This is a genomic window from Streptomyces sp. NRRL F-4489, assembly GCF_001509485.1.
Classification (GTDB): Bacteria; Actinomycetota; Actinomycetes; order Streptomycetales; family Streptomycetaceae; genus Streptomyces.
The window spans coordinates 55,787-109,610 of sequence record NZ_LLZI01000124.1; the positions used below are offsets into that span (position 1 = coordinate 55,787).

The following is a 53,824-nucleotide window of genomic DNA, read 5'->3' on the forward strand; positions in this document are numbered from 1 at the left end:
TTCCTCTCTTTCATCGGGCCCGTCCCACTAGTCCACCGTTGTTTGGGATGGCGGGCCGGGGTACGGATCCGGCAACGGCGCTAACGACCGCTATTTCCCGGACTGCCTGTCGGCAATCTCCTGTGCAGATTGCGCAGCCGCATCACGTACCGCCGGAGGGAGACTCTCATCTCCGGCTGCCTGACTCAGGCTTTTGATACTGGCGATGTCGTTGAAAAACTCGTCGTCGTCATTCTGCTTGCCCATGTCACCTCTTTTGAAATCGTTTCAGGTTTCTTACCGGACGAACGCAGGAGCGTAGCGACCGGCGGCACACATGCGGGAGTAGTCTCACGACTGTATGCCGCGGGTAGCTACCGTCCATGCTTCGGCCAGCATTCCGTACCTCCGCACTCGAAATCGATATTTCTCCGATTCGGCGGCTGTCGCATGCCGACACTGGTCGGGGTCCGCGTCCCATTCTTCCCCAAGGCCAGTTGATTCATCCACCAGCGTCGGAATACCGTCTCGGAAGTCCGTGACGCGGGCAACGGTTTTTCGGCCTTCATCAAACACTATGCTGCCGACCTTCCACATCGCGCACCTCCCAGAAGAGAAATGAGTGTGTCAGGAGAAGGAGTGCTCACCCTTGGGCCGAGTGTTTCGGATCAGGGACTTATCCCCTCAACGCTTTGGCGCTGTTTCGATCGAGCAGCCGCACTCCGCTCCAACGCCTCCGCATAGCCCCTCTGCATTTCTTCGCTTCGTCGCCCTCTTCGTAATTGAACGCCCGCCGCCAGCAACATTCTGTGCACGAAGTCACGTGACCGCCCAGTCGCACCCACTAGAATTGGGAAAGAGGCTCCCGCATCGTAGTGCCGCTTCAAAGCGTCGCGGACCTGCACCTTTTGCTTGGGAGTCAGCCGCTGCCGCGGATCCAATCTCGGTATCTCTGGCAATTCAGCCTCGCCCGTCAGACTCACGTCCCCTCGCTCCTCCCCTACCACGGATCTTTACGCCCCAACCGACGAGCGTGCCCTTCAGCCAGTACTCACTGACCTGGAAATCACTGGCGATCTTATTAAGCGGCTCCCCGCCGTCGTACCGATTGACCACTTCAGCCTTACTGCGTCGTACAGTCTGCCGCGCTTCTTCGACCTCTTTTTGAGTCCGCCGCGCCATCTACCCATCTCCCAACGTCGCATAGCTGCGGTACCGGCGGGTGTGGCACCTCGTACAAGAACTCCGGCCGCCATCGTCGGTCTCCCAACGGCACGGCTTTTCAGCTGAGTCTGTCGGGCCGTCGTATCTCAGTACGCAGATGTGACCCGCAAGACCGTGCGCGGCAATCAGTCCTCTCCAGTACCGACCCACCCCTACGTCACGAGAGAAATCCCTCTCGGCCTGAAGCGCTAGAGCTAACCACCCTTGGCACGTCTCACATTTACCGGAACCCTTACCCCGAGCCACTGCCATCCCCCGGTCACTTGGCAGACGCCTGATTTTCTTCACACTCGTCTTCATCTATGCAGGCGGGCGTGATATTTACAGCGCCGGTGTAGTCGTCGTGGTAAATCCAGACCTCAATCTGGTCGTACCGCCGTGGCACATGACAAACCGCACACCGAAAAATCGCTGGGTCGTCACCGAGCGCTGCCTCACACTTAGCGTCACAGAGTTTTGCAGCATCGTATTTAGAACTCTGACACCAGCTACGAACCGTGCACTGGGCCAGGTCCAGGCAACTCATTGTCAGTGCTTTTCGATAGTCCGTCATAAACCGGGAAATTCCGAGACGACTGATGGGGACTAGACAGGTACAGAACCAGCAAGAATACAGAACACTCCCCTGGACATCCCAATCGTCACCCATCACCGTCCCCCTACCTACGAGCCCGACTTCTGATACCCCGACCCCTTGCAAGACCGACAAATAATGGTCACGACTTTCCCTCGCTGAATAGTGATGATCCGCTTTTTGCCCTCACATTCCTTGCAGAACTCGACCTTCACTCCATGCCCCTCTTTTCTCTTCGTCGTGCTCGTACGGACAGGCAGAGCCTGTACGAGGACATGCGATCAACGCGATGTGCACGTACTTCTCTCGGTCAGAGACGTATTGGGTCATGACATCTTGTCCCGCCCACATACGGCTCCGCGCAGTCTCTTCGAATGCGGACGCCTCAATTCCACGAGGATCTGGCCTGTAGACACTGAGCCGCTCCATGTACCACTTAATAGCAGCATGAGGGTCATCAAATCTTCCCGCGTGCAGCTCATGCGGCTTTTTGAGCCATTCCCCTCGGACCATTGGGGGTACCGCGATCGAGGAGTCGCGGCGTTCTTCGGCGCTAGGCAAAAAATGCCCGGACCAGATGTATCCGTGGTAGTGCATTACTCCACCTAGAGATATCCGTGCCGAGAGATAATTTCGCTCACCACGAAGCTCACCAACAGCCAGAGGAAAATCACGACGAGACACCCGACCCCGATGTACGTCACCGAGGCACAAGGCTCAGTGCTCGATGCACCCTGGCCCTCAGCAGATTGTCCAGGCTCAGGAGAGGTGTCCATCTGCGCACTGCCGGAATCCCTATCGGCACCTGCGAGGACAGGGTGCGGAACAGGAAATGGACGGTGTAGACGACCTGAGCGGGGAGGCATTTCTCCGGATTCGCACGCACACGGCTAACATCGATCAACAGGGGGCACCGATCCTTCGGGGCCACCCAGACCTGATCCAGCCCGGTCGACCCCACCAATGAGCTGTACGTCAGCGAAAGAAGGTCTTCCGCATCGCACTCGGCCATCGCGACGAATTCCTGGTGCATGACCCAGTCCCGTATCCCGACGTCCCAGAAATGAAGGACCGCCTGGAACTCGTTGACCACCACTGCCGACACCACGATGATCGGACACTGCTCACAGGCCGCATCCCCACCATCGGCATGCCGATGAGACTCCAACGCCTCCACCAACACGCTGAGCCGGTCTCCCTCGTGAGGGTGGGCCGCCAGATAGCTCTCGACGGCCGTCGCCAACAGGCACCGCATGCTCATGGAGCCACCTCCAGCAGCAGACACGGGATGTCGAGCCGGAGACAAGAGACTTCGCGCACGCGCCCCACCACCCAAAAAGACGGGCCCTTCCCCACTGTGTCGTACGGCGCCGAGGTATACCCATCGAGCCATTCACCTCGCCTGCCGAGCGAGGCTCGGAGCCCGCGAATCACTGGTCGCCGAGCCTCGCTCGGCAGGCCACTCAGCAGCTCCTGCACGACCGCGTCGAGCCACAGCAGCGCTTCCTTCGGGGAGTCGAGGACCAGCTCGTGGCGCACAGCGCAGGGCGCAGTAGAGAGGCGGCTGACCACCGCGGCCAAGTAACGCGGCGTCACCTCGGTCGGAATACTCATGCGGAGCACCTCGCCAAGGAGCGCCGCCCTTCAGGCAACTCTGCCGGTGCGATGAGTGTGGCGCAGACGTCCTTGCCGTTCTCCACCGGTATGGCCTCCCACTTGTCGGAGAGCTGCTCGACGATGCGCATCCCCCGACCTCCAAGAGACGCCCACCCAGGGTCGGCGAGCACCGGGAGTTCGGAGGACCGATCGCGCACCGTGATGAAAAGGGACTGGCCTTCTACCGCAAGCGTGAGCACCGCGTATCCGTCCGCATGGTGCAGAACGTTCGTCAGAAGCTCGGTCACCACCGCCTCGGCAGGCTCCGCGAGAGCCTCCAGCTCCCACCGGCGCACGTAGGACGCGACCAGCTTGCGGACGGACCGGAGCCGCGCCGGGTCGACGTTGAAGGCGAGCTTGAACCGCTCCTGGCGCATGATTTGACACATAGTCAGCGACCTCCCTAGGTCAACCGCCGCTGGAGCCCGCCCAGGTGGCCAAGACAGGGACCATCAAGTCGCGGCAGTGAGGCCATGGTTGCTTGCGAGCAACATTTCTCGCAAGCTCTCTCACTAGAAAGAGTGCCGACGAGCAAGATTGGCATATGCCAAGCGCTCCACAGCCGGTACCCTGCGTGGTTACGGGAGGTAGACGGGATGACTGACGCACAACCAAACGTGCATCGGCGCCGACTCGGCTTGGCGCTCAGGGCCCTACGTAAGCGGGTCACCCTTCCCGACAGGGAGGACGGGGCCCTCACCCTCGCTGATGCAGCCGAGATGATAGGGCTGGCAGGGCAGTCCGCACTGAGCAAGATCGAGAGCGGCAAGCAGCGAGTGCCACTCAGTACCCTGCCGAGCTACTTCGCGGCATACGGAGTCGACGACCCCGCTGTCCAAGAGGAGTTGCGGACGCTCGCTACCCTCGCGTCAAGCGGCAAACGGTCAAATCTGCTCAACCAGTTCAAAGGGCCCCTGCCCGACCCCTTCGCGGAGTATCTGCACCTGGAGGAGCTGGCACACAAGAGCGAGGTGTATACCCTGATCATCCCCGGCCTCCTCCAGCACACGGAGTACGCCGAGGCGATCATTCGGCGCAGTCGTCAGTGGGAGTCCAACCGAGAGATCCGAAACTACGTCAACCTGCGGCTGGAGCGTCAACGTGCTCTGCACAGGGATGATCCCCTTCAGCTCTGGTGCATCATCGATGAGGCCGCCCTACACCGCAAGGTTGGCGGCCCGGAGGTGATGAAGGCCCAACTCCAGCACCTGGTGGACCTCTCGGACGAGCACCCGCACGTCACCATCCAGGTGCTGCCATTCGAGGCCGGACCGCATGCTGGTATCGACGGGGCCTTCACTCTCCTACACTTCCCAGCAGGGCCGCCTGTCGTGGTGGTCGAGCCGATGACGACTCACCTCTACCTGGAGGACGACAGCGACCTCGGACGCTATGAGACCTGCATCAGCCACTTGAAGGCTGAGGCGCTCGACCCGGACAGCAGCCGCCAGTTCATCATCAAACTGATCAAGGAAAAATACCTATGAAGAAGTCGGTCGACCTCACGAACGCTGTGTGGACGAAGAGCGACTACAGCAACGGCAGTGGCGCTAATTGCGTCGAGGTCGCCTTCGTTGACGGATTCGTAGCCATCCGTGATTCCAACGACGCGGACGACCCCACCATCAAGCCGACGATCGTCTCGGAACAGGACTACCGGTTCTTTACTCGCAGCATTCAGGAGGGCCAGGAGGGCCTCCTTCTGCCGTGAGGAATCTCTAGGAACACAAAAACCCCAGGGCTCGCCTGGGGTTTTTGTGTTCCTCTCGAAGATGCGGAATCAGTTCGTCTCGATCGTCACTACGGACTGATCCGTAATCATCCCCATGCCGTAGATGCTGTACCACGCTAGAGCGTGCTCTCGGCCAAAATCGAGCACACCGCCGTCGCGGAGTTCGACCGGCAGCGAGATCGCATGGCCGAAGGCGTTGTCCCCGATCATTGAGGACTGGTAGACGGTCTTGCCGTCCTTGTTCGTGACCTGGCGGACCTGTGTGGTCTCGATGAAAATGACGTCGTCGATTCGGCCGATTTCCCCCAGAGAGAAATTCCCAGGGGACGCGTATTTGGTCGCCTCGATCCAGCTGGGGTCCTCACGCAGCCACCGGCTCTGGTGCGGGTGCACGAAGCACACGTAGGTATCGCCGAGCCTCGGGATGTTCTTCGAGGCAAGTGTCTCGACGCCATCCTTGACGACGGCCGAGGTGAAAAAGTGCTCGGTGAGACCGTCTCGACCGACAGCGTTCTGTCCCTTGTCATAGGGTGACATGTTCGTGATCGGCTGCCCCGGCTTGAACTTATCACGGCCGTAAAGAACGCTCGTCGCGCCCAGAAGGACATCGCGGCACTGGCCGTCCAGGTACATCGCCATATTCCGGCCCAGCAGACGGCTGGCGCTCGCCATGACGTCGTCGAAAGAAGCGTTCAGCAGCAGCTCCGAGACCGCGACGGCGGCTCCGTGCTCCGCGACCGTAATCGAAAACTGGCTCGCGGAAAGGGCCTGGGTTTCCATGCGGACACCCTCAACAAGCTGCCGCGCTCCCTCCAGGTTGTTGTACCGCATAAAATTGATCTGAAGCCCCGGCGCGACCCCGAGTTCGGTCTTCTTCACAGCGAACTGCTCGTAGCGCAAGATCGGCATCGACTGGAACAGGATTTCCTTGCTCCAGATGGTCTGGATAGCCGGGGTCAGCTGAGTGTTGGAGCCAGGGTAGGCAGTCGGGTTCGCACCGAGCTGGCCAGTACCAGTGATCGCAGATGGCATATCGTGTCCTCCTGGTGTAGACGATAAAGACCGGTCTTACGCTCTAACTGGCACACCGTGTCTGGATCCGCCAAGGCGTACGCTGCCGTCCAGATTTAGTGTGATCGGCCCGCGGAATAATCTGTTACCCGAATAGGTACAAACACAAGGACACCCACCTCTCATGAACAGAAAGATGGGTGTCATATTCTTCAGCCGAACATTCCGCGGTCACCGGACGACGATGCAATGCCAGGGATCTGCTTTCGTACCTCTGCCCACCGAGACATCGGCATCGTCGATATCTCCTCCACGGAGAGCTGGCGGGTGTCTCCCATGGCACCGCCGGGCCCGATGCCGTAGCCAGTGGGCTGGGTGCCCCGCATCTGGGCACGGGCCTGGGTCTGGGCGGCCTGGATGCTCTGCACAATGGCGGCCGACTTGGCGGCCATGGCGGCGATCGACTCGTCGATCTCCTCCTTGGTGTTTCCCGTCACCAGGTCCTGCAACTCGGGGGCGATATTGTCGGCCGCCTGCGCCAGCGCGGCCGATCGGTAGCTCTGAAGCTCCGCAAATTCCCGCTCCTTGGCAGCCAGGGCATCCCGCTCAGCAATCTGCTTCTGGAGATCGGCCAGCTTGGCTTCCCACTCCTTTTCCTTTTCAGCAAGAAGGGTTTTCGCAGTCAGCTCGGACCGTCGCTTTCGCTCGGCCTCTTCCTCGGCGACACGCTGCGCCTCGGCAGCCGCCTCCTCGTCCGCCTTGCGCTTTGCCTCGCGCTGCTGTAGATCCGTCGCCAGCTTGTCCAGTACTTCCTGCTGCGACTCAAGGCGGTTCGTGAGCGTTTCGCGTTCCTGCTGGCGCGCTCGGGCGATGTCGTCCTCGGTGAGCGCCTTTGGCGCCTCGATACCCTGCTCCGGAGGAGGGACCATTACGGTGATGGTCTCCCCGGTCGGCTCGGACGTCTGCGGAGCGGAAGAGGCCGGGGCGGTCGGTTCGGTGTTCGGCATGGCTACATCCTCACGTCATCAACTGTCTTGCTCGGATTCGGAGTTCTGCGGACTGCGCTGGTCCTTTGGGTTGTGCGCCATGGTCACAACGCTGTCGAATATTTTTTTGGCGTCCATCCCGAGTTTCAGAGAGAATCCCGAATCATCAGGGCTTCCCGCTGGCTTTGCCGGAGCGACCTTGTTGTCAGTGTGCGGCTTCTCCGGCGGGATGCCCGCGGCTTCGAAAATACCAGCGTCAATGGACGCCTTGATAAAGTCCAAGGCTCCCTGGGCCATGACATCCTGCCTCTGCTCTTCCTCGATTTCCCGCAGCTTCTCGTCGGGAAATTCGACACCGAGTTCGTTGAGGGCGGAACGTTTGCTCTCCAAGCCGAGAGCCATCTTCAGCTGGATTTCATTGAGTTTGACGATGTTGTCAACAGGCAGCGGACTGGGCCAGACGACGTCGGCCTGGTACGCCTCGGGGTCGTGGACATCGATGATGGTCGGCTGGCTGGGGTCCTTCTTGATGCCCTCGGTGACGGGGTCGTAGGCGCGGGTTTCCGGCTCGTACGTGTAGAGGGTGAGGAGGACCAGGTCGTTGATCCGCTTGAAGCCGCTGCCGTATTGCATTTGTTTGAGGCTGGCCCGCTGGACCAAGGGGAAATGTTGGATTGCGAGCGCCACGCCTGATGTATTCGACACCGGCTGCGCCTTGCCGAGAGCGGTCTCGGGGACGCCGCTCAGCTCGTGCATGCTGTTCTTCAGGATCCCCAGGTACTCAAGCGGTCCCTGGAGGTTCACGGCAGATTCAAGGTTGAATACGCTTGCATCCTTGGGTAGGCCGCCCCAGACCTTTTTGGGTCCCTTTTCGAGGTTCGTGGCCTTGGCGCCGGTGATGATGGTGACCGGGGCTGCGTGGTAGTTGATGATATCCGCGATGGCGTTCGTGATGTTGTTGTATTCGCGGTTGAGGGGGATGATGTCGTCGAGGTCGCTTTTCCCCCAGGGCGAGCCGGAGACGGCGATGTTGCGAATATGCACGATCGGGATAACGCCGATCGGGTTGGGTCGGTCGTCCACCAGGTCGTCGTTGATGTACTCCGATATCCGATCGTCCGTCAGGATTTCAGTGTATGTATATGTGGTCCTGGTGCCGTCGGTCGAAGTGCCCCAGAACTTGTACTTGATCTTGACGCGGGTCAGCTTGTCTCGGTCATGCGGATGGTATTCCGGAAAAACATGGGCACTGGAGAGGGGAAGGATCCTGACCCTCCCGGGATGCTGGCGCCCAGCCTTGTCTTCCCAAGCCTCTTCGTAGGCGACTTTCACGAAGGCGTCTCCGGTGACTCCGCCGTTTTCGCCTATCTCGTAGAGAATCGACTTCTTGTCGTTGTCCTCTTCCCAGGCTCGCCGCAAGAGGGCTGGGATGATGTGGTCGAACTTCTTCTTGGTTTCGAACTGGATGCCGCGCCCGAACACGAAATGATTGACGTAGCGGCACAGCGCGCCTGTGTAGTTGATCGCGTTCTGGGTTTCTCCGGCCTCGCGTCGATACGAGTGGTGGAAACCGAGATAGAATGCCCAGTTGGTGGAGTAGCGGCTCAGACGCTGCCCGTGAACCTCGAATTCTTCGTCGCTGAGTTCGACCAGCCCCAGCGGCGAGATGGAAATGGCGAGATCGGAAGCGGCAGCTCGCATGGCCGGAGGATAGAACGCAACCGACGACATACGGCCTCACTCACATCGTTCGACATCAGATGCGTACATTCTTGAGGCCGCTGCGCGATATCTGTTAGGCGCGGGAGTGAAGAAAACCCTCGCCTCGTCTTGCTGAGGCGAGGCGAGGGTTTCCCGGGTGTGCGTTTGCTACTCGGTAATCGTCGCGTAGTTCTTGCGGAACTGGTGGCTACCATCACGGATGGCCGCCTGGAACTTCAACTCCGCTCCGGACCCCGCGCCGTCGGCGAAGGGCTGGAGATATTCCGGCGCCTCCGGCCAGGAGGCCGAGCCGACATGGGCGCGGGCCTTGAGGGTTTCCTCGGACGGCTTCTTCCAGACGACCTTATTGTGATTCGGGCGTCCCGGAGCGGTCTCGTAGCCGGAGAGAACTCCCACCCCAAAATCATGCGGGACATCTGTGTCAGTTCCGATTCCTTCTTCGAAGCGCAGGCGGCCCTTGCGTGCAGCGTTGGAGCCGGTCTTATTCGTGTACTCGGCCCGCCCCCTTTCGGCGACGTCCGGGACCGGTGCGAGTGGGCTGGAGGGCATATCGGTACCTCAATCGTGGATGAGCACTCTCTTTCATGATTGAGGTATTGGCCCCATTGTGTTATCGAGCGATGTGGGCCGGTGAGAACGCAGAGCAGGGCGGTGATGGTTCACCGCCCTGCTCGTTTTTTGTTGTTGGTGGGCCGTCAGCGTTAGCTGGCGAGGGCCAGGTAGCTCGGGGTCATGAACAGCGCGGCGAAAGCTCCGGGTCCGAATCTGCCGTCGAGCCAGGCGCACAGCCCTCGCATGTCACCGCTGATCATGGCTGCGAGGATGGTGCTGTGCAGGCCGGATGCCTCCGGCCCGCCGATCCGGTCGAGGAAGCGCCCGTAGCGCCCGTTTACGGTTGCCTGGTACCGGCCCATGCTGCTGAGGTACAAGGTGTGCTCGGGGCCCTCCCCCGGTACTCCGGCGGCCAGTGCCGCGACGTCGCCCTCGGTGAGGCTGCCGGTCACGTCCCGGTAGGCATACCGGTCGAGCCCGGCTGGCTCGGTGATGGCGTGGGTGTCAGCTGCTGCCCGGGTGATGGACCGCGCCTCTCGGTCGCAAGCCCCCTCCATCACGACACCCAGGTTCCTCGTACTTTCGGCACCCTCTTTGTCCCGCGCCGAGTACGATCTCCCTTCCGCCGAACGGTAGTTGATGCCGTACTGGGTGCGCACCACCTCACCGTCACGCCACTGGTATCGGCGGGCACTGCCGTAGTGCAGGCAATCGTGGGCGTACCCGCGCAGCAGATCCAGCACTGCCAGCTCGGACGGTTCGGCGTTCATGTCCCCGTACGCGGTCACGAGCGCCACCATTTGCAGATGCCGGTATCCCTGGTTCGGGTGGTGGAATCCGCCGAATGCCTGCTGCCGGGTGGAGCTGACGGCGACCAAGAACCGGTCCGGGGGGAGAAACTGGGTCAGCCCGAGGTCTCCGTAGCGGGTGGTGAGGTCCGCGTAGCCGGTGTGCCACGCAGCGCAGTCCACGCCCTGCTGCTCCCATGTGCGGATGACCGTCGTCAGCGGCAGGAACTCGTGGTCGGGGTGCTGCTCTGCGGCGTAGGCGAGTGGGTTGGCGCGCAGGTTGGACAGGGCGTCCAGCAGAGGGCCAACCTGCGCGCCGGTGAGGGTTTCGCCGGGAGTCAGTTCCCGGTTTCTCCGAGGATCAGTTCCCGGTGGGAGGGCTGAAGTCCTGCGGGGAGAGAGGTCGGGGTGCACCATTGCGCCTCCAGAATCTCGCTGCTGTCGATCTTGAGGGTCCCGCCGACGAGGGTGGCCTCGTATGCCACCTCGACGCGCAGTTTGTATCCGCTCTTGAGGTGGATGAGGCGGCCGGTTTTCACGTCCAGGCCGGTCTCCTCGTGGACCTCTCGCACCACCGTGTCGGCGAAGTCCTCGCCCCGGGTCGCGTAGCCGGTCGGCAGGCCCCAGGGCCGGTCTTGCGGCCACATACGGTGGCGGAGCAGGAGCACCCGGCCTTCGTGGTCACGGACTACGCCGGTCACGCCCACCATGTATTTCGCGTGGGCGAGCCAGAGGATGCGCCACTGCATCGGTCCTCGCAGTGCGCGCCAGACGCGGGCGACGATGGTCTTCATGTTCCTGCCTTCCGTAGGTGGAGGCGGATCACAATGGCGCATCTGGCGTGATGAGCCAAATGCGCTGAGTAACTCACCCCTCCATAGTGGCGTAGGCCACAGGCCACTGTCAAGGCTGATGCCCTATCATGTTTGTGGCCTAGTCCACCAGTTGAGGAGGAACGCCGTGAGCCCAGAGATCACGCGCCCACTGCCGCCCTACATGCAGGTGGTCACCCACCTGCGAGAACAGATCATCACGGGGGCGCTCGCAGACGGAGACGTCGTACCCAGCGAGCGCCAGCTGGAGCGGGACTGGGGAATCAGCCGGTCCACCGCGACAAAGGTCCTTGGCGTGCTGCGCGCCGAGGGCTTGGTGACCTCCCGTCAGGGCGTCGGCACCATCGTCACCACCAAGACCCTGCACCACTCCGCCTACGACCGCACGCGGGCAGTAGAGATCACCGGCCGCATCTATCCCAAGGGACAGTACGCCAAGATCCTCTCTGCCCGGATCGAGCCCGCCTCGGAGCGAGCAGCACAGGCCCTTGGCATCGAGCCCGGCCAGGAGGCCATCCGGCGTCAGCGAGTCACCTACGCCGAGTCCGGCGCCGCAGTCAGTGCCTCCACCAGCTGGTTCGACCTCGAACTCGCAGAAATTGTCCCGCAGCTGCTCAGCACCGAGCGCATTCCCGGAGGCACCGCCAAGGCCATCGAGGACGCCACCGGCCGGTCATGGACGGACGCCGACGAACTGCTCCAGGCGCGCATCGCCTCGGACGAAGACGCCGACCTGCTCGGCATCACGGAGCGCCCCTCCGCGATCATCGTCGGCTACAACCGGCTGGTGGACGAGTCGGGCCGCACCCTCGAATACGGCGAGTACCTGTGTCACGGCGACCGCATCACCCGCTACTCCTACGCACGACCACGCGACTGACAAAACCGGCAGGCAAGACGGCGGTTGAGCGTTGTGGGGGCGGACCCAACGGGTCCGCCCCCACAATCTTTGGAACCGATGTCAGCCACGCCGACGCTGGACGATGAAGATGCCGCTCTGGTCGTGGCTCTCAGCCCGTTTCAGAGAGCAGCCTGACTGGAGGGCTTTGGCTGCCAGGACGTAGCCGTCACCCGTGTCGACCACACTCACCGGCCCGCGATTGCTGTTGGCGATGATGGGCTCACCGGGAGCTGCGATGGTGTATCCGCGCCGCCTGTACCACCGCAGGACGCTCCGGTCGCGCAACGCGACATTTGCGACCAGCAGATGGCGGCCCAGTTCCCGCTCTTCGTCTTCTACCGCTGCCAGGAGCCCACCACCTAACCCGTGCTCACGGTGGTCCTCATATACAGCCAGCAGCTCGATTTTGGTGAACAGCCGGGCCAGGGATGGGCGGGCCGGAGCAGGATATTCGTCGAGCCAGGAAATTGGCGGAGCTGTATAAACCATGCCCGCCACCTGGCCCTGGTCGTCCACGGCAACACGGCAAATCCCTTGACCGTACCGCAGCGTGATACGACCGCCCTCGGCGTCGACCTGGCCGGGGAGCCCCCGGTCCGCATAGCCGTCGACAACACCGAGCGCGATGCCTGCCAGGGCCGCGACGTGGGGACCGTCGCCCGGCGCAGCCGTGCGGACAGAGAGCAGCCTCATGCTGAACTCCTCCCACTGCCCCACATGGTTTCTACCTCGCCGTGCTGGACAAGGGCGTCGCCCTCGGTGCGAGCATCCTCGCACTCGGTGCTCCACGTGCTCCCGCCGTCACGCGAGACTCCCGTGGCGAACATGCAACCCACTCCCGTCGCGTCATCGACCCCCTCCCACACGGTCCGAACCAAGACTCCGTGGGAGGGGGCCGATGACGCGACCGCTCGATACGTCATGTCGTTCCACAGCGCTGCCCACTCGTCAGGGGTGATCTCCGTGCCCTGCCGATCCCTATACACCATGCGGCCATCATCCCACTGCCTAGCTCACCAGCTCGTCCAGGCGTACGTCCGACTGGTAAGCCGAGGCACCGGGATCGGCTGATAGGGCTCGTCGACCTCCAGGGCGTGGAGCTGCTGGACAGTGTCACCCACACCAGACGGGACACGGATCATGAACTGCCGCCCAGCTGGCATGACTTCCCAGACCGAGTACGAGATCGCCGCGGCCAGTGACGGGCCGGTGGAAGCTGGAAGGGTCATCGCCAGCTGGCCGTCACGGACCGGCACACGCGTGGTTGTGGGAAGGATGCGGATGCCGGTAGTGGTGTCGACCAGAGGTGCTGCTGCGCGTACCAGAACACTGGCCCGGTAGACCGCTGCCTCACTCCCCCACAGGTACGTCGCCCCGAGCCTCACCTGCTCGATGTGCTCGGGGAACTGCGGCTTCTGCGTCGGGACCTGGTCGTGGCCGATGGGGCGCTGCGCCGTCCAGCCAGGAATCCACCAGGGATTGGTCTCCCAGCCCCGCGGCGGGTGCTCGTACGGGAAGCCGCCCATCTCAGGTCGTAACGACGGCGACGGCGGGAGTCGACCGGCGTCCGCTGGCGTCGATTGCGGTCAGGGTGAAGCGGTACCGGGGTGCTCGGATCTTGTGGCCGGTGAGGTCGAGCTTGTACGTGGTGAGGCCACCGTCGAGCTGTACGAGGAAGGCCCGGCTGGGGTCAGCGGGATTGACGTCGATCTCGCCCTCGTGGCGCTGGAGTTCGTAAGAGGCCGGCGCGCCGGAGGCGGGCGTGGTCCAGGTGAAGGTGATCACCGGAGCGGGCCCGCCCTGAGAGCCATTGAAGGACCCGGCCAGGTGCGTGGGGTACGACGGCGGCCGGGTATCGGGAGTCAGCGCCGCCCAGCCCTTGGTGAGGAACGGGTCGCCGGGGCGTGCCCGCCCTTGCAGGTCGTAGAAGTTGGTGGGTCGCCAGCCAAGGAGCGCCTGGTCGCGCTCCTTGGCCAGCTTGGAGGCGTCGGCCTTCAGCTGAGCGTTTTCTGCCGTCAGCGCGGCGATCTGGCGCTTCAGCTCATCGACGGTGGGGTCCGGCGGCGTGGTCATGCATCCTCCAGGAAAGCGGGCGGCTTTCTGGATTATCCGCGCAAACGTTCCCTCACCGGTAGAAGAAATTTTCCTGGGTTTGAATCTCCGGCATGGACATCTCCGCAGATGCCCACACTGATAGCGCCAGCGAATCCACGTAGTCGTCATGGGCGCCGGTTTCATCGGGAGCCTCGACGATGATATTCGGGCCCTGGAAGCGCAGTTCCGCATCTTCCATCTGCGTCTGGAAGCGCCGCCACACCTTAAGACGCCGCGCCTTCGAATGCCCCGGCCAAGCAAGCTTGCCCTGGCGCATCAATTCCATGAGGTGTTTCCAGCGTTTCGACTGTGCACCGAGATCCGAGTTGCACTCCACGATTTCGACATGCGGCATCAAAACTTTGAGACGGGAAGCGACCACGTCGCCGACGCCTCCGACATCGATGCAGATCGCCCATATGTTGTACGCGCTCAGCCAGTCGACGATTCGGTAGTACTGCTCCTCCCATTCGAGGCCAGACAGATCCAGCCAGTTGAGGACTCGGTGCTCATACATCCCGAACTCGTCAGGGTGGTCCCAATCCACCCACGTAACCGTGACAATGGTGGCGTCCTGTTTCCTGGCCGGGTCGATGCCTACGAGGACTGGCGTGTGATTCCAGGCCTTGACCACCTGCATGGAGCTGTCACATAGTGCCTCGAATTTCTCCCCGGTCGTGAGCATTCCTCGGTCCAGCATCCAGATGAGTCGGTAGCTCAATTTGAACTCGTCCGAGTCCTCACCGATCTTGAGCTTCTCGGCCTCGATGTAGACGCCGTAGTCGGGGTGCGCCTTGGCGACGTCCTTCCAGGTGGCCTCAAAGTGGTTCTGCCGCTGCCCTCGACGATTAGCCAAGCGCCTATTCTGCTGAATGATCTTGTAGAAGATGCCCTTGAAATAGGTCGGCGTGCCGGTGAGGACCATCGTCCCGCGAGTGCTGGCGAGCATCGGGGAGATGCTCTTGTTGATGACCCGCTCGTCAGCGACCTGCGCCTCATCGACCAGCACGACGTGGTAAGTCCGTCCCTCGATCTGAGCCCGCGGATGGCATGTCTGTTTCCGCACCAGTGACCCCGACTTGACCAGCTTCAGTTCCCGGCCCTTGCCTGAAACTTTGTCGTCGACCTCGGGGTCCTGCATGATCTCCTGGGCCCGCTCGGAGGTGAGCCGGGTAACAAACCTCGAATACAAGTTGTCCGCCATGTCATCAACTGGAGCGAAAGCTCCAACCCACACGCCTTCGGCGAAGCGCCCCATCAGGTTCGGAAATATTGGAGCGAGCTTCGGGAACATGATCATCGCTGCGGCGATCGTGTTGACTATGGTTTCGGTCTTGCCGGACTGCCGGGCCATGCACGAGGTAATGGTCCTGGCATCACCGAGAATCACCGATTCCAGGATCCGCCGGGCCAGGGGTTTCTGATAGTGCCTCAGAGGGTGCCCGGACAGCTCGTCGACCACCAAGAGCAACTTGTCGATGATCTGGTCGACGGTCTCCTGGCTGATCTCCGGGAATCTCTCGGCACCATCTTCTTCTTGCACCGCGACCGCTCCACCCATAAGCCCCGCTCCTCGAATTTCACGAAATCGAGATCGAGGCTATGAACCGGAGCAGAAAAAACGTTACTCCCAGATAGGCGGCAATCAGCCGCTTCCCTTCACCGAACACCCACGCCACCCACCCCTGCTGTAGCCTTCCCCGCACACAACGGGTCGGGGAGGGAACGTGCACAACGTGCAAAGAGCAGGCTGGGCGGCAGCTGGAGCACAACTCTGGGCGCAACAGGCCGACCAATGGCGTGACGTGCAGGAACACGGCCACGCATACGTCGAGCAGAAACGGCACGCAGCCTGGCAGGAGGCACAACTGCACTCCCCGTACTCCCCCAAGCGCCTGGCTCTGACCCGCATCTGCTACGTCGTCACCTACGGGATGCTCGCGCTCGCCGTCGTTGCCGCACTCATAGCGGGCGGACAGGACGGCGGCGGCGCCCGCGTCGTGCTGGGGGTCGGTGTCTACACCTGCCTGCTGTCGCTCCCCCTCTACCTGGCCCTCAGCCTGCGCACCGGACGCCTCATCGCACGCGCAACGGCGCTCACGACGCTGGAGGATCCCGCCGCCAGGTCTCGGTCGGCCGCCGAGTACGGTGTCCGGTCCGCGTCCCAGCCCCTGTACGCCGCCGTCGGCGCGCTCGGCTGCATGGTCGCCGGTCTTCTGCCCTGGCCCCGACTGCACATCCGCATGTACCAAGGCGCCCTGTTCGCAGCCCGGTACCGCGGCCTCGACATCTCCTGCGTCACCGACGGACGATAGCCCGGCGTGCCAGCTCCTCCAGCGTTCCAGCGACCACGACCAGGCCCTCAGCGGCCTGGTCAAGCTGCTCCTGGTCCACGTTCTTGCGCAGCTCACCCACTGCGCGGGACACCTGGGTGACCCCCTGGTCGGCCCACTCGGCAACATCCGCCGTCGGCAACGCTGCGCTCCGGCGGGCGACACGATCACGAAGCCGATGACCAGGCACCAGCTCGCGCAAAACCCTCAAAGTCCGCTTCACCGATCGACCCCCAGCATCTGAAGCAGCCGCCACTCGTCGTCCATATCGAGAGCAAGATCAGCGACCATCCTGCGCACCGTATCCGCGTCCGTGGTGGCATCGGCCTCGTAGAACTCGTCTTCCATCAGCCCACCATCCGGAAGATCGATCGCATCGCGGCATCCTCGTCGGCCAGCACTCGGGTATACCGGCCAACCGCCAAGCCTCTCCGGAACCCAATACGGACGACGTATGTCCTATCACTGCGCCGATAAGGCGCGGACGTTTCCTGTGTCCAAGTGATGAAGAAGGGTCTCTGCCCCTTGTTCACGCCGACTACGCGGCAAAAGAAATTAGTGGCCATGACCCGCATCCTTACGCGGGCCGGACCCAATCAGTTATTCCTGGTTCAGCAGCGACGAGGGCATACGTGCAGTCGTCTGCGGGTCGATACCGTGGGAGCGGAGCTGCACTGAATAGTCAATGCTGGATTCCCGGTAGTAGCGCAACAGCTCCTCCAGCTCTCGCACATAGCGCCGCAGCTGAAGGAGCGCAGCCTCCTGCTCTTCCCGGAGGTCGCGCTGCTCCTGCTGGGCGGCTGAGCGCCTGGCCTGCCAAACGGTGGCCCAGGTAGCCAGAGAGGCAATGCCGCCGCCGCCGAAGAACGCCGCAATTATTTCAGGCGACATCGCACCTCCTAGGAAATTCGACGGTACGGATGATTCCTCAAGGTGCTGTTGATGTACCGTCCCTCGGACGTGGCCTTACGGACGTGCCGCCACTGGCTCTCGGAGACCCGGTAGTACTCGTACACCGGACCTCCTGGACGCCCCCTGCCCTGCTCACCATTCCGGAACTGGATGCGCAGGGTGTGTGTCTTGTAGTCATAGCCTGCGGCCACCGTTCGCGGGCGCTCCGGGTTGACCGTGTGGTCAGGGTATGTCGAGAAGGTGAACAGTGCCGCGGTGTCGCCGTCCTCGAAGGCCGCCAGGCGCTCCTGAATTTTTGGGCTGGCGTTTTTCCGTGCTTGGTACTGGAGTCGCTCGATCTGGCGCTTGGTATACGGGCTGCGGTTTTCGAAGTTACTCCCGCGCGCGGGGAGCGGCTTTGGCCTGGCGTACTTTTTTGCCACGATGGCTCCTACGGCGAAGACGAGCGAAGTACATTGCAATTCTAAGTTTGCGGCCCCGCCATGAGGTACAGAAAACCCCCGCACCGGAAGCGGTGCGGGGGCTATTACCACGAACTCAGCGCGCCATCTCGCGCGGGCCCTGTTCAGACGCCTTGTCCGCATACTCCATCAGATAGACCGGCCACTGCCAAGCTCCCGCAACGTGGACCTGACGGCCGATTCGCACCCCGAATCGATCCGCCCCGCCCAAATGTTTCACCACGGACGCCCAATGATGAAGGGAATCAACCGCTTCCTGCCGCGAGTAGTGCACGTCGAGCCGCTCGACTATTCTGTCCCTGCTGCTCACGCTGCCTCCTGCCCGGGAGCAGCAGAGAAAAGTACGCGCTCCACATCGGCCTCCACGTAATTCGGCCCCTTGAGCACCTTGCCGTCGAAACGACGGATCGGACGACCGTCCAGACCGAGCTTGCTCAAATTACTGCGGTGCACCTCTTCGAACACCTGCGGCAGCGGAATATTCAGAACCTCAGCTGTACCGTAGGTGACGTACAGCAGGTCGGCCAACTCTTTGGCAAGAGCGATTCGGGCGCTGCGCCCGAGCTGGCGGCGCTCCACCCGCCGCGCCAGACGGGCCAGTTCCACGCAGACCTCGTCCGCCTCCTCAGCGACAAGTCTTCGGCGCAACAGCACGAGGTTCTCCTTGTCATCGGAGTCGCGCTCATTCTCAATTCCGAAAGCCGCATGGAATTCAGCGAGGCGAGCCATCGGGTCATATGTCATGCTGCTCTCCTGTCATGTTGAGAAATAGGGGCATCGACCGGCCTGCGTGAATTCAGCGCGGCCTCCTCCCGGAGATGGTCGGCGACGGCGAGGTACGCACGGAGCTGGCTGCCGCAATCCAGGCGGTTCTGCACCCACCCGCAGGTGCAACTGGCCTGTATCGAGGGGCCGTTCGTCCGACCCAGGTCGCGGTAGGAAGGCGTATGACGCATCTCAGGCGACCCTCCCGAAGAGCGCCTGCTCCAGCGCGAACACAGGCGACTCCTGGAGCCGCCGGGCCGCCCTGTCGTACCCGATGGTGGTCCTGATGTCCCGGTGCCGCATGACCTCCTGCACGCGCTCCAGCGCCTGGCCGAGCTGGAGCAGGAGTACGGTCGTCGTTGCGCGGAGCAGATGCGGGAAAAGACGGGTGACACCTGCCCGGCGGGCCATCCGGACGATGGTGTCGTAGGCGCCGGATCGGCTGAGCCGACGACCGGAACGGGTCACGAAAATCGGCCCGGTCGTACGGTCTCCAAGGTAGGCGTCGAGGGCGGCGAACGCGGCGTCCGGCAAGGGCATGGCGATTTTGTCATCACCACCCTTCGGCTTGATCCATAGCACCCGCTGGCCTGCGACCGTGCCGATGTCCTCGATGTCTGCGCCCAGCAGCTCGCTGATGCGCAGGCCCAGCAAAAGCAATGTGGTGACCAGCGCGTAGAGTCGGTCTGAGGTGTCAAACGCCTCCGTGAGGACGGCGACCGACTCCTCCATCGACATGCCCAGGGCGGGCTCCCCCGAAGGCTGGGGCTTGGCCACGTCCGTGAACGGGTTCTGGCGGGCGTACCGCCAGCGGATCGCGTACGTGTAGAAGGCACTGACCACGCTGAACGCCCGCCGACGCGTGCGCGGCGCGAGGCCGTAATCAACTTCCAGAGCACGAAGGAACGTTGCTGCCGTGTCGGGCCGGGCTCGCAGAGGGTCCACGTCGCGGGCCGCGCAGTGGCGGATGTAGCGCGTGATGTCGCGCTCGTACTCCTCCTGGGTGCGCCCGACCTTGGTCTCCAGCCACTCGCGCACAGCGCGTTCGGCTCTCTTGAAGCTGATCTTGCGGGTCACTCTGAGCGTCCTCCCCCACCAAGGCGTACGGCGTCTGCGCCGGTTCCGTGATGGCGGTCGCCAGCACCACCTACGCAAGGTGGACACTAACAAGTGAGAAACAGATGTTCAACTTAACAACAGGTGTTGGGGTCTTCCGGAAAGCCAGAAAGGGCCCGCGTCGGCGGGCCCTTTTGTCGCGTCACCACGCCTGTTATGACTGCTGATCGAGCTGGTCCACACGCTGCTGCGACGCGTAGATACGGCCGTACACCTGGAGCGCAATCGGCGGGACCTCGTTGCTGCGCAGCCCCATGATCATGGCCCGCTCCTGCACCGTGAACTGGGTCGGATCCTCGATGAGCGCCGCCCTCAGACCTTCGAACGCCTGGGTTGGGCTCACCGGGTCCCAGTTGGCCTCGACGTGAAGTTCGGGCCGAAGCCGCTCCCACAGTTCGACAAGCTCGTTGCTGACCCGCCCCAACTTTTTGGTTGGCGGGGCCTCCGACCAGGACTTGATGGTCGCCACGTGCTCCGCAGGGAGCAGGTCGGGACTGTTCTGAACGAGCAACTCGAACCAGGCGCGAATGTCATCCGAGGACGCCAGCACACCCGACTGGTCCATGTACCGCCTGCCACGCAGGGGCTTGCCACCGCCGTCCGCATCCGAGAGCGTTTCCAACAGCGCGCGGTCCAAGTCGATGGCGCACGGCCCGCAACGCCACAGATCGAGTATGTGCGACTGATTCAGCTCCACCCTGTACGCCTGCCCCTCGACCGGCGCACCGCACAGCGCTCCAGTCGGCAGACGGCGCATGCAGCTCTTCCTCATCAATCCCTTCCCGGCCACGAGGGCCTGCCCGGCCGCCTGCCACATAGGCCACAGAGGCAGCACCGCCGAAACTTATCAACTCTTCGACAACTGTTAGGCAACACCCAACGGTAACAGTTGATCAAAGAAGCCGGGGCCCCGTACAACCCTGTCGCTGCTCTCCGATACACAAGCAGCGGGCCCCCAGCAGGCCGCCGTACCAGTCGGCAACCGCTGGGGGCCCGCCCCCTTTCCCTCGCTCAGGCCGCGTTCACCGCGCGGCGACTGGACAGCATGTCCCTCAGATCCTCTTCGCGGACCATGACGACGACCTCCCCGGTGAGCCGGTTCACCCGATAACCATGGCTCGGCAGCCGCCCGCACACCCACGCAATCTCAGCCTCGTCCGACCCGATCCGCAGCTCTACCTCAGCCACCGACGCCCCTCCGCTCTGCGCAGCCGCCTCGGAGATCACCGGGGTCGCATCGTCGCCCGACAACCCTCGCATCTGCACCCCCTGTGTCCCGAGTGACGGCGTATGCCCCACTATGGTTCGAGTTCATCCGAACATACATTCAACCCAGTGAGCGAGAGGCTGGATAGTCTCCGCACCCACAGCACGGCACCCTAGCGAAAACGTCGCACATGGTTGGTTTTACTCACAGTGACGAACCGGACGGCACCACAACCCGCCGCCGACGACCCGAGACCCAGAAGACGGCCCACCCATGGCCGGTTGCACCAAAATTACGGGGAGATACAGCGAATCGCCTGTCAAACTCCACCGATCTCCGACTGCTCCACGAGCACTCAGAGTGACGAAGAACGATCCCGGCCGTATTCGCACACCAGTACTCAAAATCTGAGCACTAACAGACCTTCCCAACGCACGACACCTCTGATAAGGGCGCGACCCCATGGCACGTGAAGAGCTGCGCCGCCTGCTGCGCACAAAGCGTCGGGCCACCTGGCCGCAAGACATCGGCCTCGCTCCACGCGAGGAACCCGGCGTCTACCAGCACGAAGTAGCCGCCTGCATCCACCACTCCGTCCAGACCTACCGCCGCCTGGAGCAGGGGCAACTCCCCCATCCCGCCCTCGACCTCCTGGCCGCCGTCGCCAGGCTCCTCAATATGTCCGAGGTCGAGTGGGCCGACCTGTGCCGACTCGCTCTGGACTGCGACCCACCACACCCCATCCGACCCCACTCCGGCCTCGAAGTCCCCGCTGCCTGGGCCGAGTTCATCGAGGCCATCCCCCACCCAGCATGGACCAGTGACCAGTGCTGGACAGTCCTCTCCTACAACACCGCCTGGGCCAACGTTTTCCGATCCGGCAAACCCCCACGCAACCACCTGCGGTGGGGCCTGCTGGACCCCGACGCCCGAGAGAACACCCTCCTCGGATGGGAACGGTACTGGGCGCCCAACCTCCTACTTGAACTCCGCGCAGCGCGGGAGGCGCTCCGGGACGACCCCGTGCTCCTCGAAATCGACCACGCGGTACGTGAAGACCCAACGGTTGGGCCCATGTACGCCGCCCTCCCCCGCGCCTATACCGAAACCGACGGCGACTGCCGACCCCTACGCCATCACCTCCTCGGAGACATCTGGGTCACACTGCTCTCCGCATGCCCGACCCAATCACCCCGCGCCCGCGTCGGCGGCCTCCTCCTGTCCAAGCACAGACCACGCCCCCAGCGGCGCATCAGAGCGCAGTCACACGTGGCCGAAACACTGGCGTAAGTTGACCTCGCCTTTACTCAGTCCCAACCGCCTTCACCGCAGAGGACACCCATGGCACCCGCCTACATATCCCGCCCTGCCATCGCACTGGCCCCCCACAAGGTGCTCACCGAGGAGATCGTCAACGACATCAAGGCCCACCACCCCACCCATCCCCGGATCCGGACGATCCCGCGCCATATCACACGATCCGCGGTGGGAACCCGCTACTTCAGCCACCCTCTCCACAGCCCCTACGTCGGCGGTGCCGCCGACCCCACCATCGGCATCACTGAGCGGACTGCACAGGCGTACGCCGACGCCGTCGACATGGCCGAGGCCGCAGCACGCCAACTCCTGGACGACCAGGGCGTGGCACCCGAGGAGGTCGACGTCCTCATCACCAGCCACAGCGTCTCCGGCGGACGGCTACCGGGCATTGACATCCCTCTGGCCGATCGCCTCGGCCTCCGCCCCGATGTCTGCCGCATGCCCTTCAGCGTCGTCGCCTGCGCTGGCGGCGCACTCGCCATGGCAAGGACCGCAGACATGCTGGCGGCCCGGCCCGACGCCACGGTGCTCAGCGTCGTGTCCGAGCCACTGAGCACCACGTACAGCCACGCGGACCACGAAATCAGTCACATGATCTTCAAGGGCCTTTTCGGCGACGCCGCCGCCGCCTTCCTGGGCACCAGCACTCGACCGACCACCCCCAGCCTGCGCATCGACGCCTCTTTCGAGTACCGGCTGCCCACCTCCGCCGCGGCCTACTTCACGCGCCCCGACGCGGCAGGAGTCCACTTCGACTCCACCGCGGCCTCGCTCACCGCCGTCAAGGAGTGCCTCCCGAAGCTGACGGAGTGGGTACGGGACTGGAAGACCGACATTCCCATCATCCACACGGGCAGCCCAGGCATCATCACCGCCACCGCACACGCCCTCGGCCTCGACGACCAGGCAGCCAGACACTCCCACAACAGCCTGGAACAAATCGGCAACGTCGGCGGCTCCGCAGCCCTCGACATCCTCGCCCGGACACATGACGCCCCCCCGGCCGACGGCGCCAACGTCACGGTCGTCGCCTACGGTCCCGGTTTCTACATGGCAGCCTGCCGAGGAGTCTGGTGCGCCTAAGCAGCTCGTCCCACTCACCAAGATCGGAGGCCAAGTGAGTAAGCCAACCCGTCCCCAACAGGACCGTGCGATACGAACACGACAAAAGATCCTGGAAGCCGCCGGGGCGCTCTTCGACGAAGTCGGATACGCCGACACGACGATCGCAGACATCACCGCGCGCTCGGGAGTCACCAAGGGAGCCATCTACCACCATTTCGAAGACAAGAAGTCCATCGGGGTGGCCGTCATCGAGGCCCAGTTGACAGAGATGGCCCCCATCCCACCTCAAGAGATCGCAACGCAACAGCTCGTCGACGCGGGCTATTTCCTCGCCTACCAGCTGAGGAAAGATCCAGTGCAGCGCGGAGCGAGCAGTCTGGCGCTGGAGCAGGGAAAGGTCGATTTCGACCGCACCCGCTCCACACGGATGTGGATAGATTTCGTCACCGTGATCCTCACAGCAGCTCAGGAGAAGGGAGAGCTACGCGCCCACGTCAACGTCAGCGATGTGAGCTGGAATTTCGTCGCCGCCTTCGCAGGTATTCAGCATGTCTCAAATGCTTTCGACGGGCGCCAGCAGCTGACACACCGCCTGAAGGTGCTCTGGGAACTGCTCCTCCCCTCGATCGTGCAGCGCGACGTCCTGGTCAAGGTCGACCTCTCCATGGACCGTGGAGAGCGGATCGCGCAACAGCTGCTGGACCAGGCAGACCCGGCAGCAACACCAGTGGCGTGATCTGTACTGCCAGGCCCGCTGACGTCCGACTGCTCCGAAGAGCCCCAGCTTCCCCGCCGGGGCTCTTCTCTTGCCCTCCACCGGGCCTGACGCCCCATCAGACGCCCGTCGCTGAAAGTAGCGCTTGACTTTCCCTCTACTTCACAGAAAGCCATAACTGACGGCCCGTCGGCAACGCTGAGTGCCGAAAGTCGCCGGAGCGGACGTGACGCTTCGCATTGTCGACGGAATGTGCTGATACTGCCTTGCGTGAGGGGATGGCCAGCCGTGGGAGCGACCAGGGGGGCTGCCTCACGCTTGATCATTTAAGGGTGGGGGGTGGCTCTACGTGACATAAGGTCAGCCTTAGTGACGCACATCACTAGCTGACGGCATGTCACCTCGCCGCCGAGAAAAGCGCGCAATGTCCGTGTATGCGAGATATCACTACAACCAAATCAGTGTTTGGACTAAGTTCTCGGCTCGACGTAGCCGTAATGTCCGAGCTTGTCAAGCTGACGACTTATCAGTTACGACGCACCGAGAGCAAACGAGCACGGTAGGTAGCCGATGGCGCTCACGCTGCGCATTACTGACGACGCGTCAGGTAAGGGTGACCTTTCCTCACCTTGCGTAGCTGATACTGCTGCCCGTTACTGTCTGTGCGCTGGGGGTCACCCCTGACAAACGAGCCGTCAGCCATTACGGCGAGTTGCTACGCACATAGCGTCACGAGATTGACGCCGACACGCCTCCTGGCTCCCCATGATGCCTATGGGTATATGGACAGGTAGAGGGACCACCATGCCCCGGCCCCCGAAAATCTTTCCCCGGACACTTTCGCACAGCGTAGCCACATAGGCCGGGTCGTTGAACGACGTATAAAGGTAGACCAATCTCACTGGGCAGGCTGGGCCCTCGTTACGCATGGTTATGGCAGCCATGGCCTTGATCAACTGACGCCCCGTTATTTTCCCCGCCGTTCGTCGCCCCATGCGGTGCGCCATAGGACGCACCCAACGCGCGGCGGCGCCCCGTCCGCCGCGCGTTGGGTGCGGGCGCGCCCCATTGCCCCTCAGCGGCCTACAGGGAGTGCGCGGGGCAATGGGGCGCGGAATGGCATTCAGAGAGCCTCAGCGACTCGTCGGGGCCCTGGGCCCCCCGCCTCCTTCCGGGCGTCGTAGCGTCGCCCCTGGTCAGTAGGTGTCGGCTGACTTGGGGTTGACTGGGGTGCGACAGCCCCGTACTGTCGCTCTCGTTCCACCCCACCGGCCACCACGGCGGGAGGGCGGGACACCCCAGAAAGCGCAGTCCAGCGGGCCCGAGTAATTCGCACGATGCGAATGAATGCCCACTAGGCGGCGCCAGAGGACGTCTCGACTGGACAGGCCGTCAGGGGGTTCTAAACCCTGAGACAGTCTGGTAAGGTCGAGACCGCCGAACGACAGGCGGCCAGTGCGGCGCCGATCGGGCGGCAGGGCTTCGCAGACTGACACAGGGTTCTCAACCCCAAGCCAGTCTGATAGCGTAAGTCACGGCAAGAGCGGGAAGCGGGCTACGACAGCCGTCAACCGGGCATTACTCTAGGTAAGCTGACATGGGGTTCATAGCCCTACGACAGCTCCCCTAGGTCGGCACAGCAATACCGAAAGGACTCTTCGGGGCCCTTTCAACGGTCGGTGACACCGAGCTGTTAGCGGCGGATTCGACCTGGTTCTCCCTAAGAGTCCCATCCTCTTTCGAGAGCCATGTGACGCCGGGGTCCGAAAGGACATGGCGCACCGTGAGTAAGGGGTTAAGTAAGTCTCCCTTGTAGTCGTGCGGTGCGTACTGCGCAGTCCCGGTAATGCTCAGCATGAGTCCGTGATCAGCGGGACCAAGACGGGTTGGACTACCTGTCCCTACCGGCTGGACGTAACCAGGCCACTTTTGTACCTGGTGCGCTCGGTAGGCAAAAGCTGACACAGTGCGGATATGTCGCATGGTGCGGTTCCTTGAGAAAAGAATAAAGGCGTACAGGGCAAAAATCGGCAAGCGGAATAAGGCCACTCCCTATGACCGGGAGTCAGCAAGGTCCGAACTGCCGAGGACTGCATCCGATGCGTGAGAAAGTCCGTTCCGCCTAACAAGCGGACGGCCGACGGCCGAACCATGCCGCAAGCGACGAAGGATCCGATAGGATGCCGGAGTAAGCGAGCATGAAAGGTACCCCTAGCGATCGAAGCTGAGAGCGGCGACGCAAACAGGCAATAGGGCAGGGGTGTCCCACGCAACCGTCGCAAAAGAAACCCGCGTTTACGTCACCTAGGTACTCGTCTGAGTTATCGCTGTGAAGTGACAGCACAGACGACAGAGTGTGGCTGACGGCGCGGGCGGTCGCTCGCATGATGACCCTTCCCATAAGAACAGAGAGTGCGAGGGACTTCCACAAACTTTGGTCCCGGACCGAGAACCATGGGGTGTAGGAGGTTCGAATCCTCCTCCGGGAACTCATACATTCGTCACCGATAACGGGAGGTCCAACTATGCTGGAAACGCTTAAAGGGCAGAAGTTCCACTTCGCTTCCGCCCAGGTGCTCGGTGTTGGGGAGGTCGTCCTTCCGCTTACCTCTACCGTGACGTACGACCGAGTGATGGAGGAGTACACGGGGCTCGGGTGTACCGTCGGGCTCGCTGAGGGTTTCATGGAAGTTTCGGTTGGTGCGGGACGTTACGCCCGGTCTCTTTACACCTATTACGTGAAAGACCCCCGTCACTGACCCCGCTTTCCGTCAGTGTGCTTGGACGGGCGGTGAAATCTGCCGTCCGTCCCCCAAATCGAGCCGTGCGGGCACGGTGCCCGTCGGTTGGACACGGGAGAGAGTTCATGACGAACTACATCAACCGGAGTTTCACCTACGTGATCGCTGATCAGGTTGTGGCCTCGGGCCGGATCAAGACGTGGGAAACTGATGGTCGTGTGACCTTTCACGTCTACAGCTCCGCGTTCCCCGACCTCTGGCCGGTCGGCGGCATCGGTGTGCTGTACCAGGTGCTTTTCACCCGCCGGGACCTGATCAAGGTCGCCGCCTGACGTAGCCGTCACTCCGCCACTAACGTTCCCGAACTACGTCATCCGTCGTCGAGGAGCACGTGACCATGACCATCAAACTCTGCCGGTACTGCGACGACGAGACCCCGGCCGTCGCCCGTGTCTTCTTCGCTTGGACGCACCGTGACGGTCGTCGTGAGGAGGCTGAGAAGGATCTTTGCGCTATCCACTTGGGCAGCAAGCGAGCGGAATTCACTGAGGGAGGCGAAGGGGGACCGACCGACCCGGCCTTTGAGGTACAGGAGGAGTACGAGGCGGCGCTGGACGCTGTTGCGTCTGGACAGTGGGACCGGACGCTGACGTACATCCGCCCGAACGGCATCAAGTTCGTCTGGCACCGTGGCCTGTACATCGATGTGTTCATGGCGCCCGGTGATCAAACAGCGGTCACGGCGCTCGGGTGCTCTCTCGTTGAGAAGTCCACGTACGAGGAGTTCAAGCGTGCGTGCGACGAATGGTGGGACGGCCTCGACGGCCACGATCGCCAGGCATACCGGAGCGAAGCGTTCTGGCAGAACCGGGACAACCGTGACTGAGTGGATCGAGAAGGATCTGACCCAGTCGGAGGGCTGGGACGGGAACCGGGAATGGCACGCCACCATTGGCGACACCAGCTACATCGTGGTCGGCGTTCTTTCTCCGCGCCTCCCGTACTTCGAGCCGGATGGAGCGCTGAAGTCTCCGACGTGGACGTATACAGCTTGGGTGAAGGTTCCAGAGAATCTTCCGGCAACTGAGCTGGTGTGCCTGGAGTTGTCTTCATTGGAAGAAGCGCAGAAACGCTGCGAGCGGCACGAGGAAGCACACAGGAAGTGAATTAGCGGGGCCCAATGGTTGCCCGAAAGGGTGGGGGTTCGATTCCCCCACGGTCCGCCACGCCGCTTTTATGACGGCGCATAGTTTGAATGGGGAGGATGTGACATGTCCCACCGTGTGACCGGGGATGAGTACGTGACCTGTTTCCACTGCGGAAGCATGTGGTCGGACAGCGTGTATTACGAGAAGGACGAGGAGACCGGAGAGATCACCAATTCGGTGAGCTGGGACATCGGCCACTGCAACGGGTCCGAGGGTGTTCACGTCTCCGAGTGCGAGTGCCCGTGCTGCGCGTACGGCTGCGAGTGCGACCAGAGTTGCACCCCGATCGACGAGGAGCGGGCGAAGGAAGAGGCCAAGGCGGTGGCGGATTGGTACGACACCGAGCCGTGCTATCAGCCCATGCCCCGGCCGGAGCGCCACAAGCTGCGCAATCTGTACTTCGACGAGGCTGTGTACCGTGAGCTGTGGGCCGCCCTCGACTACGAGCTGTCGCCCCCGCTGTTGAACCACGATAAGGCCACCTATTACCCGATGGTCATCAACCTGCTCAACTTCGATTCCGCCCGCCAGAAGGAGAATGCCTGATGCTAATCATGGCCTTTGGTGCCGCTGTTTCTCACCTCTCCAGCGAACAGGTCGTCGAGGAGGTGGGCAGGTGGAACTACGGCGAGGGCGAGATCATCTCGGACCAGTGTGCGCAGACGATCGCGTCGTGGTTCCAGTCGTCGGGCACCTCCGGCATTCGGTTCGCCGCGCTGTCCACGTCGGGGAAAGTTCCTCTGGCCCTGGTGGACGACTGCGAGTCGGAGATTGACCGGCACATAGCCGAGAACTGCTCCGGTGTAGAGGCGGCCGACACTGACGTCTGCGAGGAGGCTTTCGGGTACGCCTGTCCTGGCCGAGGCTGAGAGATACACGCGCGCGGAAACGGAAGGGGCTGTGTCTGGATGGGTTGTGCGGCACAAAAGCAAGCACTTCGAAGGTGGGCGCTCACGAAAGAGTGCCCTCGAACAGGTCACGCTCGTGCTCGCTGAGTGAGGCTTCACCTAGGTACGACAACCCCCGCCCCGGATGAGTCCGGCGCCTCTGTCATGGGAGAGCGGGTGGTACTGGGACCCGCACCGGGCCCCGAATCGTGGGGCCGGGAGAGTGCTGTCCTTGGATTCCGGATGGCAGAAGGAGAGACATGCGCACATTGGCTGAGTTGATTCAGGCGAACAACATCCGCATGACGTCGGTCTACACCCATTCGGTAGATGGGCTGACCACGCCAAGCAAGAGCGAACGGTTCGACTATGACGTTTACGACTGCTTCCTCACTATCGAGGGCGAGCCCAGCTTGTACGGCGTTACCAGCAATAATCGAACGATGCTTTATCGGGGGTATGGGCAGGTGACTGCGCTGAGTCGCAAGAACAACGGCGGCGAACTCACTCCCCCGACGGTGGCGGAGGTCCTGGAGTCGGCCATTCACGACGCTGTCGATGTCGAGTCCTACGCTGACTGGCGCGAGTGGGCGATGAAAACCCAGGACACGTCCCAGGGCTTCGGGGCTGCGCTGTGCGCCTTCGAGAAGTGGGATGCACAGCGCCGAATCCATGACGACGTCCTTCGGTTCCTGGGGCCTGAATTTGAGCAGTTCAAGAACGCTGTCCTGAACGGCGCAGGCTGACTCGATGGGTTAGCGCGCGTCCAATCAGTATCTCTAAAAGCCCCCGGAAATCATTCCGGGGGCTTTTGTTTTGGAGGAGAGTTTGTTTACTGAATCGGAGATCCGTACGGCGCTGGAGGAACAGCGGCAGTGGGGCTGGGGTGAGCCGCAGGACAGCCTCCAGACGGCACTCATGGACATCTACGGTCGCCAGAATCACGATGCCACGGTCGTCGCTGTCGTGGTCAGCTATCTGATCGAGCATCTGCACGCCTCCCAAAAGGGTCTTTGGTCCTTCGCTAATCTCGACGCCGCTGAGCGTGCCTTTCAGCGCACGTATACGGATGCCGTGGAAGTGGCGATGGACTGGGCCGATGAACACTGGGATGGGTTCAACGAAGTTGGTGGATCCTTCTTCGACTACGAGGCGTTCGGCAAGTATCTAGTCAGCGATAGCCCGGACGTCTTCATCACCGAGCCTAATTCGGGTCAGCTCCACTGTTTCTGGAGCCCCGACAACATCCCGAGCGGAAGGTAGGTACGACATGGCGGCGAAGGAAAAGCAGTATTTCCACGCTCCCCCGTTCCGGTATGACATCGATGCCGCATGGCGGCTCATTGAACGTTCTCCGCGGGAGACTCACAGGATTAAGGTGTCGGAGTGGGCCAGGGCTCTGGGGCTTGCGAAGACTCCGGAGGAGTATCAGGCGGATGGAAAGATTCCGTTGGTCAATTACAACGTCGACGAGGAGTATGCGAAGACGGTCGACATCTCCAAGCCTCTGATTTTCGTGGACGTCTCCGGTAAGGGAGAAGAGGCGACGTACATCATGATCGATGGTGGGCATCGTCTCCGGCGTGCGGTGATCGAGGGCGTCGAGGAGTTACCTGGGTACGCTCTCGACAAGGCGGAAGCTGCCTTGATTCGTGAGGTCAAGTTCTACCGCTGATCCACCAGCCCCAGACACGCCGCGACGGTGCCGGATCGAATCCGGCCTGGGGCTTTCGTCTGTCTCCGCCCGCTGTCAGTGCGGCCTCTTAGGCTGCCTTCGAACGAGGAGTAACGCATGTCCGACGCCAAGATCACTGCCTCTGATGCGGGGTGCTGGCTGGAGGGTTCCCAGGGCTGGACCAACAACCACCGAGTTGTGGGCCGGGCTGTCTCGTACGGCTTCGTGGTGCCCAAGGAGTACGAGGAGGCGCTGGAGGACTACCGCCAGAACGGTCCGTCGGCGTCGGAGAACTCGTGGGAGGCCATGGTCGGTCAGGGTGGGTTGAGCGACCAGGCCACTGACTTCCTCCAGGCCCTGGCTCCCAACGACTACGAGTTCGTGTGGGACGCCGGGGAGCTGTCGCTCATGACGAGCGCTGAGGCCGAAGCGTTCGGGCACCACGGATGAGCGGCGAGCAGCTTCCGCTGTTCATCGACGGCGTCTCGGCCGAAGAGTTCCTCGCGGAGCTTTTTGAGTTCGAGCTGTGCGCGGAGTGCGGCGGCGAGCACGACCAGCACACAGCAGCGCCGGACATGTTCGGCAAATGGCACGCCTGGTGCCAGGGCGTGGAGACGGTCGGTGCGGAGCCTCCGAAGGACTCGCCGCTGTGTGGCTGGCAGACCGAGTATGGAACCGTGAACGGTCCGAAGTTCTGCGCCGTGGACAAGGAAGCCGGGAGCGACTGGTGTGAGCAGCACAGACGGCTCATCGACGAAGCCGAAGACGACGAGTTCAAGGTGGGCAGGACATGATTCATCCCTCTGAGACGTACACCGTGCGTTTGGAGTTCACGGGAAGTCTTAACGGCCCGCAGTGGGTGGCGCGCTACCGGGGTGAGTGGATCGGTAGCGCTGAGGGACGGCTGGAGGCGTGGCGGCTTGCGTTCGGGCGTGAGCTGGACTGGCTGTCGGCAGTGCTTGATTACGCCAGCGGTCCGTACAGCCTCTGGGAGAAGAAGTCGGGCAGCACCGCTTGGGCAGCCTTGGGCGACTTCGAGGATGAGGCAGCCGCCAAGTCGAAGGCGTTGTGGCTTGAGCTGCGCGGCGGGGAAGTTGCTGTCTTTCGGCACAAGGGCAGGCAGGTGGTCCATGCCACGGTGCTCGACAACTTCGAACGGTTGTTGCCCTCCAGTGACAGTGAGTACGTTGCTGCGCAGTTTGATCGGATGACTCCCGCTGACTCCTACAAGGTGCAGCTCCGATCCGGTGCCGACGGGCATACGAAGTGGATGGACATTACGGCTGCTCAGGCAGCGAAGATCCAGCAACTTCTCATGGAAGGGCCGTAGGGATGGCTCACCACTACCACGTCGGTTTCAACCTGGTCGGGCGGGCGCCGCAGGCTGACGATGTTCAGTGCGTCGAGGACGCGGAGGACGCGGTCCTGGCGCTGGAGGCCCTGTTGACCGAACAGATCGACGAGTGGGCGGAGCGGTGCGATCACTTCGGCAATGATCCTGAGTGGGTCGGGTGCTCGTGTGCCTGGTGCAACCTGGTCCTCGATGTCGAGCGCGTCCGTGACCATATTGGAGATGAGTCCCTCGGCTTCAAGTTGCGCGAGCACGGGCAGGCCGGTGAGGTTTTCTACGCCCCAGGGAGCGGCGGCAAGGCGTTCTGGATCAAGCGAGTGGATGGTAAGAGCTGTGCCACGTAGGTACGACGAGCAGGGCTTCGTGATCGTGGTGGACAACTCTGACCGCTGCCGGGACTGCGGCGGGGACGACGAGAATGTCTGCTACGAGGACACCGATCCTCACACCTGGAAACCGACGGCCGTCTACTGCCTTTGCAAGAAGTGCGACACGGAGCGAGGAAAGGAACAGCGTCATGCCGGGAGCTGAGGTGGTCCGTCAGATGGTGGCGAACGAGTCCCCCGAGGGGGCCTACGGCTGGATCATCGACATCGAGCACGAGCCAATGGAGGGGCGCACCGAGACCGGCACCATTGGGCCGGGCAACATCGGCCCCGAGATCGCGGAGCGGCTGCGGAACGGTGAGGGCCGGACGTTCCGGATGTACGACGATGACCGCGTGCTGAACTACACCGGCAGGATCATCACCTCCGAGGAGGACGAGGGCGGCGAAATCGACTTCGCACCGCTCGACGACTTCGGCACGCCCAACGCAGGCTGCACGTCGATCCACTACTTCGACGCGGCTGCCAAGGTATGGCGCGAGCTGTAGGTACGACGCCGCCCGGCCCGAGATTTCCGGGGCGTAGAGGTTCGAGTCCTCCGCCGGGCACCCACCCTGATCCAGTTCCAGCACGAGGAGAGCACATGCCCAAGGCCAAGATCGGCATCCGTATCGAGATCGACGAGGACTTCGAGGTAACCGACGACTGGTCGGACAGCGAGGACCTGCGCGAGGAGACCAAGCAGAAGATCGCGAACGACGAGTGGGCCCCGTACATGCTCGTCGCCCTGGTCAACGGCGAACCGGACTACCGCTACGTGCTGAGTGGGTCCGTGGTCGAAGGGGTCCACGAGGGCGACTACGACAGTCCCAACGAGATCAAGGACGAGCACCTGCGCGAGGAAGCCAAGCGGATCATCGACGAGGCCGCGGCCGGGGTCGAGATCCAGTCCTGGTTCGTCGTGGCGAAGAGCACGGCCGGTGCCCGATGGGCATACGAGGCGGCCCTGAAGGACCCGACGTCGAAGCAGTTCGACGCGTGGGAGGAGGTCGGTGCGGCCGTCGACCGGCAGAAGGAGCTGAACGCTGACCTCCCGGCCGACGGTCAGCGGTACAACGTGTACTCCTTCGAGATTTCCGTAAGGGAGCTGTGAACGTGAGCGCGACTGATCCGGAGAAGGCAAGGCTCGAAAGCCGCCTGTGGCACTACGAGTTGGCGGTCAAGCGCCTCGCCCAGCTCGCCGAGGACGCGGAGAGTCGGCGCATCCTCGGCGAGCTGGAGGCCGGTCTGGCGAAGGCCAACGAGGATGCCGATGCCGCCCTGAACAACGCACCGCGCGTGGTGGGTGACACCTGGGTGCTCCTGGTGCAGGAGATGGACCCGGCCACCCGGGAGATCCGCACGCCGTGGACGCCGCTGGGGCCGCACCTGTACACAGGCAACACGGTCTCGTCCGACTTGCTCAAGCGTGTGGCCCGGGACGCACTGGAGAGGGTGGGACGCGTGTCGGTTGAGTGCGGGTACGCCGGACTGACCTCGTCCGCCGATGGCCTTGCCGAGGACTTGGTCCAGGGCCACGTGCTGACGCTGGACGACGGCACCTCCCTCCAACTCCTCCAGGCCGACCTCGTCGCCACCGTGCGGGACTGATCATGGACAAGCCGGTGGTGGTCAGTGTCGACATCGTCGAACCGGGCGTGGCCCTGGTGACCTTGCCGAACGGCGGCGCCCGGCTCGGCCGGAGCGACGGCAAGTACTGGGCCGACATCTACGAAGACTCCGACGTCGAAGCGGCGGCCGGGCAGTACAAGGAGGGCTTTGCTACCTACGATGCGGCTGCCCGCTGGGTCGCCCGCACGCATGGGTACGACGGGCCCCTAGATATCCAGAAGAAGAGAGATCCGAAGTGAACCCGTTCGCGGCACTGAGCAGCACCGAGGACAAGTCGGTGATCATCTCCGAGGCCACCAAGCACGAGATCACGCTGAAGCCGGAGGACATCACGGGTGCCCCCGGTGACTTCCTGATCGACGGTATGCCCTGGGATGAGTGGCTCCACGCCATGACGATGGACTAGACGGCAGCCCGACCACAGCGCGAGGGAACGAGTAAGCGAGATGAGTGAGGCCGACAACGCTGAACGCGAAGCACGTCTGCCGAAGTGGGCACAGGAGGAGCTGCGTAAGCTCCGCCGGGACCTTGCGGCGGAACGCGAGCAGGTGGCGGAGCTGAAGGGAGGGAAGCCGGACTCCAACACGTACTGGGTCACCTCCCACGAAGCCGTCGCGCCGCTTCCGCGTGACGCACGAGTTGGCTTCCGTCTCGTCGAGAACGGTGTTCCGTATCAAGGCAGGGTGCTGGCACATGTCGAGGAGGGAAAGCTCGTCGTTCGAGGGGCGAGCCCTCTGATCATCCGCCCTGAGTCGTCCAGCGCATTCAGCGTCGAGTTCAGCGAGTAACAGCACTACCTGATTTACCTGCCCGGTCCGAGATGTATGGGGTGTAGGGGTTCGAATCCCCGGCCGGGCTCTTTCATGCCCGAAAACACTGGGAGAGACGATGGCAACGAAGTACACCCTGGTTCAGCACTCCGGCGGCGGCATGGGATTTGCGAGGGCCGTTGAGGAAGTTGCGGTGACCCTCAAGGCGGACCAGGCCCGTGTGGAGCGGGCGGGCGGCGTGCTCTTCGACACCTACGGAGCCGCCAGCGACGCCGCGATGGAGGAGAACTACCCGCCCGGCACCGAGGGCATCGTCGCGCAGGCCAAGGGGACCTTCGCCGACGGGCGTCTGAACGGTCTGCGGATCTACGTGCCCGCCGTCCCGGCTGCTCCGGCGGCTCCGATGATGATCAGAGGGTGGGAGGTCAAGCTGATCGCTCCCGTCGCGGGGCGCCGTCTGATCCTGGCCCAGAAGAGCGAGACGGAGTTCGTCGTCGCCACCATCCCGGCCGAGGGCACCCCCAGCGAGTGGGACCTGGGCACCTACCGCTCCGACCCGGGCGCTGCCGCCACCGCCTTTGGTGCCCGCTACCGCTCCCTGGCCTCCTTGATGGAGCCGGTCCATGGCTAAGCGCATCCAGTGGTGCGGCAAGAAGCTCATCGAGGCCGACGGCGGCATCGGCTGGGAGCGCCAGGAGAGCGGCAAGTACCAGGCCGAGCTATTCGGCGTGACGTACGAGCTGGAGAAGCGGCGCCGGTCCAAGGCCGAGCGGGGTGACCCCGGCTGGTACCTGTACAGCAGCGGCGCTCCGGACGGGAACTTCTCCGGTGACTACACCAGCAGCACGCTGATGGAGGCCGTCGAGGAGGCCACCACCATGCTGCTCAAGCTCGATTTGCGCGGTCCCGGCTACGAGCCGGTGCGCTAGGTACGACGCCTCCGCATCCGGTGTTAACACATCGAGATAGGGGGCTGATAGCTCTGACGCAGCGAACGAACGACAACCAAGAGGAAGCATCAGCGATGAGCCGTCGCAGGAACAAGAAGAAGGCCCCGTACGTCACCTCGGTCCCGGTGTCTGTTGCCTCAGCCCCGAGCAGGCAGTTCTGGACGACGGCCACGGTGCGCGCCGAGGAGTTGCTGGAGAGCGACACGATCAAGGTGGACGGGAAGTGGCGCGAGGTCTTCGATGTCTGGAAGGAAGGGGACGACGTCGCTGGGAACTTCGGGGACGACAGCGACCTCACCAAGATGATCATGGAGAAGACCGACTGGATGAGTCCCTGCTGGGTGGCCGTCCGGTACGTCGATGAGGAGAAGTCGACGGCGAACGAGATTGAGAGCGGCCTGGCCTTCTTCACCCTCCGGGATCTGGTCGAGATACAGGTTCCGGCAGGACAGATTCTCGCGGCATAGGTACGACAACCCTGGCCCTGGTGGGCTGAGCGCCGGTTCGATTCCGGCGCAGGGTGCTGACGGCAGTACGCGTAGCTGGTTCCTCGCGTGCTGCCGTCTTTGTTTTCCGGACGGATGTCAGTGGCCGGTGATAGGCCGTTCACTGCTCCCTGGCCCATGTGAGGACGTCATGACGGAGAAGGACTACCTGAACATCGTCGACCCGTGGCTGCGGACGCGGGTGGAGACGATGAAGGAACTGGTCGACGCCGTGTCGCTGCCCGAGTTCGAGACGCAGGCCGCCGAGATCGACAAGCTCTGGGAGCAACTGCGCGACTACGAGGACATGCACCGCAAGCGCCTGGTGCACTCCCGCAAGCCGGTGTTGCAGGCGCTGAAGGTCGACGAGCTGGCGGAACTGCACATGGCGTTGTCGTCCGGCCGGTGGCCGCAGCGGAAGGACGAGCTGATCGACGCCGTGCTGGAGATGGAGTGGCGCGACGGTGCGATCTGGAAGGCGTACCGCGACGCCCGCTACGACTACGACCGCTTCGAGCGGTGGCGCTTCGAGCTGCAAACACTGCCCCGACGGCTCCAGGACCTGGAGAACGAGGCGACCAGGATCACCGAGAGCATGACCGCGCAGACGCCTGCCGAGACGATCACCAAGATGCAGCGGAACGGGATGCGCAACCTCGTCGACTTCCACAAGGCGGAGGCGGCGAGGGCGGCCCGGCTGGTGTACCAGGAGCACGGATACCACCCGGCGGTGCTGGAGCTGATCGACCGGGCGCGGCAGAACCTCCACTGGCCGCTCTCTGGCTCCCTGGAGGCGAGCATGAGCGGGCTGAGCCAGTACGCCCGGCTGCTGGCCGCCCGGGACCTGCTGACGCTGTGCGCACGCTGGCTGCCCGCTGACGTCCGTCCGTATTTCCCCAGCCAGTAAAGACTGTCCTGGTACTACGAACCCAGAGACAGCTACGATGACTCGTATTTGCTGGAGGCGATAGAGGACGAAGCATGCCGAGTGATGAGTGGTACCGCCCGGAGTACAAGGGGCGCGAGGACGAGCTGATCTCCTCCCAAGAGATCCTGGATCGGACGGGCTATACGCGTGGCGCGCTGAATACGTGGAAGAAACGCCATGCCGATATGCCGAAGGTCGTGTGCGTGAAGTGGCGTAGCCCTGATAGCATGGAAGGTCGGGGTCACGGTGCCTTCGATCGCTACTGGGTCCGGTCCGAGATGGAACCGTTTTTGGAAAAGCGCCTGGAATTGGCGCGGGTGTACCGAAAGCCCGAGGACCGTGATGAGCGGTACCACATCGTTTCTGCGAGAATCCGCGAGGACGAGATGCGTATCAAGTGGATTATCGCGAGAGAGACGAATCTGAAGGATGAGCTTGGCAGGCTCCGGCGGGAGCGCGAACTCCTTCAGGACCGTTCTGTAGATGATCGCCGTTTTTTGACGGCGTACGAGCGTGAGCGAAACCGCTCCACGGAAAACTGAGGACGCATGAGCGAGGAAACACTGGCCCGTCGGACCACCAAGCAAGTTCTTGAAACCGCCCGCCTGTGTATCGAAGCGTTGGTCGGGGATATCGCCCTTCATAGTTCCGTTCCAGGGGTATGCGAATACGCCGCCTGCCTATTGGAGGCACGCGACGATGTCCGCGTGCCCCAGCACCTGCTGCCGTTCCTCCCCCAGCACCCCGAGGTCCGGCGCAGCTTCATGGCAGCTGCGCGGGACAACGCGATCCATCGCTTGTGGAGCCGGTCGAAGGTCGTTTACGCGATGGATGACCTGATGCTGCACTACCTGGCTCAGTCGTCGGTCAGTGAGATCCCCACCTCCGTGCTCCAGGATCTGCCGCACGCCAACCCGTTCATTCTGCTGCCCAAGCCCGAAATGAACGACCCTGAAATCGCCTACTTCCGTACGCATATCGGGGTGCCGCTCGGCGCGATGGTCTTCGGCCGGTTCGACAATGCCCGACGGCTCTGCTCCACAGCGGACGAGCGCCGTGAGGACCTGGGGTTGATGTTCGTCGGCTGGATAGACGACGAAGAGAAGGGGCGGGTGTTCCAGACGCTGCGCTGCACCGTTCCCCTGCGCCACGAGCGCCTCACCGTGGACGACGTGGTCAATGAGACCGTCGCCAAATTCCACTTCAGCAAGGATCTCGGCGAGGACGACAACAGCAAGCTCGAATCTTGGCTGCGCCGCTACGTCACCCAAGTCTTCAACAGCCTGCTGTACGTGTGTACGGACCAGCCGGACACCGAGGTCTACCAGCCGTCCGTCAACCGAACGGGCAAAACCAAGTCCGGTAAGAAGCAGCGGCGCCCTCGCCCTGGTGACATCGACACCGTCGTGAAGGTGGGTTTCCGTCTCGGCCCCGCTTTGCACGCCGCCAAGCGCCAGTCTGACACCCGTGAGAAGAGGGAAGGTGAAGGCACCGGCCACCGGCAGCGGCCCCATCAGCGCAAGGGGCACTGGCGCACGTTCTGGACCGGTCCCGGCCGCGAGATTGAGAAGCTGAAGTGGGTGCGCCCCTACTGGGTCTCCACCGACCTGCTCGGTGACGGTGACACCCCCAACGACGTGGTGATCCGCCCGGTCACCTACAAGGAGAAGAAGCGATGAGCCCGGTCAACGTCTGGGAGGAGACCCTGGACATCAACCAGCACCTCGACGCGGCGAGGGGACTCGACCTCGACACCGACGAGGGCCAGGCCCGGTTCGAGAAGGTCAAGGAAGCCGTCTGCGGGGAGCTGCGCAAGTCCCGGCACTACCGCACGGACGAGCAGCTCCAGCAGATGCGGCCCGGCCCCTACACCGACGAGCGCGGCGAGGCGCTCGTCCTGGCGAGCTTGATCCAGGAACTTTCGGAGGCAGGCAGCGTTCAGGCTTTCGACCGCGAACTGCACTACGTCTACCTGTGGGGGGACGACCGCCGGGTCTGGCTCGGCCGGTAGGTACGACAGCCCTGTGCCGGGCCGCCAGTCACTCGGCGTATGACCGGGCAGGGCGCTCACACCTCCGCCCAGGGGGACTCAATCGACGACAAGGGGAGCAGGAGATGAACGAGTTGAACGACTTCGTCGACTTCGACGAGGCGGCCGAGGCAGCGACGGCGGAGCTGTACAAGAACGGCAAGCACTACGACGCGCAGTGGCTGCGGCAGAACGCTCTGAAGGCCGAGAAGGGCCCCAACCCGGTGCGCAAGGTCGTGGTGGATCTGGGGCTCGGTGACTCCGTCGACCGCTTGGACTCGACCAAGGGGCAGCGAATCTTCGGCCCGCAGTCGGTTGAGACAATCTTCTGGCCGGACGGCGGGATCGATCAGCGTCTCTATGACCTTGGTGAGGCGCCCGCTCAGCCCCGCAACAGTGCCAATGGTCGTTTCCTCGACCCCAACCCTCGCCAGGGCCGCAAGACCGGTGAGTACTACGACAAGGACCGCTTCGAGTGGAACGGCGAGAGTAAGACCGCCCGGGAGTGGTACGAGCACCCCTCCCGCATCGACGGCTTGTCCCTGGCCACCTTCAGCACCCGGCTCAAGAAGCGCGGGATGAGTGTGCAGGAGGCCCTGACCACGCCCGTCCAGCGCGGCGGGCGCCGGAAGCCGAACTCCTGAATCTCTAGGTACGACTAGCCTGCACCCATAGGGGGAGCACCATGGACGAGATCATTAACCGGCAGCCGTGGACCATGCCCGGCTGGATGGAGCCCTATCGGGCCGGATTTGTCGGAGTCCGTCCCGAGGATGTCGAGGAGTACTACAACGACGACTCCCCGGCTCACATCAACGCTGCCCGCGCCATCATCGGCGCCCAGGTCAAGGCTCAGGTCGGTCTGCTGACCTCGCTGTGGGAGGCCGGTCTGCTCACCAAGCCCCGCCAATGTCTTGACCGGAGCACAGAGGGCCACACCTGCCAGGGCCTCGTCACCGGCCAGCCTTCGCGGGCGGGCACCGGGGCGACCATTTATCGGTGCCAGGCGGGCCATGACGCGTCCGAAGCACACGCCCGGAAGGTGCGGGAGCGCTACCCCGACACGGACGTGCCGCCCGGTTGGTTCGACCCCGCGGTGGCGGGTGAGCGCTGGAACGACGACTACTGACCGAGCCCTCCCTCTCTCTCTGATTCCCGCACAAGACACGAAAGGACGGAGCGCGTCGTGCAACCGCGTCCGCACCAGATTGAAGCGCTCGAAGCGATTCGCACCATCGGACCAGCGGGCCGCGCGCTCACCGTTCTGGCCTGTGGTACGGGCAAGACTCTCATCGGGCGCCTAGCTGCCCTGGAGCGGGCCGGAGAGACCGGCCGGATCATGCTCTTGGTCCCCACCAAGCCGCTGCTTCGTCAGACCTATCTGGACTGGCACCATGACGTTGAGGGTGGTGTGGATGGTCTCCTCGTCTATAGCGACCCCGCAGTGGGTGAGGCGGCTGCCACCACAGATCCTGAGAAGATCGCGGAGTTCCTCGCCGCCGACTCCGAGCGTGTCCGGCTGATGCTGTGCACCTATAAATCGGCCGCTCGCGTCGCCGAAGCTTATGAGGCTCACCCTGACCTGCCCGGCCTGGACGTCATGGTCCTCGACGAGGCGCATCACACCGCCGGTGCCGGGGAGAAGGAAGCCGCCGTCGTCCTCGACGACAAGCGCATCCCCTGTCGTACGCGCCTGTCGCTGACCGCGACAAGGAAAGTCCACCCTGCTGGTGACGGCACCCAAGACGTTGTGAGCATGGACAACCCCGCCCTCTACGGGGAGTTGGTCTATGAGCTGACCTTTGGGGCGGCCATCAAGCAAAAGCTTCTCTCGGATTTCCGGGTGGCGGTCGTCGTGGTGACCGATGCCGAGGTCCACGAGGTGCTCCTCTCCCAGGAGGGGATGCCGACCCAGGAGGAGACCACCACCTCTCAGATCGCCGCGCAGATCGCGGTCGCTCGCGCCATCGAGAAGTACGGTGTGAAGAGCATCGTCGCCTTCCATAGCCGCCGGGATCGCTCCCGGACTTTCACCAAGACCCTTCCGAGCACCGCAGCGAAGGTCACCTCCGTGCCTGTTCAGGCACTGCACGTCGATGGCCTCAGTGGCCCGGCGGAGCGGGAGGAGGCTCTCGATAAGCTCGCGCACCCTGCCGAGGGGGGCGCCACCGTGCTGTCGAACGTGGCGGTCCTCACAGAGGGGATCGACGTTAGGCGCACGGACAGCGTGGTCTTCGCGGACCCCAAGACCAGTAAGGTTGCCATTGTCCAGGCGGTCGGCCGGGCGCTGCGGCTCCACCCCGGCCAGGACCAGCCATCCGTCATCGTTCTGCCCGTCTACCTTGCCCCTGGGGAGAGCGCCGAGGCTGTTCTGGCAGCCAGCGAATTCCGGCACGTTTGGGCCGTCCTCTCCAGCCTTCGGGACTATGACGAACGCATGGACGCCGCCTTGACCAATGCACGCGTGGAACTCGGCGAGCAGGAGTTCAGCGACAAGGCGCAGCCGATCTCGTGGCCCAGTGCCATCGACATTCTCGGCGATGATGCCGTGGTCCGAGAAAAGCTGCACGACGCCCTCCAGCTACACCTTCTGACGGGTACCACCGAGCCGTGGCTCGCACGGTACGGAAAGCTGCGTGCGTACATGGAGTTCACGGGCGCGATGCCTACGAGCACCTACGTAACCCCGCAGGGCGATGCCTTGGGAAATTTTGCCGCCGCCCAGAAGAGAAACTACAAGAAGGGAACGTTGCTGCCTTCTCGTATCGAGCTGCTGGAAGCTCTGCCGGGCTGGAGCTGGGGCAAGCGGCAGGAGAAGTACCCCGAGTTCGACAATGACGCCTTCATGGCGAAGGTGCATGAGTTCATGGCCGTCATGCGGGACCGCAGCGTCGATGACCGTCTGCGGAACATGCGCATGGTCAAGCTGGCCTATGAGGTCCACGGCATCGTGCCGGATTTCAAGTATCCCGCCAGCAAGTACAAGGCGTTCGTCAACAATGCCGTGATGGCGATGGTCGGGCTCTGGCACCGCACGGGCAAGGGAAGCAATACGACGGTCCTCAACATCCTCCAGGGTGAGAAGCTGGCCAAGGACTTCCGCGAGGCCGGACAGATGGCAGACCCCTTCTTGCGAAGCCAGCGCATGCGGAGCATTGCCAAGCAGTTCGAAGCGATCTACCCCAACTTCGAGGTCGATCCCTCCTTGCAGGAGGCTTGGTTGCTTGAAGAGGCTGCCCGTATGAAAGAGCATCTCGACACCTACACGAGTAGCCAGTGAACGAGATCGGCGTCCAGGAGGCGACAGTGAATACCGTCATGACAGCCAGCGAATACTTGGCATCTTTCGGTCCGCTGACCATGCAGTGGAAGTGGAAGCGTAGATACGACTGGCGATACCTCGACCAGGAGCCGGAGGGCCAAGACGCCGACCTCTATGTGGGCGCCTTCCAGATCGCCGGAGATCCCAAGTGGCTCGTCGTCGACGACGGCCAGGGCAACTACGAGATGTGACAGCCCGAGGACCTGACCGGAACCGTCCGCAAGTACCGCTCCCCGAACCCGCCCGCACCCATCCTGCACACCCGTAGCCTCGACCAGATCCTTGCCCTGGCCTGGTTCGAGACACGCAAGTACCGCACCAGCCTGGAGAGTTAGACACCGCATGCCGAACTACGTCATGATCTCGGCCCAGGAGTTCTGCGATCTGACGGGCCTGACCATGGCCCGATTCAAGCGCTACCGCAAACTCCTGCACGCCGCCCCCAAGGAACCGTTCCCGGCCGAGGTGTACGAGTACCACACCACCGTCATCTTCGACGTCGAGGAACTCTGCGAATGGTTCATCGACCTCTACGAGGACATGGTGCCCAGCGAGGAGAGCCGCCTCGGGGAAGCTGCAAGGACGCTCCAGCACCGGCTCAAGGTAGAGGACCTCAACACCGTCGACGACCTGGCCACAGCCGTCCAGCGAGCAAAGGTCCTTGGCTTCGTCGGTTATTCCAACCGCGAACGAGTCACCCTGCAAAAGCAGCTCGACAAGGCATACAAGGATTATCTGAAGTTGCCCAAGGAAATCCTGGCCAGCAAGAAGGTCCTTACGGAGTCCCAGCGCCTACTGAAGCGGCTACGGGTAAACCCAGGAGTCGACTGTGGCTAAACAGTACACAGCTTTCGACGAATCCAAGAGTCTGGCCGAGTGGAGCCGCGATGAACGCTGCCAAGTCTCGCTCCCCACCCTCTACAAACGCGTACGGAAAGAGAACGTACCACTTGAAGAGGCAATGACCACCCCGCCGAAGACAGGACACGGCCCCAGGAAACCGCGAAAAACCTACACGGCTTTTGGCGAAGCGAAGACGGCAGGAGCTTGGGCACGGGACGAACGCTGTATCGTCACCCCGCAATCCCTGAACTACAGGCTCAAAGTTCTTGGCTGGCCTATAGAAAAAGCGATGACTTGGACTGCCTGGAAGCCCGAAGACGAGGACCAGTACACGGCGTTCGACGAGACGAAGACGCTATCAGAATGGACGCAGGACCAGCGCTGCACCGTCGACCGCTACACCCTCCGCGACCGGGTGCGGCACAGGAAGTGGAGCCTGGAAAAGGCACTTACAACGCCGAAACCCGAGCGCCCGCTGGGCCCGATCACCGCCGCTACCACCGTCACCCGTGAAGGCATGACACACAGCATGACAGTGAGGGGCTACGAAGCCTTTGGCCTTGTACTGCCTGCAAAAGAATGGGCCAAACGAACCGGCCTGTCAGTCTCCACTGTGCGGAAGTACGCAAATGCCAACGAACTGGAAAAGCACCTAACCCAGCTTGACTGGAACCCCTCCCAATCCAAGAAAGCGATAGACCGCGATGAGTAACGAATACAATTTGCTGGTCGTCGACTGGGACTTCTTCTTCCCCAACCCGTCCTACGGCGCCTCCCACGACGAGACGGCGCTGCTGTACGACTGGGCCCACTCCGAGTCGGAGTTCCTGATCGACATGATCTGGCACATCCGGGCCGAGGGATTCCTCCGGTACGGCCTCCCCCTGCCCATGTGCCAGGGTTACGAGGGCTTCTGGAACCGGTTCAACTTCGGCGACAACCCAGCCCCGCTCCTCTACGGCGACAGCAACGTCCACTCCGGTCTGCTGGTCCCGTCCTCCTTCGGGTTCGATGCCAGCGCGTGGTCGAAGGTCTCACTCTGGGACGCCCACCACGACTGCGGCTACAAGGGCACCCTGGAGCAGTGGAAGGCCCAGGGGTACATGGAGTGCGACTCCTGGATGCTCAAACATCACGAACTCGGCAGCCAGCTCGAAGTGATCTACCCGCCGTGGCGCACCAAGATCGATGGCATCGAGACAGGCCCGCTCATTCCTGTCCCTCGCCGAATCGACGACGGAACGAATCCGGACACGACGTACCACGCGATCTACGTCTGCCGTAGTGGCGCGTGGGTGCCGAGCTGGTGCGATCGGCAGTTCGAGGACTTCCTGGCCTCCTACGGCGGGCCGGGCGCTGAGGCCCCCGGTAACAAGTGGACACAGCCACGGCCCGACCCGATGCCCGACGCCCGTCGAGCGGTCGAGGCACGGAAGAGCTACGACGCCAAGCTGACCGAACTCGGCCACAACGACTTGCTGTAGGTACGACGTGCATCCACGACAGCTTCCCAAGCTCAGGGACGAAGTCTTCGACCACTACTCGCAATACGAGAGCGGAAGCATCGCATCGATGGTGGAAGGGGCACCGCTTTACTGGGCCTCCGACCGCCAGGTCCGGCAGACCGCCCGGATGTCCGACGAACTCGACGACCACAGCGGAATGCTCGAATACGCCCCCGGGCCCCGGGGGTTCTTGTGGCTCGACCACTCGGACCCAGAAACCCTCGGCGTCGCGCTGGACGACCAACCGGTACCCTTCCGGGTCTTCTCATGGGACCGGCTCAGCGACCCCTGGGGGAAGCTCACGATCATCGCGTGGTGCCTAACCAAGGAGGCCCCACCCCTGCGCCCCGGGCGCCACGTGGGACCTCTCATTCCGATCATTCACGGCCGGTTCGGTCAGGAAGCCGACGACCACCACGTCAAGGTGATCCTCTCCCGAAAGGCGATGGACGCCGCGCCCACCCTCCTCTACCCGGTCCTCGCTATGTGGTACCGGATGACGCTGCCCCGCTTCGCCACCATGTCTACTTCGCGGCCAACCACCGCGCAGGCGAAGAAGGCAACACGAACAGGGCGCCCTCTCCGCGAACTCGACGTGACACTGATCGAGGTCACCGCCCGTTCGCGCAAGCAGTCGTCAACTGGCCACCCCAGTGCGGCCACAGGACGCGCGCTTGACTACCGGCAGGAGGTCTCCGGGTTCTGGAGGATGCAGCACTACGGACCCGAGAACTCCCTCAGAAAGAAGATCTGGGTCGACTCCTACGAGCGCGGCCCTACGGACGCACCTAAGCGCCCGAAGAAGACCGCAGTGAAGGTCTTCAAATAAACCACCCAGAGGCCAACCGAGTTGGCTGCTAGTCTCACCTAACCACCAGTACAAGGAGAAACCCCGTGGCACAGAAGGTCCAGATTCTGCTCGTCGACGATCTCGACGGCGGCGAAGCCCACGAGACGGTCACGTTCGCGCTCGACGGCAAGACGTTCGAGATCGACCTCTCCGCAGCCCATGCGAAGAAGCTGCGTAAGTCGCTGGAGCCGTTCGTCCAGGCCGGTCGACGTACTGGTGGGCGCTCCTCCTCTGGTCGCGGCAAGGCACGTGCCACCTCCACCAGCGCCTCCGGCACCGGGGACACCGCGAAGATCCGCGCCTGGGCGAAGGAGAACAACTTCAAAATCAGCGAGCGCGGCCGTGTCCCGGTCGAAATCCGCGAGGCATACGCGGAGGCACAGGGTGAGTAACCCGCTCCAGGACCGCTTTGACCGGATGCGTCCGGACACCCCCGACTACCACCGACTCGTTGACGTCGCAGAGATCACGACTCGTTTCGACAAGCTGGGATCCACACGCGCCGAGCTTTTTAAGCGCATCCCTGAGCGCCTCATCATGGGGTTCTCTGAGGAGCACGTTGACCGCGCCACTCGCGATATGAAGCTCGAAGCGCCTGATCCGACCGAACTCGTCAAAGAGCTGAGTAACAGCTTCTGCGAGGGCTTCATGCTCGGCCTCCTCTACACCAAGGAAGGCGGCCATCAAGACGGTGGGGAGGTCTTCCAGGAATTCCTGGACCACAAGAACCTCGTGGACCGGCGCGTCGAGATGCAACAGTGGGCAGAGGAAGGTCAGGATCGAATCTTCTCGGAGTGGGGCAAGCACATCGACGTCCCCACGATCGCTTTCGTAGCAGCAGCGAAAGGGACGCAGTTCCTCCGGGAAGCAAAACTCCTGGGCATTACCCACCAGACGCTGAGATTCGCCTTGCAAGCCATCTACATGGACGGGCTCCTGCGCGGATGCCTGTTCCAAGAACTTGTCCAAGAACTTGGTGGACACCGCAGCCCCTCCGAGTAGTTGACCGAACGCACGCTTCCGACGGCCCGCCACTCTGGTAGTGGCGGGCCGTCGGAGTTTGAAGGAGACGCGATGAGCAGCTTCGACAGCGATGCTGATGACCCAGCGCAGTACACCGAAGCCCTCAAGAACTACTTGGAGGGCTTCGGTGGACAGGCGCAGCTCGCCGTCCAAGAGATCGCTGATACGGCCCAAAGGCAGGCCACGTGGGATGCACAGGTCCTTGCCATGCGCGTGCTCTCCGACAAGGTTCTTCGGTCTGTGGCCGAGGCCCTCAGCCACATTGCTGATCAATGTGCTGACTACGACGACCCGGTCATCGACGATGCAGGCGACGACCTGTGGGCTATCAAGGAACTGATCTACCTGGTGATGCAGTCCTTGGGTGTGGCCGAAACCCGGACGGACGTGTCTCAGAGTGAGTTGGTAGCTCAGCCCGAGGTGAGGCTGCGGAAGGAGGCGGCCCTCCGCCGACTGCTCGATCGCGGTGGCGAGAACCAGTAGGTACGACCGTCGCGCTAGGTACTGGAGACTTCGTGGCTGAGCAAGAGAAAAAAACTCTGGAAGAACTCATCCTCACGTGGGAGCAATTGGAGATCGGACGCGAGTACCCGGTCAAGGACAACTTCTGCAAGCACTGCTTCGGTAGAAGGCTGGTGTTCGTCGTGCGGCTGGAGGCGACTCCCGGCGCCTTGGCGGGTGTCCAACTCAAGACCAGCGCCCGTAAGCGGCCTTGGCTAGTTTGTAAGAGCTGCGGACGGGAAAGCAAGGGGAAGCAGCCCTAAGCCGATTGGCCTCAACTCCGCTATTTCCATTAGGATTTGGGGGAACCGATCGAAAGGGTCGCCGTTATGGCCGTGAAGGAAACTGTCCAGGTTGATGAGGCGGAGAAGGACCAGCCGGGAGTCCAGAAAGTCATCGCCAACATCCCCGTAGGCAACCAGGTCGTTGAGAAGGCAACGTACTGGCGGCCGGTCCTCCAGGATGACGTCAGCCCCCACGTCACGGAAGGCGTCCGCACCATCAAGTTTTCGTCACCTGCATGGGTCGAAGAGGAATACGAGACTGGAGAGACCAACGAGGACGGTACCGCGAAGATCGGGGTCCGTCAGGTTCTCGACACCCAGTGGTACGAGATCGACCTCGGCGAAGAAAACGTGGCGGCACTCCAGGAAGTGCTCAAGCCGTTCACCGGTATGGCACGCAAGGTTGAGGCGCCTGCGGTGAAGCCAGCGCGCAAGAGGCGCTCAGCGAAGTGATTAGTAACGCCCCCTTCCGCGCGGAGGGGGCGCCTTCTTAGACGAGCACACCGAAAGGAATCTCCGATGACGTCCTACGAGGACATGACCGATGAGGAGCTGTGGGACAGCCCCCTCGGCCGCCGCATGCGCCTCTACGCCGACAAGTTGCTCGCCGCCGAATTCGAGCGTATCTCGCTGGTCGCCCAGCGCAAGTGGCAGCAGGACAGCGCCGTTGGCGTCAACATCGCCAGGGACATCCTGTCAGTCAACGGAAGCCTGGAGGAACGCAACGACGGCGAAGACGGCGACCCCTGGGCCTACTGGTGGAGCAACGAGATTCAGGGGCTCCGCAAAGTTGTCCATGAGGCCGACGGCACCCCGGACGCCGTCCAGGAGGCGGCCAAGGCGTACATCGCCCACTTGCAGGACGAGAAGCGTCCGGCGGCCAAGCAGCCGGTCACCCTGATGTTTCCCGGAGAGCTTAAGAAATGGGTCCTTGCTCAGCACCCGAGGGCCGACCGGTTCCATCTGACCGGTACCCGGCGGCCTGGCGGGCCTTCGGGCCTGAGCTTCTCCCTTGGCACGCGGCGCTGGTACTTCGCCGCACCGGACGGATTCATCGACGGTGCATTCGACACCCGCGCCCTGGCCAGCGACGGATTCTACGAATACGAGGCCCGGCTCAGCGCTTCCGAGGCAGACGCCTCGACCACCGAGACAAAAACGGGGACTCCGTCCGACGTGGCGGGCGCCCTGAGCCATCTCCTCACCGGTCACTCGGTCTGCGACCATGGTCCGTTTGCCGTCCACGAGGCCGATGGTTTCCACGAGGAGCCCTACGTGCTCATCTCAGTCGAGAACATGGCCAAGGTGCTCGACAACATCCCGAAGGACCGGTTCTGACAGTGCGGTTCATCATTGGCAACTGGAGGACTAGGTGAGCGGCCAGACGAAGATCGTCTACGCGGCAGGAAATGGTGTTCCGGAGGGTGTCGCATTCCCCACCGGTACGCCGTCAAGAGAAGGCGGGCTCCTGATGATCATGGCACTCGCCATCGCTCCCGAGGTACCACGTGACGAACTCAACGACTTCCTGAAGCGGCACCATTTTGTCCCTCGCACAGAAACTGCGCGTGCGGCAGATTCACAGGCTCGCTGGACCCTGGAAAAGGATTCCAGCGTGCGACTTTCATTCACGAGCGAAGAGGGACTGGCTCAGCTCGTGATCCCCACCTACCCCAGTCTTCGACACTGGGCGACGATGGCGGTGATGTACGGGGGCACGGTGTCACTGATGGTGTTACCTGATATGCCGTCCCCGGATCTCAATTCAGTGGGACGCCGGATCAGTCCTGGTGGCACCGGAGAGTACTGGCATCTGAGCATGGCCAATCTGAGGGCCTGAACAGCGAAAGAGGTTGAGCAAGTGAGCACAGAGATAGAAAAGCGCTGCGCCGACTGCGGGAAGCTGCTCCCGGCAGACTACAAGCGCAGCGAGTGCAGGCACTGTGAAAAGTGCGCGGACCTCGACTGCATCCGCAGGCATGGGGAAGCACAGGCGATGAAAGAACAGGCCGAGCAGCTCAAGGAGGAAGCCTCGGCCGGAAGCCGCGTCGAGGACCTGAGCAAGCTGAAGACAGGGCAGACCGTCATCGCGAGCTACCCGGACCAGAGGGTACTCAAGATGACTGTGAAGGCTCCCTATGGCCGACACGAGGGCCGGTTCGCCTTCGAGACCGGGGTGCTTTGCTTGGTCCACGCCCGCGTCTCCAGGGCACCGTACGACATCTTGCTGACCGAGCGAGACGTGACGGAGGGGCACGTCTACCTGGCCCAGTAAGGAAAAGCCCAACAGCGAGGCAGCAGCTAGGTACGTCGAAGCCCCGGCCCTTGGCCGGGGCTTCGTCTATCGCACTTCAGGGTCAGCTGTCACACAATGAGTAGAAGCTGATCGCCGCTGCTGCGGCGATATTCAACGAGTCAATGCCATGCGACATGGGGATGCGCACCCACTCGTCGGCAGCGCGCATCCAATCTCGTGAAAGGCCGTGCCCCTCAGACCCAAGCATCAGAGCCAGTTGGTCTTCGGGCCCGGCGTGCAGCTCGTTGAGGGCCGTGGCCTTCTCGTCCGGGGTAAGGGCCAGAAGCCGGAAACCAGAGTCGCGAACCACATCAAGAGCGCTTGGGCCAGGCGTCAAGCGTGCGTATGGTACGGCGAAGACGGCGCCCATGGATGTCTTCACCGAGCGGCGGTAGAGGGGGTCGGCGCAGTCTGATGAGAGCAAGACCGCTTCGATGCCCAGCGCTGCGGCGGATCGGTAGATGGTTCCGAGGTTGCCGTGGTCGACGATGCCTTCCAGGAGGGCGATCCGCCGGGGCGGAGCAGCGTTTTCGCAGGTCAGAGGGCCTTCGGGGCTAGGGTATGATGCTGTGCCACACATGTTGGTGTGGTCGTTGACGGCCTCCATGACCGCGATGCGGCGGGCGCCGGCGAGGAGGTCGGCGGGCGCGGGCAGCGGTTTGCGCTGCATGGAGGCGAGGGCGCCGCGGTGGACGTGGTAGCCCGTCACGCGTTCGGCGAGGTCGGGGCTGACCGCGTAGACCGGGGCCGGGACCTCGTCGATGACGTCGCGCATCGCCTCGACCCACTTGGCGGAGAGCAGCATCGAGCGCATCCCGTAGCCGGCGTGGCGGGCGCGGCGGATGACCTTCTCGCCCTCGGCGATGAAGAGTCCTTCGGCCGGTTCGCGGCGGCGCCGGAGTTCGACGTCGGTCAGGCCGGTGTAGTCGCGCAGCCGGGGGTCGTCCGGGTCCTCGATGGTGATGATGTCTGCCACGGGGAGAGGGTGCCTTGTCGGTGTCGGGGTGCCAAGGGGCGTGGTGTCAGGGGCGTGGTGCCGAGGGGCGGGCGCGGGTGTCAGCCGGCGATCGGCGGCGGGGTGAGCGCGACGACGTCGCCGATGACGATGACGGCGGGCGGGCGGATGCCTTCGGCCCGTACGGTCTCGCCGAGGGTGGCGAGGGTGGCGTCCACCCGGCGCTGCGCGGCGGTGGTGCCTTCCTGGATCACCGCGGCCGGGGTGTCGGCCGGGCGGCCGCAGGCGATGAGCTTGGCGGCGATGGCGGCGCTGTTCTCCACGCCCATGAGGACGACGAGGGTGCCGCGCAGGGTGGCGAGGGCGGCCCAGTCGACCAGCGAGCGGCCGTCGTCGGGGGCGACGTGGCCGCTGACGACGGTGAACTCGTGGGCGACACCGCGGTGGGTGACGGGGATGCCGGCCGCGCCGGGGACGGAGATGGTGCTGGAGATGCCGGGGACGACGGTGCAGGGGATGCCGGCGTCGGCGAGCGCCTGCGCCTCCTCCATGCCGCGGCCGAAGACGAACGGGTCGCCGCCCTTGAGGCGGACCACGGCCTTGCCGGCCTTGGCGTGCTCGATGAGCGCGTTGTTGATGGCCTCCTGGGCCATGAACCGCCCGTAGGGGATCTTGGCGGCGTCGATGACCTCGACGTGCGGGGGGAGTTCGGCGAGCAGGTCGCGGGGGCCGAGGCGGTCGGCGATGACCACGTCGGCCTCGGCGAGCAGCCGGCGGCCGCGGACGGTGATCAGGTCGGGGTCGCCGGGGCCGCCGCCGACCAGCGCGACCCCGGGGGTGTGCGGGCGGCGGTGGTGCGGGGCGGCGAGGGTGCCGTCGCGCAGGCCCTCGACGACGGCGTCGCGGACGGCGGCGGAGCGGCGCGGGTCGCGGCCGGTGAGGACGGCGACGGTAACGCCCTCGACGCGGCCGGTGGCCGGGGTCCAGGCGGTGGCGGCCTCGGCGTCGTCGGAGCGGACGGCCCAGACGCGGCGTTCCTCGGCCTCCTGGGAGGCGGCGGCGTTGGCCTCGGGGTCGTCGGTGGAGATCAGCGCGTACCAGGCGCCGTCGAGGTCGCCGGGGCGGTAGCGGCGGCGCTCCCAGCGGAGTTCGCCGGTGTCGGCCATCGCCTCGACGGACGGGGTGGCGGACGGCGAGATCAGCAGGACGTCGGCGCCGGCGGCGAGCAGGGCGGGGAGCCGGCGCTGGGCGACCTGGCCGGCGCCCAGGACGACCACGCGGCGGCCGGAGAGCCGCAGTCCGACGGGGTAGGCGGAGGGTTCGGCGGCGGACTCGGCCATGGTGGGGTGGCTCCTTGTGGGTGGTGCGAGGCGGGGAGGCGGCGGATGCGGCGGCCGGGGAAGCCGCTGCGGCGCCGGAGCGGCTTCGGGGGTACGGCCGGATGAGCGTACGGCCCCGGCCCACAGCCTAGAGGGCTGCGGGCCGGGGGTCATGCGAGGGCCGGGGGCGGATCAGCTCTTCTCGGTCACTCCGGCGGCGTCGAACGTGGCGACCTCGTGCATGGCGCGGGCGGCGCTCTGCACGACGGGCAGCGCGAGCAGGGCGCCGGTGCCCTCCCCGAGCCGGAGGTCGAGGTCGACCAGGGGGCGCAGGCCCAGCTTGTTGAGGGCCGCGACATGGCCTGGTTCGGCGCTGCGGTGGCCGGCGATGCAGGCGGCCAGGGCCTCGGGGGCGATGGCGCGGGCCACCAGGGCGGCGGCGCCGGCGCTGACGCCGTCGAGGATCACCGGCGTGCGCAGGGAGGCGCCGCCGAGGATCAGGCCGACCATCGCGGCGTGCTCCAGGCCGCCGAGGGCGGCGAGGACGGCGATCGGGTCGGCCGGGTCCGGCTGGTGAAGTTCCAGCGCGCGGCGGACCACGTCGACCTTGCGGGCGTGGGTCTCGTCGTTGATGCCGGTGCCGCGGCCGGTGACCTCGGACGGGTCGACGCCGGTGTAGACGGCGATCAGGGCGGCCGAGGCGGTGGTGTTGGCGATGCCCATCTCGCCGGTGAGCAGGGCCTTGTTGCCGGCGGCGACGAGGTCCCGGGCGGTCTCGATGCCGATCTCGATGGCCTTGAGGACGTCCTCCTGGGTCATCGCCGGGCCCTGGGTGAAGTCGGCGGTGCCGGGGCGGACCTTGCGGGGCAGCAGTCCGGGGGTGGCCGGGAGGTCGCCGGCGACACCGACGTCGATGACGCAGACCTCGGCGCCGACCTGGTTGGCGAACGCGTTGCAGACCGCGCCGCCGCCCAGGAAGTTGGCGACCATCTGGCCGGTGACCTCCTGGGGCCAAGGGGTCACGCCCTGGGCGTGGACGCCGTGGTCGCCGGCGAAGATGGCGACCGCCGCGGGCTCCGGAATGGGCGGCGGGCACTTGCGGGACAGGCCGCTGAGCTGCGCGGAGATGATCTCCAGCATGCCGAGCGCGCCGGCCGGCTTGGTCATCCGCTTCTGCCGCTCCCACGCCTCACCGAGCGCCTTGGCGTCCAGCGGGCGGATACCGGCCAGGGTCTCCTGGAGGAGGTCGTGCGGGGCCTCGCCGGGCAGGGCGCGGCGCCCGTAGGTCTCCTCGTGGACGACCCAGGACAGCGGGCGGCGCCGGGACCAGCCGGCGTGCAGCAGCTCGGGCTCGTCGGGGAACTCGTCGACGTAGCCGACGCAGAGGTACGCGACGACTTCGAGGTGTTCGGGCAGGCCCAGTTCGCGGACCATCTCCCGCTCGTCGAAGAAGCTGACCCAGCCGACGCCCAGGCCCTCGGCGCGGGCGGCGAGCCAGAGGTTCTCGACGGCGAGCGCGGAGGAGTACGGGGCCATCTGCGGCTGGGTGTGCCGGCCGAGGGTGTGCCGGCCGCCGCGGGTGGGGTCGGCGGTGACGACGATGTTCACCGGCGTTTCGAGGATGGCCTCGATCTTCAGCTCGCGGAACTGCTTGGCGCGGGCCTTGGGCAGTGACTTGGCGTACGCCTCGCGCTGCCGCATGGCCAGCTCGTGCATCTTGGCGCGGGTGTCCTCGGACCGGATGACGACGAAGTCCCAGGGCTGGGAGTGGCCGACGCTGGGGGCGGTGTGGGCCGCCTCCAGGACGCGCAGCAGGACGTCGTTGGGGATCGGGTCCGGGCGGAAGCCGTTGCGGATGTCGCGGCGTTCGCGGATGACGCGGTGGACGGCGGCGCGCTCGGAGTCGTCGTAACCGGGGGCGGGGGGTGCCGCGGGGCCGGGGTCGGCGGGGTGGGGGGC

74 protein-coding genes and 1 tRNA gene are annotated in these 53,824 nt (G+C 63.7%); 49 read left to right on the plus strand and 26 right to left on the minus strand.

Annotated elements, in window-relative coordinates:
• Positions 1–90 precede the first annotated feature (90 nt).
• The 5 genes from ADL22_RS35290 to ADL22_RS12445 all read right to left on the minus strand — a co-directional run bounded on the left by ADL22_RS35290 (position 91) and on the right by ADL22_RS12445 (position 3,810).
• A complete protein-coding gene (locus ADL22_RS35290) occupies positions 91–246 on the minus strand; it encodes a hypothetical protein (RefSeq protein WP_159048634.1) in 156 nt (51 codons plus the stop codon).
• Positions 247–647: 401 nt separating this feature from the next.
• Positions 648–986 carry a helix-turn-helix domain-containing protein gene (locus ADL22_RS36090; RefSeq protein WP_420711558.1) on the minus strand — a complete coding sequence of 113 codons (339 nt, stop codon included), beginning with the start codon at positions 984–986 and terminating at the stop codon, positions 648–650.
• A gap of 1,491 nt (positions 987–2,477) precedes the next feature.
• Positions 2,478–3,038 carry a hypothetical protein gene (locus ADL22_RS12435; protein WP_066977193.1) on the minus strand — a complete coding sequence of 187 codons (561 nt, stop codon included), beginning with the start codon at positions 3,036–3,038 and terminating at the stop codon, positions 2,478–2,480.
• A complete protein-coding gene (locus ADL22_RS12440; protein WP_066977197.1) occupies positions 3,035–3,391 on the minus strand; it encodes a hypothetical protein in 357 nt (118 codons plus the stop codon). The genes ADL22_RS12435 and ADL22_RS12440 overlap by 4 nt, the downstream gene beginning before the upstream one ends.
• Positions 3,388–3,810: an ATP-binding protein gene (locus tag ADL22_RS12445; RefSeq protein WP_159048635.1), complete on the minus strand. Its 423-nt coding sequence runs from the start codon at positions 3,808–3,810 to the stop codon at positions 3,388–3,390. Before ADL22_RS12445 ends, ADL22_RS12440 begins: the two co-directional genes overlap by 4 nt.
• A gap of 219 nt (positions 3,811–4,029) precedes the next feature.
• On the opposite strand from ADL22_RS12445, the gene ADL22_RS12450 reads away from it, so the two are divergent.
• Together ADL22_RS12450 and ADL22_RS12455 are read left to right on the plus strand one after the other, a co-directional pair.
• The gene (locus ADL22_RS12450) at positions 4,030–4,920 is read left to right on the plus strand and encodes a helix-turn-helix domain-containing protein (protein WP_066977203.1); all 891 of its coding nucleotides are present in this window, start codon (positions 4,030–4,032) and stop codon (positions 4,918–4,920) included.
• The gene (locus tag ADL22_RS12455) at positions 4,917–5,144 is read left to right on the plus strand and encodes a DUF397 domain-containing protein (RefSeq protein WP_066977206.1); all 228 of its coding nucleotides are present in this window, start codon (positions 4,917–4,919) and stop codon (positions 5,142–5,144) included. Before ADL22_RS12450 ends, ADL22_RS12455 begins: the two co-directional genes overlap by 4 nt.
• A gap of 69 nt (positions 5,145–5,213) precedes the next feature.
• Here the strand turns inward: ADL22_RS12455 and ADL22_RS12460 are convergent, their stop codons facing one another.
• From ADL22_RS12460 to ADL22_RS12485, 6 genes are all read right to left on the minus strand, one after another.
• A complete protein-coding gene (locus tag ADL22_RS12460) occupies positions 5,214–6,197 on the minus strand; it encodes a N4-gp56 family major capsid protein (RefSeq protein WP_066977209.1) in 984 nt (327 codons plus the stop codon).
• A 191-nt stretch (positions 6,198–6,388) separates the two neighbouring features.
• On the minus strand, positions 6,389–7,183 hold the full coding sequence (locus ADL22_RS12465; protein WP_066977212.1) for a hypothetical protein: 795 nt from the start codon (positions 7,181–7,183) through the stop codon (positions 6,389–6,391).
• A gap of 18 nt (positions 7,184–7,201) precedes the next feature.
• Positions 7,202–8,863, minus strand: a complete 1,662-nt coding sequence (locus ADL22_RS12470; RefSeq protein WP_199836280.1) for a phage portal protein — start codon at positions 8,861–8,863, stop codon at positions 7,202–7,204.
• Positions 8,864–9,031: 168 nt separating this feature from the next.
• Positions 9,032–9,433, minus strand: coding sequence for a hypothetical protein (locus ADL22_RS35295; protein ID WP_159048636.1), 402 nt, complete (start codon positions 9,431–9,433; stop codon positions 9,032–9,034).
• A 152-nt stretch (positions 9,434–9,585) separates the two neighbouring features.
• Entirely contained in the window at positions 9,586–10,641 is a 1,056-nt protein-coding gene (locus ADL22_RS12480) for a hypothetical protein (protein WP_234430665.1), read from the minus strand.
• Positions 10,563–11,018, minus strand: a complete 456-nt coding sequence (locus ADL22_RS12485; protein ID WP_066977217.1) for an NUDIX domain-containing protein — start codon at positions 11,016–11,018, stop codon at positions 10,563–10,565. The genes ADL22_RS12480 and ADL22_RS12485 overlap by 79 nt, the downstream gene beginning before the upstream one ends.
• A 166-nt stretch (positions 11,019–11,184) precedes the next feature.
• On the opposite strand from ADL22_RS12485, the gene ADL22_RS12490 reads away from it, so the two are divergent.
• The gene (locus ADL22_RS12490; RefSeq protein ID WP_066977220.1) at positions 11,185–11,937 is read left to right on the plus strand and encodes a GntR family transcriptional regulator; all 753 of its coding nucleotides are present in this window, start codon (positions 11,185–11,187) and stop codon (positions 11,935–11,937) included.
• A gap of 81 nt (positions 11,938–12,018) precedes the next feature.
• Here ADL22_RS12490 and ADL22_RS12495 read toward each other — a convergent pair whose 3' ends face one another.
• From ADL22_RS12495 to ADL22_RS12515, 4 genes are all read right to left on the minus strand, one after another.
• Positions 12,019–12,651, minus strand: a complete 633-nt coding sequence (locus tag ADL22_RS12495; protein ID WP_159048637.1) for a GNAT family N-acetyltransferase — start codon at positions 12,649–12,651, stop codon at positions 12,019–12,021.
• 320 nt (positions 12,652–12,971) lie between these two features.
• Entirely contained in the window at positions 12,972–13,484 is a 513-nt protein-coding gene (locus tag ADL22_RS12505; protein ID WP_066977228.1) for a hypothetical protein, read from the minus strand.
• A gap of 1 nt (position 13,485) precedes the next feature.
• Positions 13,486–14,031, minus strand: coding sequence for a bZIP transcription factor (locus ADL22_RS12510; protein WP_066977233.1), 546 nt, complete (start codon positions 14,029–14,031; stop codon positions 13,486–13,488).
• Positions 14,032–14,083: 52 nt separating this feature from the next.
• Positions 14,084–15,613, minus strand: coding sequence for a terminase large subunit domain-containing protein (locus ADL22_RS12515; RefSeq protein WP_066977236.1), 1,530 nt, complete (start codon positions 15,611–15,613; stop codon positions 14,084–14,086).
• A gap of 166 nt (positions 15,614–15,779) precedes the next feature.
• Between ADL22_RS12515 and ADL22_RS12520 the strand changes: the two genes are divergently transcribed.
• Positions 15,780–16,367, plus strand: a complete 588-nt coding sequence (locus ADL22_RS12520; protein WP_159048638.1) for a hypothetical protein — start codon at positions 15,780–15,782, stop codon at positions 16,365–16,367.
• Positions 16,368–16,604: 237 nt separating this feature from the next.
• On the opposite strand, the gene ADL22_RS36645 is transcribed toward ADL22_RS12520, so the two are convergent.
• From ADL22_RS36645 to ADL22_RS35305, 8 genes are all read right to left on the minus strand, one after another.
• Positions 16,605–16,733: a hypothetical protein gene (locus ADL22_RS36645; RefSeq protein ID WP_267890159.1), complete on the minus strand. Its 129-nt coding sequence runs from the start codon at positions 16,731–16,733 to the stop codon at positions 16,605–16,607.
• A gap of 252 nt (positions 16,734–16,985) precedes the next feature.
• The gene (locus ADL22_RS12530; RefSeq protein ID WP_066977247.1) at positions 16,986–17,276 is read right to left on the minus strand and encodes a hypothetical protein; all 291 of its coding nucleotides are present in this window, start codon (positions 17,274–17,276) and stop codon (positions 16,986–16,988) included.
• An 8-nt stretch (positions 17,277–17,284) separates the two neighbouring features.
• Complete coding sequence (locus tag ADL22_RS33820; protein ID WP_159048639.1) at positions 17,285–17,719, minus strand: KTSC domain-containing protein; 435 nt, start codon at positions 17,717–17,719, stop codon at positions 17,285–17,287.
• A gap of 115 nt (positions 17,720–17,834) precedes the next feature.
• Entirely contained in the window at positions 17,835–18,068 is a 234-nt protein-coding gene (locus ADL22_RS35300; protein ID WP_066977250.1) for a hypothetical protein, read from the minus strand.
• Positions 18,065–18,502, minus strand: coding sequence for a MazG nucleotide pyrophosphohydrolase domain-containing protein (locus tag ADL22_RS12540; RefSeq protein ID WP_066977253.1), 438 nt, complete (start codon positions 18,500–18,502; stop codon positions 18,065–18,067). The genes ADL22_RS35300 and ADL22_RS12540 overlap by 4 nt, the downstream gene beginning before the upstream one ends.
• Positions 18,503–18,715: 213 nt before the next feature.
• A complete protein-coding gene (locus ADL22_RS12545; protein ID WP_066977256.1) occupies positions 18,716–19,600 on the minus strand; it encodes a tyrosine-type recombinase/integrase in 885 nt (294 codons plus the stop codon).
• 193 nt (positions 19,601–19,793) lie between these two features.
• Complete coding sequence (locus ADL22_RS12550) at positions 19,794–20,396, minus strand: hypothetical protein (RefSeq protein WP_159048640.1); 603 nt, start codon at positions 20,394–20,396, stop codon at positions 19,794–19,796.
• Between the two features lie 254 nt (positions 20,397–20,650).
• Positions 20,651–20,827 carry a hypothetical protein gene (locus ADL22_RS35305; RefSeq protein ID WP_159048641.1) on the minus strand — a complete coding sequence of 59 codons (177 nt, stop codon included), beginning with the start codon at positions 20,825–20,827 and terminating at the stop codon, positions 20,651–20,653.
• Between the two features lie 481 nt (positions 20,828–21,308).
• Between ADL22_RS35305 and ADL22_RS33825 the strand changes: the two genes are divergently transcribed.
• The 45 genes from ADL22_RS33825 to ADL22_RS12750 all read left to right on the plus strand — a co-directional run bounded on the left by ADL22_RS33825 (position 21,309) and on the right by ADL22_RS12750 (position 49,570).
• Positions 21,309–22,136, plus strand: a complete 828-nt coding sequence (locus tag ADL22_RS33825; protein ID WP_079064069.1) for a helix-turn-helix domain-containing protein — start codon at positions 21,309–21,311, stop codon at positions 22,134–22,136.
• A 51-nt stretch (positions 22,137–22,187) separates the two neighbouring features.
• Positions 22,188–23,249 (plus strand): hypothetical protein, encoded by a 1,062-nt coding sequence (locus ADL22_RS12565; protein ID WP_066977267.1) that lies wholly within the window; start codon positions 22,188–22,190, stop codon positions 23,247–23,249.
• 34 nt (positions 23,250–23,283) lie between these two features.
• The gene (locus ADL22_RS12570; RefSeq protein ID WP_066977270.1) at positions 23,284–23,967 is read left to right on the plus strand and encodes a ScbR family autoregulator-binding transcription factor; all 684 of its coding nucleotides are present in this window, start codon (positions 23,284–23,286) and stop codon (positions 23,965–23,967) included.
• A 2,845-nt stretch (positions 23,968–26,812) separates the two neighbouring features.
• A complete protein-coding gene (locus ADL22_RS35310) occupies positions 26,813–27,019 on the plus strand; it encodes a hypothetical protein (protein WP_159048642.1) in 207 nt (68 codons plus the stop codon).
• A gap of 65 nt (positions 27,020–27,084) precedes the next feature.
• Entirely contained in the window at positions 27,085–27,573 is a 489-nt protein-coding gene (locus ADL22_RS12580; protein WP_159048643.1) for a hypothetical protein, read from the plus strand.
• A complete protein-coding gene (locus ADL22_RS35315) occupies positions 27,566–27,853 on the plus strand; it encodes a hypothetical protein (RefSeq protein ID WP_159048644.1) in 288 nt (95 codons plus the stop codon). The genes ADL22_RS12580 and ADL22_RS35315 overlap by 8 nt, the downstream gene beginning before the upstream one ends.
• Positions 27,835–27,913 (plus strand) — tRNA-OTHER (locus tag ADL22_RS35320). Before ADL22_RS35315 ends, ADL22_RS35320 begins: the two co-directional genes overlap by 19 nt.
• A 99-nt stretch (positions 27,914–28,012) precedes the next feature.
• Entirely contained in the window at positions 28,013–28,441 is a 429-nt protein-coding gene (locus tag ADL22_RS12585) for a hypothetical protein (protein WP_159048645.1), read from the plus strand.
• Positions 28,441–28,764: a hypothetical protein gene (locus ADL22_RS12590; protein ID WP_066977283.1), complete on the plus strand. Its 324-nt coding sequence runs from the start codon at positions 28,441–28,443 to the stop codon at positions 28,762–28,764. Before ADL22_RS12585 ends, ADL22_RS12590 begins: the two co-directional genes overlap by 1 nt.
• Before the next feature lie 278 nt (positions 28,765–29,042).
• Positions 29,043–29,528, plus strand: coding sequence for a hypothetical protein (locus tag ADL22_RS12595; RefSeq protein ID WP_066977286.1), 486 nt, complete (start codon positions 29,043–29,045; stop codon positions 29,526–29,528).
• Between the two features lie 70 nt (positions 29,529–29,598).
• Positions 29,599–30,045 carry a hypothetical protein gene (locus ADL22_RS12600; RefSeq protein ID WP_066977289.1) on the plus strand — a complete coding sequence of 149 codons (447 nt, stop codon included), beginning with the start codon at positions 29,599–29,601 and terminating at the stop codon, positions 30,043–30,045.
• Positions 30,046–30,052: 7 nt separating this feature from the next.
• The gene (locus ADL22_RS12605) at positions 30,053–30,457 is read left to right on the plus strand and encodes a hypothetical protein (RefSeq protein ID WP_066977291.1); all 405 of its coding nucleotides are present in this window, start codon (positions 30,053–30,055) and stop codon (positions 30,455–30,457) included.
• A gap of 117 nt (positions 30,458–30,574) precedes the next feature.
• Positions 30,575–30,907: a hypothetical protein gene (locus tag ADL22_RS12610; protein WP_066977294.1), complete on the plus strand. Its 333-nt coding sequence runs from the start codon at positions 30,575–30,577 to the stop codon at positions 30,905–30,907.
• Positions 30,904–31,251, plus strand: a complete 348-nt coding sequence (locus tag ADL22_RS12615) for a hypothetical protein (RefSeq protein WP_066977296.1) — start codon at positions 30,904–30,906, stop codon at positions 31,249–31,251. The genes ADL22_RS12610 and ADL22_RS12615 overlap by 4 nt, the downstream gene beginning before the upstream one ends.
• On the plus strand, positions 31,248–31,787 hold the full coding sequence (locus ADL22_RS12620) for a hypothetical protein (protein ID WP_066977299.1): 540 nt from the start codon (positions 31,248–31,250) through the stop codon (positions 31,785–31,787). Before ADL22_RS12615 ends, ADL22_RS12620 begins: the two co-directional genes overlap by 4 nt.
• Before the next feature lie 2 nt (positions 31,788–31,789).
• A complete protein-coding gene (locus tag ADL22_RS12625; protein WP_066977302.1) occupies positions 31,790–32,152 on the plus strand; it encodes a hypothetical protein in 363 nt (120 codons plus the stop codon).
• Between the two features lie 173 nt (positions 32,153–32,325).
• Positions 32,326–32,682 carry a hypothetical protein gene (locus ADL22_RS12630; RefSeq protein ID WP_159048646.1) on the plus strand — a complete coding sequence of 119 codons (357 nt, stop codon included), beginning with the start codon at positions 32,326–32,328 and terminating at the stop codon, positions 32,680–32,682.
• Between the two features lie 95 nt (positions 32,683–32,777).
• Positions 32,778–33,287: a hypothetical protein gene (locus ADL22_RS12635; RefSeq protein WP_066977308.1), complete on the plus strand. Its 510-nt coding sequence runs from the start codon at positions 32,778–32,780 to the stop codon at positions 33,285–33,287.
• 2 nt (positions 33,288–33,289) lie between these two features.
• Entirely contained in the window at positions 33,290–33,784 is a 495-nt protein-coding gene (locus ADL22_RS12640) for a hypothetical protein (protein ID WP_066977310.1), read from the plus strand.
• Positions 33,785–33,786: 2 nt separating this feature from the next.
• Positions 33,787–34,044 carry a hypothetical protein gene (locus ADL22_RS12645; protein WP_066977313.1) on the plus strand — a complete coding sequence of 86 codons (258 nt, stop codon included), beginning with the start codon at positions 33,787–33,789 and terminating at the stop codon, positions 34,042–34,044.
• Complete coding sequence (locus ADL22_RS35325; RefSeq protein WP_159048647.1) at positions 34,041–34,211, plus strand: hypothetical protein; 171 nt, start codon at positions 34,041–34,043, stop codon at positions 34,209–34,211. The genes ADL22_RS12645 and ADL22_RS35325 overlap by 4 nt, the downstream gene beginning before the upstream one ends.
• A gap of 40 nt (positions 34,212–34,251) precedes the next feature.
• Positions 34,252–34,593, plus strand: coding sequence for a DUF7239 family protein (locus tag ADL22_RS12650; RefSeq protein WP_066977316.1), 342 nt, complete (start codon positions 34,252–34,254; stop codon positions 34,591–34,593).
• Between the two features lie 175 nt (positions 34,594–34,768).
• Positions 34,769–35,206: a hypothetical protein gene (locus ADL22_RS12655; RefSeq protein WP_066977319.1), complete on the plus strand. Its 438-nt coding sequence runs from the start codon at positions 34,769–34,771 to the stop codon at positions 35,204–35,206.
• Positions 35,199–35,504 (plus strand): hypothetical protein, encoded by a 306-nt coding sequence (locus ADL22_RS12660; protein WP_066977322.1) that lies wholly within the window; start codon positions 35,199–35,201, stop codon positions 35,502–35,504. The genes ADL22_RS12655 and ADL22_RS12660 overlap by 8 nt, the downstream gene beginning before the upstream one ends.
• Positions 35,505–35,599: 95 nt before the next feature.
• Entirely contained in the window at positions 35,600–35,992 is a 393-nt protein-coding gene (locus tag ADL22_RS12665; RefSeq protein WP_066977325.1) for a hypothetical protein, read from the plus strand.
• Between the two features lie 169 nt (positions 35,993–36,161).
• Positions 36,162–36,917 carry a hypothetical protein gene (locus tag ADL22_RS12670; protein ID WP_066977329.1) on the plus strand — a complete coding sequence of 252 codons (756 nt, stop codon included), beginning with the start codon at positions 36,162–36,164 and terminating at the stop codon, positions 36,915–36,917.
• Between the two features lie 74 nt (positions 36,918–36,991).
• Positions 36,992–37,480, plus strand: a complete 489-nt coding sequence (locus tag ADL22_RS12675) for a hypothetical protein (protein ID WP_066977332.1) — start codon at positions 36,992–36,994, stop codon at positions 37,478–37,480.
• A 6-nt stretch (positions 37,481–37,486) separates the two neighbouring features.
• A complete protein-coding gene (locus ADL22_RS12680; RefSeq protein ID WP_066977335.1) occupies positions 37,487–38,617 on the plus strand; it encodes a hypothetical protein in 1,131 nt (376 codons plus the stop codon).
• Positions 38,614–38,949 carry a hypothetical protein gene (locus ADL22_RS12685; RefSeq protein ID WP_066977338.1) on the plus strand — a complete coding sequence of 112 codons (336 nt, stop codon included), beginning with the start codon at positions 38,614–38,616 and terminating at the stop codon, positions 38,947–38,949. The genes ADL22_RS12680 and ADL22_RS12685 overlap by 4 nt, the downstream gene beginning before the upstream one ends.
• 104 nt (positions 38,950–39,053) lie before the next feature.
• Complete coding sequence (locus ADL22_RS12690) at positions 39,054–39,611, plus strand: hypothetical protein (protein WP_066977341.1); 558 nt, start codon at positions 39,054–39,056, stop codon at positions 39,609–39,611.
• Between the two features lie 41 nt (positions 39,612–39,652).
• Positions 39,653–40,096 (plus strand): hypothetical protein, encoded by a 444-nt coding sequence (locus tag ADL22_RS33830; RefSeq protein ID WP_079064071.1) that lies wholly within the window; start codon positions 39,653–39,655, stop codon positions 40,094–40,096.
• Between the two features lie 57 nt (positions 40,097–40,153).
• A complete protein-coding gene (locus tag ADL22_RS12700; protein ID WP_066977343.1) occupies positions 40,154–42,247 on the plus strand; it encodes a DEAD/DEAH box helicase in 2,094 nt (697 codons plus the stop codon).
• Positions 42,244–42,480, plus strand: coding sequence for a hypothetical protein (locus tag ADL22_RS12705; RefSeq protein WP_066977346.1), 237 nt, complete (start codon positions 42,244–42,246; stop codon positions 42,478–42,480). Before ADL22_RS12700 ends, ADL22_RS12705 begins: the two co-directional genes overlap by 4 nt.
• A gap of 151 nt (positions 42,481–42,631) precedes the next feature.
• Positions 42,632–43,126, plus strand: a complete 495-nt coding sequence (locus ADL22_RS12710) for a hypothetical protein (protein ID WP_066977349.1) — start codon at positions 42,632–42,634, stop codon at positions 43,124–43,126.
• Complete coding sequence (locus ADL22_RS35330) at positions 43,119–43,844, plus strand: hypothetical protein (protein ID WP_159048648.1); 726 nt, start codon at positions 43,119–43,121, stop codon at positions 43,842–43,844. The genes ADL22_RS12710 and ADL22_RS35330 overlap by 8 nt, the downstream gene beginning before the upstream one ends.
• A complete protein-coding gene (locus tag ADL22_RS12715) occupies positions 43,837–44,616 on the plus strand; it encodes a hypothetical protein (RefSeq protein ID WP_159048649.1) in 780 nt (259 codons plus the stop codon). Before ADL22_RS35330 ends, ADL22_RS12715 begins: the two co-directional genes overlap by 8 nt.
• A 7-nt stretch (positions 44,617–44,623) precedes the next feature.
• Positions 44,624–45,466: a hypothetical protein gene (locus ADL22_RS12720; protein ID WP_159048650.1), complete on the plus strand. Its 843-nt coding sequence runs from the start codon at positions 44,624–44,626 to the stop codon at positions 45,464–45,466.
• Positions 45,467–45,531: 65 nt separating this feature from the next.
• The gene (locus ADL22_RS12725; RefSeq protein ID WP_066977356.1) at positions 45,532–45,879 is read left to right on the plus strand and encodes a histone-like nucleoid-structuring protein Lsr2; all 348 of its coding nucleotides are present in this window, start codon (positions 45,532–45,534) and stop codon (positions 45,877–45,879) included.
• Positions 45,872–46,489, plus strand: coding sequence for a hypothetical protein (locus ADL22_RS12730; protein ID WP_066977359.1), 618 nt, complete (start codon positions 45,872–45,874; stop codon positions 46,487–46,489). The genes ADL22_RS12725 and ADL22_RS12730 overlap by 8 nt, the downstream gene beginning before the upstream one ends.
• 72 nt (positions 46,490–46,561) lie before the next feature.
• On the plus strand, positions 46,562–46,993 hold the full coding sequence (locus ADL22_RS12735) for a hypothetical protein (RefSeq protein WP_066977363.1): 432 nt from the start codon (positions 46,562–46,564) through the stop codon (positions 46,991–46,993).
• 32 nt (positions 46,994–47,025) lie between these two features.
• Positions 47,026–47,274, plus strand: a complete 249-nt coding sequence (locus ADL22_RS34680) for a hypothetical protein (RefSeq protein ID WP_107116280.1) — start codon at positions 47,026–47,028, stop codon at positions 47,272–47,274.
• Positions 47,275–47,340: 66 nt separating this feature from the next.
• Complete coding sequence (locus tag ADL22_RS12740; protein WP_066977366.1) at positions 47,341–47,748, plus strand: Lsr2 dimerization domain-containing protein; 408 nt, start codon at positions 47,341–47,343, stop codon at positions 47,746–47,748.
• Between the two features lie 66 nt (positions 47,749–47,814).
• Positions 47,815–48,633, plus strand: coding sequence for a hypothetical protein (locus tag ADL22_RS12745; RefSeq protein WP_066977369.1), 819 nt, complete (start codon positions 47,815–47,817; stop codon positions 48,631–48,633).
• Positions 48,634–48,667: 34 nt separating this feature from the next.
• Complete coding sequence (locus tag ADL22_RS35335; protein ID WP_159048651.1) at positions 48,668–49,135, plus strand: hypothetical protein; 468 nt, start codon at positions 48,668–48,670, stop codon at positions 49,133–49,135.
• Between the two features lie 21 nt (positions 49,136–49,156).
• Complete coding sequence (locus tag ADL22_RS12750; protein ID WP_066977371.1) at positions 49,157–49,570, plus strand: hypothetical protein; 414 nt, start codon at positions 49,157–49,159, stop codon at positions 49,568–49,570.
• An 82-nt stretch (positions 49,571–49,652) separates the two neighbouring features.
• Here the strand turns inward: ADL22_RS12750 and ADL22_RS12755 are convergent, their stop codons facing one another.
• From ADL22_RS12755 to cobT, 3 genes are all read right to left on the minus strand, one after another.
• Positions 49,653–50,567, minus strand: a complete 915-nt coding sequence (locus tag ADL22_RS12755; protein WP_066977375.1) for a TrmH family RNA methyltransferase — start codon at positions 50,565–50,567, stop codon at positions 49,653–49,655.
• A gap of 80 nt (positions 50,568–50,647) precedes the next feature.
• Complete coding sequence (gene cobA / locus ADL22_RS12760) at positions 50,648–51,886, minus strand: uroporphyrinogen-III C-methyltransferase (protein ID WP_066977377.1); 1,239 nt, start codon at positions 51,884–51,886, stop codon at positions 50,648–50,650.
• A gap of 171 nt (positions 51,887–52,057) precedes the next feature.
• On the minus strand, positions 52,058–53,824 hold a 1,767-nt coding region (gene cobT, locus ADL22_RS12765; RefSeq protein ID WP_159048652.1), incomplete at its 5' end, for a nicotinate-nucleotide--dimethylbenzimidazole phosphoribosyltransferase.

Excerpts from the sequence above, each read along its gene's own strand:
- ADL22_RS12455 (WP_066977206.1), top strand. The coding sequence starts at position 4,917 with ATGAAGAAGTCGGTCGACCTCACGAACGCTGTGTGGACGAAGAGCGAC.
- ADL22_RS12460 (WP_066977209.1), bottom strand. The coding sequence starts at position 6,197 with ATGCCATCTGCGATCACTGGTACTGGCCAGCTCGGTGCGAACCCGACT.
- ADL22_RS12605 (WP_066977291.1), top strand. The coding sequence starts at position 30,053 with ATGGCGGCGAAGGAAAAGCAGTATTTCCACGCTCCCCCGTTCCGGTAT.
- ADL22_RS12510 (WP_066977233.1), bottom strand. The coding sequence starts at position 14,031 with ATGACCACGCCGCCGGACCCCACCGTCGATGAGCTGAAGCGCCAGATC.
- ADL22_RS12615 (WP_066977296.1), top strand. The coding sequence starts at position 30,904 with ATGAGCGGCGAGCAGCTTCCGCTGTTCATCGACGGCGTCTCGGCCGAA.
- ADL22_RS12710 (WP_066977349.1), top strand. The coding sequence starts at position 42,632 with ATGCCGAACTACGTCATGATCTCGGCCCAGGAGTTCTGCGATCTGACG.
- ADL22_RS35310 (WP_159048642.1), top strand. The coding sequence starts at position 26,813 with ATGACGAACTACATCAACCGGAGTTTCACCTACGTGATCGCTGATCAG.
- ADL22_RS12580 (WP_159048643.1), top strand. The coding sequence starts at position 27,085 with ATGACCATCAAACTCTGCCGGTACTGCGACGACGAGACCCCGGCCGTC.
- ADL22_RS12590 (WP_066977283.1), top strand. The coding sequence starts at position 28,441 with ATGCTAATCATGGCCTTTGGTGCCGCTGTTTCTCACCTCTCCAGCGAA.
- ADL22_RS12620 (WP_066977299.1), top strand. The coding sequence starts at position 31,248 with ATGATTCATCCCTCTGAGACGTACACCGTGCGTTTGGAGTTCACGGGA.
- ADL22_RS12445 (WP_159048635.1), bottom strand. The coding sequence starts at position 3,810 with ATGCGCCAGGAGCGGTTCAAGCTCGCCTTCAACGTCGACCCGGCGCGG.
- ADL22_RS12630 (WP_159048646.1), top strand. The coding sequence starts at position 32,326 with ATGCCGGGAGCTGAGGTGGTCCGTCAGATGGTGGCGAACGAGTCCCCC.
- cobA (WP_066977377.1), bottom strand. The coding sequence starts at position 51,886 with ATGGCCGAGTCCGCCGCCGAACCCTCCGCCTACCCCGTCGGACTGCGG.
- ADL22_RS12685 (WP_066977338.1), top strand. The coding sequence starts at position 38,614 with ATGAGCCCGGTCAACGTCTGGGAGGAGACCCTGGACATCAACCAGCAC.
- ADL22_RS12550 (WP_159048640.1), bottom strand. The coding sequence starts at position 20,396 with ATGCGCCGTCTGCCGACTGGAGCGCTGTGCGGTGCGCCGGTCGAGGGG.
- ADL22_RS12515 (WP_066977236.1), bottom strand. The coding sequence starts at position 15,613 with ATGGGTGGAGCGGTCGCGGTGCAAGAAGAAGATGGTGCCGAGAGATTC.
- ADL22_RS12480 (WP_234430665.1), bottom strand. The coding sequence starts at position 10,641 with ATGGTGCACCCCGACCTCTCTCCCCGCAGGACTTCAGCCCTCCCACCG.
- ADL22_RS33830 (WP_079064071.1), top strand. The coding sequence starts at position 39,653 with ATGGACGAGATCATTAACCGGCAGCCGTGGACCATGCCCGGCTGGATG.
- ADL22_RS12670 (WP_066977329.1), top strand. The coding sequence starts at position 36,162 with ATGACGGAGAAGGACTACCTGAACATCGTCGACCCGTGGCTGCGGACG.
- ADL22_RS12530 (WP_066977247.1), bottom strand. The coding sequence starts at position 17,276 with ATGTCGCCTGAAATAATTGCGGCGTTCTTCGGCGGCGGCGGCATTGCC.
- ADL22_RS12470 (WP_199836280.1), bottom strand. The coding sequence starts at position 8,863 with ATGCGAGCTGCCGCTTCCGATCTCGCCATTTCCATCTCGCCGCTGGGG.
- ADL22_RS12505 (WP_066977228.1), bottom strand. The coding sequence starts at position 13,484 with ATGGGCGGCTTCCCGTACGAGCACCCGCCGCGGGGCTGGGAGACCAAT.
- ADL22_RS12485 (WP_066977217.1), bottom strand. The coding sequence starts at position 11,018 with ATGAAGACCATCGTCGCCCGCGTCTGGCGCGCACTGCGAGGACCGATG.
- ADL22_RS12495 (WP_159048637.1), bottom strand. The coding sequence starts at position 12,651 with ATGAGGCTGCTCTCTGTCCGCACGGCTGCGCCGGGCGACGGTCCCCAC.
- ADL22_RS12650 (WP_066977316.1), top strand. The coding sequence starts at position 34,252 with ATGAGTGAGGCCGACAACGCTGAACGCGAAGCACGTCTGCCGAAGTGG.
- ADL22_RS12435 (WP_066977193.1), bottom strand. The coding sequence starts at position 3,038 with ATGAGCATGCGGTGCCTGTTGGCGACGGCCGTCGAGAGCTATCTGGCG.
- ADL22_RS35290 (WP_159048634.1), bottom strand. The coding sequence starts at position 246 with ATGGGCAAGCAGAATGACGACGACGAGTTTTTCAACGACATCGCCAGT.
- ADL22_RS12680 (WP_066977335.1), top strand. The coding sequence starts at position 37,487 with ATGAGCGAGGAAACACTGGCCCGTCGGACCACCAAGCAAGTTCTTGAA.
- ADL22_RS35295 (WP_159048636.1), bottom strand. The coding sequence starts at position 9,433 with ATGCCCTCCAGCCCACTCGCACCGGTCCCGGACGTCGCCGAAAGGGGG.
- ADL22_RS12660 (WP_066977322.1), top strand. The coding sequence starts at position 35,199 with ATGGCTAAGCGCATCCAGTGGTGCGGCAAGAAGCTCATCGAGGCCGAC.
- ADL22_RS12465 (WP_066977212.1), bottom strand. The coding sequence starts at position 7,183 with ATGCCGAACACCGAACCGACCGCCCCGGCCTCTTCCGCTCCGCAGACG.
- ADL22_RS12665 (WP_066977325.1), top strand. The coding sequence starts at position 35,600 with ATGAGCCGTCGCAGGAACAAGAAGAAGGCCCCGTACGTCACCTCGGTC.
- ADL22_RS12610 (WP_066977294.1), top strand. The coding sequence starts at position 30,575 with ATGTCCGACGCCAAGATCACTGCCTCTGATGCGGGGTGCTGGCTGGAG.
- ADL22_RS12715 (WP_159048649.1), top strand. The coding sequence starts at position 43,837 with ATGAGTAACGAATACAATTTGCTGGTCGTCGACTGGGACTTCTTCTTC.
- ADL22_RS12645 (WP_066977313.1), top strand. The coding sequence starts at position 33,787 with ATGGACAAGCCGGTGGTGGTCAGTGTCGACATCGTCGAACCGGGCGTG.
- ADL22_RS12635 (WP_066977308.1), top strand. The coding sequence starts at position 32,778 with ATGCCCAAGGCCAAGATCGGCATCCGTATCGAGATCGACGAGGACTTC.
- ADL22_RS36645 (WP_267890159.1), bottom strand. The coding sequence starts at position 16,733 with ATGGAAGACGAGTTCTACGAGGCCGATGCCACCACGGACGCGGATACG.
- ADL22_RS33825 (WP_079064069.1), top strand. The coding sequence starts at position 21,309 with ATGGCACGTGAAGAGCTGCGCCGCCTGCTGCGCACAAAGCGTCGGGCC.
- ADL22_RS12450 (WP_066977203.1), top strand. The coding sequence starts at position 4,030 with ATGACTGACGCACAACCAAACGTGCATCGGCGCCGACTCGGCTTGGCG.
- ADL22_RS12745 (WP_066977369.1), top strand. The coding sequence starts at position 47,815 with ATGACGTCCTACGAGGACATGACCGATGAGGAGCTGTGGGACAGCCCC.
- ADL22_RS12585 (WP_159048645.1), top strand. The coding sequence starts at position 28,013 with ATGTGGTCGGACAGCGTGTATTACGAGAAGGACGAGGAGACCGGAGAG.
- ADL22_RS12540 (WP_066977253.1), bottom strand. The coding sequence starts at position 18,502 with ATGACATATGACCCGATGGCTCGCCTCGCTGAATTCCATGCGGCTTTC.
- ADL22_RS12440 (WP_066977197.1), bottom strand. The coding sequence starts at position 3,391 with ATGAGTATTCCGACCGAGGTGACGCCGCGTTACTTGGCCGCGGTGGTC.
- ADL22_RS12675 (WP_066977332.1), top strand. The coding sequence starts at position 36,992 with ATGCCGAGTGATGAGTGGTACCGCCCGGAGTACAAGGGGCGCGAGGAC.
- ADL22_RS12625 (WP_066977302.1), top strand. The coding sequence starts at position 31,790 with ATGGCTCACCACTACCACGTCGGTTTCAACCTGGTCGGGCGGGCGCCG.
- ADL22_RS12690 (WP_066977341.1), top strand. The coding sequence starts at position 39,054 with ATGAACGAGTTGAACGACTTCGTCGACTTCGACGAGGCGGCCGAGGCA.
- ADL22_RS12740 (WP_066977366.1), top strand. The coding sequence starts at position 47,341 with ATGGCCGTGAAGGAAACTGTCCAGGTTGATGAGGCGGAGAAGGACCAG.
- ADL22_RS12735 (WP_066977363.1), top strand. The coding sequence starts at position 46,562 with ATGAGCAGCTTCGACAGCGATGCTGATGACCCAGCGCAGTACACCGAA.
- ADL22_RS12595 (WP_066977286.1), top strand. The coding sequence starts at position 29,043 with ATGCGCACATTGGCTGAGTTGATTCAGGCGAACAACATCCGCATGACG.
- ADL22_RS12565 (WP_066977267.1), top strand. The coding sequence starts at position 22,188 with ATGGCACCCGCCTACATATCCCGCCCTGCCATCGCACTGGCCCCCCAC.